General features: G+C 54.3%; 58 protein-coding genes (2 of these 58 running past the window's edge). 34 read left to right on the top strand and 24 right to left on the bottom strand.

Features of this window, described 5'->3' with window-relative positions:
- From NQT62_RS09860 to NQT62_RS09825, 8 genes are all read left to right on the top strand, one after another.
- Positions 1-2,245 carry the 3' portion of a hypothetical protein gene (locus NQT62_RS09860; protein WP_256764534.1) on the top strand. It extends 389 nt beyond the left edge of the window, so the window shows 2,245 of its 2,634 coding nt (coding positions 390-2,634); its start codon lies off the left edge, out of view; the stop codon is at positions 2,243-2,245.
- Entirely contained in the window at positions 2,242-2,736 is a 495-nt protein-coding gene (locus tag NQT62_RS09855) for a hypothetical protein (protein WP_256764533.1), read from the top strand. The genes NQT62_RS09860 and NQT62_RS09855 overlap by 4 nt, the downstream gene beginning before the upstream one ends.
- Before the next feature lie 78 nt (positions 2,737-2,814).
- Complete coding sequence (locus NQT62_RS09850; RefSeq protein ID WP_256764532.1) at positions 2,815-4,368, top strand: type I restriction-modification system subunit M; 1,554 nt, start codon at positions 2,815-2,817, stop codon at positions 4,366-4,368.
- Positions 4,365-5,618, top strand: a complete 1,254-nt coding sequence (locus tag NQT62_RS09845) for a restriction endonuclease subunit S (RefSeq protein ID WP_256764531.1) — start codon at positions 4,365-4,367, stop codon at positions 5,616-5,618. Before NQT62_RS09850 ends, NQT62_RS09845 begins: the two co-directional genes overlap by 4 nt.
- Positions 5,615-6,031 (top strand): hypothetical protein, encoded by a 417-nt coding sequence (locus tag NQT62_RS09840; protein ID WP_256764530.1) that lies wholly within the window; start codon positions 5,615-5,617, stop codon positions 6,029-6,031. Before NQT62_RS09845 ends, NQT62_RS09840 begins: the two co-directional genes overlap by 4 nt.
- A gap of 242 nt (positions 6,032-6,273) precedes the next feature.
- Positions 6,274-9,279, top strand: coding sequence for a type I restriction endonuclease subunit R (locus tag NQT62_RS09835; RefSeq protein ID WP_256764529.1), 3,006 nt, complete (start codon positions 6,274-6,276; stop codon positions 9,277-9,279).
- Positions 9,280-9,617: 338 nt separating this feature from the next.
- On the top strand, positions 9,618-14,048 hold the full coding sequence (locus NQT62_RS09830; RefSeq protein WP_256764528.1) for an H-NS histone family protein: 4,431 nt from the start codon (positions 9,618-9,620) through the stop codon (positions 14,046-14,048).
- A gap of 63 nt (positions 14,049-14,111) precedes the next feature.
- Complete coding sequence (locus NQT62_RS09825) at positions 14,112-14,336, top strand: hypothetical protein (RefSeq protein ID WP_256764527.1); 225 nt, start codon at positions 14,112-14,114, stop codon at positions 14,334-14,336.
- A 58-nt stretch (positions 14,337-14,394) separates the two neighbouring features.
- Here the strand turns inward: NQT62_RS09825 and NQT62_RS15530 are convergent, their stop codons facing one another.
- Positions 14,395-14,568: an antitoxin Xre/MbcA/ParS toxin-binding domain-containing protein gene (locus NQT62_RS15530; RefSeq protein ID WP_370569162.1), complete on the bottom strand. Its 174-nt coding sequence runs from the start codon at positions 14,566-14,568 to the stop codon at positions 14,395-14,397.
- Positions 14,569-14,666: 98 nt separating this feature from the next.
- Between NQT62_RS15530 and NQT62_RS09820 the strand changes: the two genes are divergently transcribed.
- From NQT62_RS09820 to NQT62_RS09790, 7 genes are all read left to right on the top strand, one after another.
- Positions 14,667-14,915: a hypothetical protein gene (locus tag NQT62_RS09820; protein WP_099167931.1), complete on the top strand. Its 249-nt coding sequence runs from the start codon at positions 14,667-14,669 to the stop codon at positions 14,913-14,915.
- Positions 14,916-14,958: 43 nt separating this feature from the next.
- Positions 14,959-15,579, top strand: coding sequence for a LysE family translocator (locus NQT62_RS09815; RefSeq protein WP_014819627.1), 621 nt, complete (start codon positions 14,959-14,961; stop codon positions 15,577-15,579).
- Positions 15,580-15,629: 50 nt separating this feature from the next.
- Positions 15,630-16,919, top strand: a complete 1,290-nt coding sequence (locus NQT62_RS09810) for an ISL3-like element ISPst9 family transposase (protein ID WP_033939138.1) — start codon at positions 15,630-15,632, stop codon at positions 16,917-16,919.
- A gap of 69 nt (positions 16,920-16,988) precedes the next feature.
- Positions 16,989-17,693, top strand: a complete 705-nt coding sequence (locus NQT62_RS09805; protein ID WP_017516417.1) for an SDR family NAD(P)-dependent oxidoreductase — start codon at positions 16,989-16,991, stop codon at positions 17,691-17,693.
- Between the two features lie 10 nt (positions 17,694-17,703).
- Entirely contained in the window at positions 17,704-18,384 is a 681-nt protein-coding gene (locus NQT62_RS09800) for a cupin domain-containing protein (protein ID WP_081596628.1), read from the top strand.
- 85 nt (positions 18,385-18,469) lie between these two features.
- On the top strand, positions 18,470-18,865 hold the full coding sequence (locus NQT62_RS09795; RefSeq protein ID WP_017516415.1) for an MAPEG family protein: 396 nt from the start codon (positions 18,470-18,472) through the stop codon (positions 18,863-18,865).
- Between the two features lie 138 nt (positions 18,866-19,003).
- Positions 19,004-19,954 (top strand): LysR family transcriptional regulator, encoded by a 951-nt coding sequence (locus NQT62_RS09790; protein ID WP_161795745.1) that lies wholly within the window; start codon positions 19,004-19,006, stop codon positions 19,952-19,954.
- Here the strand turns inward: NQT62_RS09790 and NQT62_RS09785 are convergent.
- The 8 genes from NQT62_RS09785 to NQT62_RS09750 are packed head-to-tail and all read right to left on the bottom strand — an operon-like array spanning position 19,908 to position 26,334.
- Entirely contained in the window at positions 19,908-20,153 is a 246-nt protein-coding gene (locus NQT62_RS09785) for a DUF2274 domain-containing protein (RefSeq protein ID WP_017516414.1), read from the bottom strand. The two genes, NQT62_RS09790 and NQT62_RS09785, sit on opposite strands and share 47 nt — an antisense overlap.
- Positions 20,150-21,373 (bottom strand): TraB/TrbI/VirB10 family type IV secretion system protein, encoded by a 1,224-nt coding sequence (locus NQT62_RS09780; RefSeq protein WP_017516413.1) that lies wholly within the window; start codon positions 21,371-21,373, stop codon positions 20,150-20,152. Before NQT62_RS09780 ends, NQT62_RS09785 begins: the two co-directional genes overlap by 4 nt.
- Positions 21,374-21,376: 3 nt before the next feature.
- Entirely contained in the window at positions 21,377-22,435 is a 1,059-nt protein-coding gene (trbG, locus tag NQT62_RS09775) for a P-type conjugative transfer protein TrbG (RefSeq protein WP_017516412.1), read from the bottom strand.
- The gene (gene trbF / locus NQT62_RS09770) at positions 22,432-23,118 is read right to left on the bottom strand and encodes a conjugal transfer protein TrbF (RefSeq protein ID WP_025829577.1); all 687 of its coding nucleotides are present in this window, start codon (positions 23,116-23,118) and stop codon (positions 22,432-22,434) included. The genes trbG and trbF overlap by 4 nt, the downstream gene beginning before the upstream one ends.
- Positions 23,115-24,404, bottom strand: a complete 1,290-nt coding sequence (trbL, locus tag NQT62_RS09765) for a P-type conjugative transfer protein TrbL (RefSeq protein WP_099170562.1) — start codon at positions 24,402-24,404, stop codon at positions 23,115-23,117. Before trbL ends, trbF begins: the two co-directional genes overlap by 4 nt.
- A gap of 3 nt (positions 24,405-24,407) precedes the next feature.
- Positions 24,408-24,683 (bottom strand): putative entry exclusion protein TrbK-alt, encoded by a 276-nt coding sequence (trbK-alt, locus tag NQT62_RS09760; RefSeq protein ID WP_025825443.1) that lies wholly within the window; start codon positions 24,681-24,683, stop codon positions 24,408-24,410.
- 6 nt (positions 24,684-24,689) lie between these two features.
- Complete coding sequence (gene trbJ / locus NQT62_RS09755; protein ID WP_099170561.1) at positions 24,690-25,469, bottom strand: P-type conjugative transfer protein TrbJ; 780 nt, start codon at positions 25,467-25,469, stop codon at positions 24,690-24,692.
- Entirely contained in the window at positions 25,447-26,334 is an 888-nt protein-coding gene (locus NQT62_RS09750) for a TraG/VirB4 family ATPase (RefSeq protein ID WP_208630478.1), read from the bottom strand. The genes trbJ and NQT62_RS09750 overlap by 23 nt, the downstream gene beginning before the upstream one ends.
- Before the next feature lie 185 nt (positions 26,335-26,519).
- Here NQT62_RS09750 and NQT62_RS09745 point away from each other — a divergent pair, with 185 nt between their 5' ends.
- The 3 genes from NQT62_RS09745 to NQT62_RS09735 are packed head-to-tail and all read left to right on the top strand — an operon-like array spanning position 26,520 to position 28,772.
- Positions 26,520-26,768: a hypothetical protein gene (locus NQT62_RS09745; protein ID WP_099167931.1), complete on the top strand. Its 249-nt coding sequence runs from the start codon at positions 26,520-26,522 to the stop codon at positions 26,766-26,768.
- A 43-nt stretch (positions 26,769-26,811) separates the two neighbouring features.
- Positions 26,812-27,432 (top strand): LysE family translocator, encoded by a 621-nt coding sequence (locus tag NQT62_RS09740; RefSeq protein WP_014819627.1) that lies wholly within the window; start codon positions 26,812-26,814, stop codon positions 27,430-27,432.
- Between the two features lie 50 nt (positions 27,433-27,482).
- Complete coding sequence (locus NQT62_RS09735) at positions 27,483-28,772, top strand: ISL3-like element ISPst9 family transposase (protein ID WP_033939138.1); 1,290 nt, start codon at positions 27,483-27,485, stop codon at positions 28,770-28,772.
- Between the two features lie 413 nt (positions 28,773-29,185).
- Here NQT62_RS09735 and NQT62_RS09730 read toward each other — a convergent pair whose 3' ends face one another.
- Positions 29,186-29,626 (bottom strand): hypothetical protein, encoded by a 441-nt coding sequence (locus NQT62_RS09730; RefSeq protein ID WP_256764526.1) that lies wholly within the window; start codon positions 29,624-29,626, stop codon positions 29,186-29,188.
- On the opposite strand from NQT62_RS09730, the gene NQT62_RS09725 reads away from it, so the two are divergent.
- Complete coding sequence (locus NQT62_RS09725; RefSeq protein WP_256764525.1) at positions 29,621-29,896, top strand: helix-turn-helix domain-containing protein; 276 nt, start codon at positions 29,621-29,623, stop codon at positions 29,894-29,896. The two genes, NQT62_RS09730 and NQT62_RS09725, sit on opposite strands and share 6 nt — an antisense overlap.
- Before the next feature lie 328 nt (positions 29,897-30,224).
- Here NQT62_RS09725 and NQT62_RS09720 read toward each other — a convergent pair whose 3' ends face one another.
- Positions 30,225-30,875, bottom strand: a complete 651-nt coding sequence (locus tag NQT62_RS09720; protein WP_256764524.1) for a sterol desaturase family protein — start codon at positions 30,873-30,875, stop codon at positions 30,225-30,227.
- A 54-nt stretch (positions 30,876-30,929) separates the two neighbouring features.
- The gene (locus NQT62_RS09715) at positions 30,930-32,474 is read right to left on the bottom strand and encodes a phosphoglucose isomerase-related protein (RefSeq protein ID WP_256764523.1); all 1,545 of its coding nucleotides are present in this window, start codon (positions 32,472-32,474) and stop codon (positions 30,930-30,932) included.
- A 239-nt stretch (positions 32,475-32,713) separates the two neighbouring features.
- On the opposite strand from NQT62_RS09715, the gene NQT62_RS09710 reads away from it, so the two are divergent.
- The 3 genes from NQT62_RS09710 (at position 32,714) to NQT62_RS09700 (ending at position 34,510) form a co-directional block, all read left to right on the top strand.
- Complete coding sequence (locus tag NQT62_RS09710) at positions 32,714-32,944, top strand: hypothetical protein (RefSeq protein WP_256764522.1); 231 nt, start codon at positions 32,714-32,716, stop codon at positions 32,942-32,944.
- A 9-nt stretch (positions 32,945-32,953) separates the two neighbouring features.
- Positions 32,954-33,988: a hypothetical protein gene (locus NQT62_RS09705; protein WP_256764521.1), complete on the top strand. Its 1,035-nt coding sequence runs from the start codon at positions 32,954-32,956 to the stop codon at positions 33,986-33,988.
- A gap of 144 nt (positions 33,989-34,132) precedes the next feature.
- Positions 34,133-34,510 carry a DUF4878 domain-containing protein gene (locus NQT62_RS09700; RefSeq protein ID WP_256764520.1) on the top strand — a complete coding sequence of 126 codons (378 nt, stop codon included), beginning with the start codon at positions 34,133-34,135 and terminating at the stop codon, positions 34,508-34,510.
- Positions 34,511-34,569: 59 nt separating this feature from the next.
- Here NQT62_RS09700 and NQT62_RS09695 read toward each other — a convergent pair whose 3' ends face one another.
- From NQT62_RS09695 to NQT62_RS09685, 3 genes are all read right to left on the bottom strand, one after another.
- Entirely contained in the window at positions 34,570-35,556 is a 987-nt protein-coding gene (locus NQT62_RS09695; protein WP_256764519.1) for a catalase family peroxidase, read from the bottom strand.
- A 169-nt stretch (positions 35,557-35,725) separates the two neighbouring features.
- Positions 35,726-36,076: a hypothetical protein gene (locus NQT62_RS09690; protein ID WP_256764518.1), complete on the bottom strand. Its 351-nt coding sequence runs from the start codon at positions 36,074-36,076 to the stop codon at positions 35,726-35,728.
- Positions 36,077-36,151: 75 nt separating this feature from the next.
- Positions 36,152-37,366 (bottom strand): iron-containing alcohol dehydrogenase, encoded by a 1,215-nt coding sequence (locus NQT62_RS09685; RefSeq protein ID WP_256764517.1) that lies wholly within the window; start codon positions 37,364-37,366, stop codon positions 36,152-36,154.
- Positions 37,367-37,678: 312 nt separating this feature from the next.
- Between NQT62_RS09685 and NQT62_RS09680 the strand changes: the two genes are divergently transcribed.
- The 9 genes from NQT62_RS09680 (at position 37,679) to NQT62_RS09640 (ending at position 46,344) form a co-directional block, all read left to right on the top strand.
- Positions 37,679-38,788: an alpha/beta fold hydrolase gene (locus NQT62_RS09680; protein WP_256764516.1), complete on the top strand. Its 1,110-nt coding sequence runs from the start codon at positions 37,679-37,681 to the stop codon at positions 38,786-38,788.
- A gap of 19 nt (positions 38,789-38,807) precedes the next feature.
- Positions 38,808-39,482, top strand: a complete 675-nt coding sequence (locus NQT62_RS09675; RefSeq protein WP_256764515.1) for a hypothetical protein — start codon at positions 38,808-38,810, stop codon at positions 39,480-39,482.
- A gap of 64 nt (positions 39,483-39,546) precedes the next feature.
- On the top strand, positions 39,547-39,984 hold the full coding sequence (locus NQT62_RS09670; protein WP_256764514.1) for a MarR family winged helix-turn-helix transcriptional regulator: 438 nt from the start codon (positions 39,547-39,549) through the stop codon (positions 39,982-39,984).
- 117 nt (positions 39,985-40,101) lie between these two features.
- The gene (locus NQT62_RS09665) at positions 40,102-40,524 is read left to right on the top strand and encodes an organic hydroperoxide resistance protein (RefSeq protein WP_256764513.1); all 423 of its coding nucleotides are present in this window, start codon (positions 40,102-40,104) and stop codon (positions 40,522-40,524) included.
- 70 nt (positions 40,525-40,594) lie between these two features.
- Positions 40,595-40,972: a YqaA family protein gene (locus tag NQT62_RS09660; RefSeq protein WP_256764879.1), complete on the top strand. Its 378-nt coding sequence runs from the start codon at positions 40,595-40,597 to the stop codon at positions 40,970-40,972.
- Positions 40,973-41,015: 43 nt separating this feature from the next.
- Positions 41,016-41,816: a molybdate ABC transporter substrate-binding protein gene (gene modA / locus NQT62_RS09655; protein ID WP_256764512.1), complete on the top strand. Its 801-nt coding sequence runs from the start codon at positions 41,016-41,018 to the stop codon at positions 41,814-41,816.
- A 4-nt stretch (positions 41,817-41,820) separates the two neighbouring features.
- A complete protein-coding gene (modB, locus tag NQT62_RS09650) occupies positions 41,821-42,486 on the top strand; it encodes a molybdate ABC transporter permease subunit (RefSeq protein WP_256764511.1) in 666 nt (221 codons plus the stop codon).
- Positions 42,483-43,661: an ABC transporter ATP-binding protein gene (locus tag NQT62_RS09645; RefSeq protein WP_256764509.1), complete on the top strand. Its 1,179-nt coding sequence runs from the start codon at positions 42,483-42,485 to the stop codon at positions 43,659-43,661. Before modB ends, NQT62_RS09645 begins: the two co-directional genes overlap by 4 nt.
- A gap of 82 nt (positions 43,662-43,743) precedes the next feature.
- Positions 43,744-46,344, top strand: a complete 2,601-nt coding sequence (locus tag NQT62_RS09640) for a DUF6351 family protein (RefSeq protein WP_256764508.1) — start codon at positions 43,744-43,746, stop codon at positions 46,342-46,344.
- A gap of 16 nt (positions 46,345-46,360) precedes the next feature.
- Here the strand turns inward: NQT62_RS09640 and NQT62_RS09635 are convergent, their stop codons facing one another.
- The 3 genes from NQT62_RS09635 to NQT62_RS09625 are packed head-to-tail and all read right to left on the bottom strand — an operon-like array spanning position 46,361 to position 48,224.
- Positions 46,361-46,762 (bottom strand): ExbD/TolR family protein, encoded by a 402-nt coding sequence (locus NQT62_RS09635; protein WP_256764507.1) that lies wholly within the window; start codon positions 46,760-46,762, stop codon positions 46,361-46,363.
- Positions 46,763-46,781: 19 nt separating this feature from the next.
- Positions 46,782-47,504 carry a MotA/TolQ/ExbB proton channel family protein gene (locus NQT62_RS09630; protein WP_256764506.1) on the bottom strand — a complete coding sequence of 241 codons (723 nt, stop codon included), beginning with the start codon at positions 47,502-47,504 and terminating at the stop codon, positions 46,782-46,784.
- Between the two features lie 21 nt (positions 47,505-47,525).
- Positions 47,526-48,224: an energy transducer TonB gene (locus NQT62_RS09625; protein WP_256764505.1), complete on the bottom strand. Its 699-nt coding sequence runs from the start codon at positions 48,222-48,224 to the stop codon at positions 47,526-47,528.
- Positions 48,225-48,433: 209 nt separating this feature from the next.
- On the opposite strand from NQT62_RS09625, the gene bfr reads away from it, so the two are divergent.
- Both bfr and NQT62_RS09615 read left to right on the top strand, forming a co-directional pair.
- Positions 48,434-48,913, top strand: coding sequence for a bacterioferritin (gene bfr / locus NQT62_RS09620; RefSeq protein WP_256764878.1), 480 nt, complete (start codon positions 48,434-48,436; stop codon positions 48,911-48,913).
- Positions 48,914-49,005: 92 nt separating this feature from the next.
- Positions 49,006-49,212: a (2Fe-2S)-binding protein gene (locus NQT62_RS09615; RefSeq protein ID WP_256764504.1), complete on the top strand. Its 207-nt coding sequence runs from the start codon at positions 49,006-49,008 to the stop codon at positions 49,210-49,212.
- Here the strand turns inward: NQT62_RS09615 and NQT62_RS09610 are convergent.
- The gene (locus NQT62_RS09610; RefSeq protein WP_256764503.1) at positions 49,187-51,094 is read right to left on the bottom strand and encodes a cytochrome c; all 1,908 of its coding nucleotides are present in this window, start codon (positions 51,092-51,094) and stop codon (positions 49,187-49,189) included. The genes NQT62_RS09615 and NQT62_RS09610 overlap by 26 nt on opposite strands.
- Positions 51,095-51,245: 151 nt before the next feature.
- Between NQT62_RS09610 and NQT62_RS09605 the strand changes: the two genes are divergently transcribed.
- Positions 51,246-52,436, top strand: a complete 1,191-nt coding sequence (locus tag NQT62_RS09605; protein ID WP_256764502.1) for a carbohydrate porin — start codon at positions 51,246-51,248, stop codon at positions 52,434-52,436.
- Positions 52,437-52,450: 14 nt separating this feature from the next.
- Here the strand turns inward: NQT62_RS09605 and NQT62_RS09600 are convergent, their stop codons facing one another.
- The 5 genes in view from NQT62_RS09600 to NQT62_RS09580 are tightly spaced (at most 10 nt apart) and all read right to left on the bottom strand, a layout consistent with a single transcriptional unit that may run on beyond the window.
- Positions 52,451-52,918 (bottom strand): DUF4405 domain-containing protein, encoded by a 468-nt coding sequence (locus NQT62_RS09600; RefSeq protein WP_256764501.1) that lies wholly within the window; start codon positions 52,916-52,918, stop codon positions 52,451-52,453.
- Entirely contained in the window at positions 52,915-53,787 is an 873-nt protein-coding gene (locus tag NQT62_RS09595; RefSeq protein ID WP_256764500.1) for an FAD:protein FMN transferase, read from the bottom strand. The genes NQT62_RS09600 and NQT62_RS09595 overlap by 4 nt, the downstream gene beginning before the upstream one ends.
- The gene (locus NQT62_RS09590) at positions 53,784-54,317 is read right to left on the bottom strand and encodes an FMN-binding protein (protein WP_256764499.1); all 534 of its coding nucleotides are present in this window, start codon (positions 54,315-54,317) and stop codon (positions 53,784-53,786) included. The genes NQT62_RS09595 and NQT62_RS09590 overlap by 4 nt, the downstream gene beginning before the upstream one ends.
- Before the next feature lie 10 nt (positions 54,318-54,327).
- Positions 54,328-55,620, bottom strand: coding sequence for a DNA recombination RmuC family protein (locus NQT62_RS09585; protein ID WP_256764498.1), 1,293 nt, complete (start codon positions 55,618-55,620; stop codon positions 54,328-54,330).
- A protein-coding gene (locus NQT62_RS09580) for a cytochrome-c peroxidase (protein WP_256764497.1) crosses the window boundary here: on the bottom strand, positions 55,617-56,280 show its 3' portion. It continues 593 nt past the right edge of the window; only the last 664 of its 1,257 coding nucleotides appear in the window; its start codon lies off the right edge, out of view — the gene reads right to left on this strand; the stop codon is at positions 55,617-55,619. The genes NQT62_RS09585 and NQT62_RS09580 overlap by 4 nt, the downstream gene beginning before the upstream one ends.

Here is a 56,280-nt window from a genome sequence, read left to right as displayed (position 1 = left end):
GGCCTCGACTCTAGAGTCACTAGCCAACCTTTTCTGCGAAAAAGGGATAATTGATTTTTCGTGGCATAGGGACAAAGAGAGATTCAACCATCTTTATAGAAAAGGGGATAAGACAAAAAATCTAGATAATTGGTATATCAACAATGGTGGCTACACCAACGTCGATCATCGGGTAGCTGCCTTTACAGATATCTTACGTCTCGCCTTTACGCCTGACGAAGATAAGACTGATTTAGAAAAGAAATACTTCGGACCAAGACAGGAGCAAGGAACACTATTTTATGTACTTAAGTTGTGCGCACCTGCAAGAATCAATGAAGTTCTTTCGATGACGATTAATGACATTGTTACCTTGAACACTTATCAAGAATTTCCCCTCAATTATCGCAGTTATTTTTCCGATGCTAATGATGAGAACCACGATGAAGAGGTCAACCATGGCACCCTTAATGTACACCGCGCGCACCAAAGGTTGTTTGATCGTCATACCGTGTTATTACAAAAAGGATCAAAGGGCGCAAAGTATAGTGCTAAGCCAGTTCTACAGCACATGAATAATTTATGCGGACAGACCATGAACCGGCTCCGCGAGTTAGGAACTCGTTCACGCATGCTGGCGCGTTACTATGAAGACAACCCTGATGAGTTGTACTATCCACCAGGCTTTGAGTACCTTAAAGACAAGTCAGAGTGGACTCTAAATGAGATACACAGAATCACTCACTTTTGCGAACCTTTTCCTGACCCAGATGACCGCGCTGGACGTAAGGCAGCTCGAAATAGCGTCAGATACGTATTCGTGGAATATTTTGTCGATAAGTCCAAAAAAAGCGGCGTAAGCGAACGGTTCTTGTTGCACGAACTCAAAACTGGACTTGTTACTGAACCACTAAATCCATCGCACCGACGGAATACAAAAGTTGAAGCATATGACGCCGAGGGTATAAAAAAAATACTACTAAAAAGAATACGGGCATCTGAAGCAACTGCCAGAAGAATAACGACAACCACTCGTTATTACGGCAAATTATCAGAAATGCTTTGTCTTTCGGACTATGAGCGTCAAGCCCCCTTTTTGATCGGAGCGATCGATTCAGATAAGTTGCAGATGCAGTTTGCAAAATCAAACGGGAAAAAAGGACGACGAAAAAAAAATCTCTTCGATCACTTAGGGATTAGGATGATCCAGTTTGATGAAGATGTCCCAGCGTGGATTGACTCACATGACTTTCGGCGGTTTCTAACCGACAACGCACTAGAGTGCAAAAATGCCGTAGAAGGAATGCGGAAGTTGTCTGACGTTCTGATCAATAGTTGGGCCAACAGAAAAGATATCGGGCAGCTATCAAGTTATAGAAGACCCTTTTCAGAAACCACCACACGCTCTAATTCTCTTCACCCTTCAAAATTTGAAATGCGTCTACTTGAAGATCTTGGCGGTTGCAGTGAGATGATCAAAGATTTCGACGCCTCAGTACGAAAAAGGGCAACCGATCGTGGGCTGACGACATTTACATACAGTACTAGCCATGGCTCAGACGTGACTATTGCTTTATCAGATTCCTTAGATAGAGCTCATGCAGGGATCGACTCCTTAGGAAAAGTCAGAACTATGATCCCATTAAGGCATGGTTCTTGTTTACACGACCACGTATTGCATCCTTGTCAGCATATCGTCACACATTGTTTCGGATGTAATCAGCGTATTTATACCAAAGGAGATGAACATCGATACGCCCAAGTGAAAAAGATTTACGAGAGCGGATTCGAATTCCTTTATCGCCAGATGGAGCACTATATTGATGCGATTGAGACTGGAAAGATGAGCGAGGATGATGCTAAGAATCTCTTCCCTTTGCTTGTAAATAGAGACCTAGACCCCGCTGAAATGACCAATGAGTTGATTGAGCTTTTTGAGCTTCAATATGAACGACTGAAAGAATGGCCCGTCATTTTTCAAACTGTCGAAGAGGCTTTCGTCTCGAAGAGAAACATAGAGTTTGAATGTGATGATCGCTACAAGAAAGGTGACTCTATGCGTTACCTTGGCGACAATAAAGCAAAGATACGCTCAAAGCTTATTAATGACATCGACGGAATTGAAGAAAAGATTGAGCATCTCAATACAGAAAATAGAAAGCGATACAAAGAACAAGTTTCCTTTGTGGACCAATCACTCGCAATAGAAGAAACCAAAGGCTTATTGAATCGCCCGTATCTAGGACCAGATGAAGGTGCCGCATGACAATTAAGAACGCTGGTGGTCGTCCAGCAAAATTCAACCGAGTAGACATCGCGAAAATTAAAGCTTTAATCAGTGGGATGTCAAGAAAAGGAGAAAAAATAACTTGGGACTACATTTGTGAGAATGTAAATCGCGAGGTGTGCCCGAATGCACCAACTACCAAAAAAACGCTTCGAAGCGTTGCAGAGATCAAGCTCGCTTATGACAAAGCCAAGACAAATGCTAGGGGTAATACATTACATCTAAAAACATATGTTAAGTACAGCAAGGAAAGGCTACTTGAAGTTATAAGTAAGCTTGAGGCCAATCTTCAAGAGACTCGCGATGAATTGGTTCGAGAAAAAGAAAGAAAAATTATTGAATTTGAGGCTTTCCTCTCGAGACCTCAAAATGCCAGATTTCTCAAAGGTCCCCGAGGCCCCAAGTTTTTTGAAGATTTGAAACGTAACATTCATGATGGTTCGGACCCCGATCCTGAGATCTTAGTTTAGTCGCGCAACGCGCCGTACGTGATAAAACTGTTGATACGCCCTATTTAAATAAACTACAAGACACGGAAATCAAATTAAATGTCTGAAGAACAAAAACGCCGCCTCCAAACCCAACTGTGGTCGATCTGTAATTATCTGCGCGGCAAGATGAGTGGTGATGAGTTCAGGGATTACATCCTGGGCTTCATCTTCTTTAAGTTCCTGTCTGAGCGCCTCTACGCGATTGCACAAAACGCACTGGAAGCCGATGGCATTCAATATGAGGATTTGGACGAAACCAACCCAGACCACAAAGAAATCATCGAAGCTGTTCGCCAGGAGGCGGTTGATGCACTTGGCTACCACCTGAATCCCAGTCAGCTTTTTGACCAGATTGCCAAGAAGATAAAAGCAGACAAAGACGCTTTTGTGATTGGTGACATTCAGCAGTTGCTCTCCGACATTGAGAACAGCACCCGTGGTGAAGAGTCTGAGGATGAATTCATCCACCTGTTCGAAGACATGGATTTGAACAGCTCAAAGCTGGGGAAAACCCCAGATCAGCGCAACGAGGTGGTCAAAGGGATCATCAAGCAACTGGACGAGATCGATTTCCAGATCAATCAAATTGAAGCCGATGTATTGGGAGATTCCTACGAATACCTGATTTCCAATTTTGCATCAGATGCGGGAAAAAAAGCTGGTGAGTTCTACACCCCTCAAAAGGTATCTGAAATATTGGCCAGAGTGGTGAGTCTCGGTAAGACTGAACTGAAGTCAGTCTACGACCCCACCTGCGGCTCCGGCTCCTTGCTGTTGCGTGTGGCCAAGCATGTGAAGAAGGTCGGTCGGTTTTACGGTCAGGAATTCAACCGCACAACCTACAACCTCGCACGGATGAACATGATCCTGCACGGTGTTCACTACAAACACTTTGACATCAAGCAGGACGACACGCTTGAGCGACCCCAGCACCCAGATCTAAAAGCCGAGGCGATTGTGGCCAATCCCCCGTTCTCATTGAACTGGGATGCCAATGACTTGAAGTTGTCGGATGATCGCTTTTCGCCCTACGGCAAGCTTGCTCCCAAGACCAAGGCCGACTTGGCCTTTATTCAGCACATGCTGCATCACCTAGACGACAAGGGCGTAGCCGCAGTAGTTGTGCCCCATGGCGTTTTGTTCCGTGGATCGAGTGAAGGTCACATTCGTGAGCATATCATTCGGGAAATGAATGCACTGGATGCGGTGATCGGCCTGCCAGCCAACCTGTTCTTCGGCACGGGTATCCCAGCGGCTATTCTTGTGTTCAAGAAATGTCGAGAGGATTCAGAGAACATTCTCTTCATCGATGCAAGCCGTGATTTTGAGCCAGGCAAAAATCAGAACAACCTGCGTAATCAGGATGTAGACAAGATCATCGACACCTTGGCCAGCCGTCAAGCGATCGAGAAATACAGCTACCTGGCACCTCTGTCAGAGATTGCAGAGAACGAATACAACCTGAACATCCCCCGCTACGTGGACACCTTCGAGGAAGAGGAAGAAATCGACCTTGTGGCTGTGAATGCTGAGCGGGTTGAGATAGAAAAAGAGATCGCTGAGCTGAATGCCAAGATGCAGGGATACTTGAAAGAGTTGGGGTTGTCATGACTGTTCAAATTCATTATCAAGCTCCATTGGGCTGGGAGCTAAAAAGCATCGCTAGTTTTGTAGAGAACTATAAAGGAGGGGCATCTCTCACTCCTGATGATTTTCGTGAGTCAGGCTTTCCAGTGATACCTAAAAAGGGAGTTCAGGAGGGTGGCTGGTTAGTTATAGATGAGCCCACTTATTGCTCAGAATCTTTTGCTGAATCGAATGCGCAGAGCAAGGTGGACTCTAATCATGTGGTGGTTACTTTAAGAGATTTAGTGCCTTCAGGGCCTTCAATTGGTCTCGCCGTACGAATACAGCAAGGCTTGGAATTTATCCTATCGCAAGGCACTTATGGTTTGGAAATCAATGAATTCATGAATCCTGATTATTTTTGTGCTCTCTCCAATTCTCAGCCATACCGCAAGGCAATGCGGAGAATTATGGTCGGTAGCACTCAGGTGCATATTCGAACGGGTGAATTTTTAGATCAAAAATTTGCTTGCCCTTCGATGGCGGAACAAAACAAGATCGCAGAAATCCTCTCGGCCTGGGACAAGTCCATCGAGGCTACTGAGCGACTTTTAGAGAACAGCAAGAAGCGTAAGAAGGCGCTGATGCAGCAGTTGTTGACTGGGAAGAAGAGATTGCCGGGGTTCAAACAACCGTGGTCTACCACTAAGCTTTCAACGCTTTGCGAAATTAGGCGTGGAGCTTCTCCACGACCAATATCTGATCCATCGTACTTTTCTGATTCAGGAAGGGGATGGGTGAGAATTTCTGATGTCACCTCTGATGAAACACCCTTCTTTAGAAAAACCAGCCAGTACCTGTCTCCGCTTGGGGAGAGCAAAAGCGTTAAAGTAAACGACGGTGACTTAATAATGTCAATTTGTGCAACTATCGGAGTCCCGAAATTCGTGAAAATCCCAGCATGTATCCATGATGGGTTCGTGGTTTTCAGGAACCCATCTGATTCACTTTCTCTGAATCTTCTGTATTACGTTATCCAATTTATTACTGACAAGCTTGATGGCGAAGGGCAGCCTGGGACACAGAGGAATCTCAACACCTCAATTGTCGGGGAAATTCAGTTTCCAAAAATTACAACTGAAGAGCAGGAGATGATTGCTGAAATCTTTAAGCTCGCAGACTCATCAATAGGGGCGATTAACGAAAGATTGAAGTCGCTCCGAAAAGAAAAGGATGCCCTAATGCAGCAGCTACTAACGGGCAAGAAAAGAGTTTTTACTTCGGAAGCTATATGAAAAAATTAAAGGCAGAGGAGGCGATTCTTGAATTTCATTTCAGGCAGAACGAAAAACAGGGTCTAACTCCAAATACTGGGCGCATAGACTTAGATGAAAAGACGCTTTCTGCTTTCAATTTGGAAATGAATTTAAAGCTTTCAATCGATGAATTTAATGCAGCGGGCTCGGTTTGCATTGCTAATCAGTGGCTAAAACATACTGTTCTTGGGGGTGGCTCAGGCCGTTACATTAGACTGTGCCTAACCACCCAAGGGGTTGGAGTGGTTAGATCCAACAGGGCGAGTCTAGAGCAAGAGGCAAGCCGAGGCTGGCTTGAAAGATCATTGCTCTTTTTTAATAAATATCAAGGGGCCACAGCTATTTTTGCTGCGGTTTTGGGGTTGATTGGTCTAGCGGTTTTTGGAGGTTGAGATTGGATAACAAGGAGTTTTCGATCGCTTTAAAATGCTTATTTTGCTTGCAACCACTTCCAAAAAATTCGTGCGATTTACAAAGCCCAGAAGATGAACTCATTAAATGTGCAAATTGTGGTGAGTCGTCATTGAAAAGTTCAGTTATTGAAGTAGCCAAAGAAGAGGGTAAGGATCAGGCCCTAGCGTATGCAAAAACAGAGCTAAATAAATCACTAAAAAAACTATTCAAGTAGACCATCATGGCAACCCAAAGCGAAATCGAAATGGAAAAGGCCCTGGTGGCCCAGTTGGAAACCCTGGGCTACGAGCCTTTGGATATTCGCAATGAGCGTGACCTGGTTGCTAACCTGAAACTCCAACTTGAAAAGCACAACAAGTCAGAGCTGGCCAAGGCGGGTGCAACTGGCCTGACGGATGATGAGTTCAATCAGGTAATGAACAAGCTTAACCGAGGCGATATTTTTGACCGGTCTAAGCAAGTTAGAAAGCGTTTGGATGTTGAGCGGTCTGATGGCTCGGTTATCTACCTAGAGCTTTTCGATACCCGCAACTGGTGCCAGAATATCTTCCAAGTTTGCCGACAAATCACGAACAAATCAGCTGACAATCACAGCCGGTACGACGTTACCTTGCTGATAAACGGCTTTCCCATGGTTCAGATTGAGCTTAAGGCCCGTGGCAGTGAAATCCGTGCCGCGTTTGACCAAATTGTTCGCTACCGCAAAAAATCTTACAGCTCAAACTCCGGCATTTTCGATTACATCCAGATGTTCATCATCAGCAATGGTGTGGACACCCGCTACTTTGCCAACAACAAGGATTTGTCCTACCAGTTCACCTTTGAGTGGTCGGACATCGAGAACAACCGGATCAACCGGCTGTCCCAGTTCACTGAAGTCTTCATGGAGAAGTGCCACCTCTCCAAGATGATTGCCAGGTACATCGTGCAGCACGAAACCAACCGTGCCTTGATGATGCTTAGGCCTTATCAGTACTACGCTGTCGAGAAGATCCTTGAAAGAGTGAAGCTGGGTCGCGGAGATGGATACATCTGGCACACCACAGGTTCGGGCAAAACGCTGACCTCCTTTAAGTCCAGCCAATTGCTCTCCAACGACCCAAACGTGGACAAGGTGATGTTCGTGGTGGACAGGCGGGATCTGGACTACCAAACCGCCCTGGAATTCAATGCCTTCAGCGCCGACAGCGTGGATACCACTGAGAACACGGAAAAGCTGGTCAAACAGCTGACCGATCCCAATTGCCGGTTGATCGTTACCACCATCCAAAAGCTCAACGCTGCGATCAGCAAGAAGCAATTTCAGGAAAAGTGCGAGACAGTCAAAGACAATAAGTTCGTCTTCATCTTTGATGAGTGTCATCGTAGCCAGTTTGGTGAAACCCACCAGCGCATTTGTGATTTCTTCCCAAATCGGCAAATGTTTGGTTTCACGGGTACACCGATTTTCGATGCAAACGTGGCCAACACCAAGTACGGCAAACGCACGACTGAACACCTTTTTGGTCAGGCGCTTCACAAGTATGTGATCACAGATGCTATTCGGGATCGAAACGTGCTGCGCTTCTCGGTGGAATACCGGGACATGGTGAATGTGGTGATCACTGAGACCACGATTGCAGCAGATGGCACCAAGACCTCCACTCAACTTGATCCTGAAGCGGCCAACAGCAAAGCTGTATTGGAGTCCACAGCCCGAATTGAAAAGGTGGTGGACGACATCATCGAAATACATGGAGCCAAGACTCATGGCCGGGAGTACAACGCTATGTTCTGCGTGGCAAGTGTCGATGTGCTGCAGACCTACTACCAGATCTTTTCAAGCAAGAAGACTTCTGGTGCCCATGACCTGAAAATCGCCACCATTTTCAGCTGCGCCCCGGGCGAGGCTGATGAGTTCTCGGGTGTTTCTGACCAGGACCTGCCAGACATGAGCAAGAACGTGGACCAAAGTCGCCTGCAGTTTCTTGAAGGGTGCATTGCTGACTATAACGCCATGTATGGCACGTCCTATGTGGCCAATGACAACAAGTCCTTCTACGACTACTACAAGGATTTGTCCAAGCGTGTGAAACGAAAGGAAGTGGACATTCTGTTGGTGGTTAACATGTTCCTTACCGGCTTTGATGCGCCACGCTTGAACACCCTTTACGCGGACAAGAATCTGAAACACCACGGGCTGATTCAGGCCTATTCACGCACCAATCGAGTTTTTGATGCAAAGAAATCCCACGGCAACGTGGTTAGCTACCGCAACCTGAAAGACGCAACCGATGAGGCGCTGGCAATCTTCGCCAACAAGAATGCCAAGTCCAGCGTGGACGAGGTGATTGGTACAGTCATCATGCAGCCGTATGAAGACCTGATTGAAGTGTTCAGGGTGGAGGTTGAAAAGCTCAAAGCGATCGCCCCGGACGTGGAGGCCGTCGATAAGCTCATCAAGGAGGAAGATCAGCTCGATTTCATTGTGAAATTCCGCGATGTGCTGCGACTGCAGAACACCCTTAAAACCTTCTCCCAATTTGATGGTGATTTGGACAAGGGGGGGCTGGGCATTGATGAGCAGGGCCTGCTGGATTACCAGAGTAAATACCTCGACTTGCGTGAGGACATTGAGGCTGCTGAACGGGAGCGACGCAGGGCAAAATCAGTTGAAGATGGTACTCGCGATGCCGAGCCAGAACCACCAAGCCCAATTCAACAGGTTCTTTTTGGTATTGACTTTCAGATCGAGCTAATCAAGCGAGACGAGATCACGGTGTCGTACATCTTGGGTCTCATCGAGAAATTGAAGGACCAATCCAACGAGAAGAAATTTGCAGCTGGCCGAGACATGATTCTCGATGTGTTGCAGTCCAATCCAGACTTGAGAAGCAAGCGAGAGCTCTTTGAAACCTTCATCGACGAGGAGCTCGACAAGCTCAAGCTTGATGAAAATCAGCACGATGAAGGTATCGTGATCACGAAATTCAACGAGTTTGTAGACCAGGAAAAGCGTAAGGCCCTGGAGGCGATTTGTACTGAGTTTTCTGCAAATTGCGTGAGGCTCAAAGAGCTCTATCAGGACTTTGTGTACCGAGGTACCCTGCCCGATCGCAATACATTGATCAACCTTTTGTCCGTGAAGCCAAAGATCACCAAACGAGCAGAGGTAGGAGACGCAATGAGGGATCGGTTTGTTGCCTTGGCGGATAAGTTTGAAGATGCAGAAATCGAAAGAGATTGAATCAACAATTTATTATTCAGACCGTTACCCTGAAAGCCCGACTCAGGCGCTAGGGTCCAGTTAATGGCCTTGAGGCCATAATGCATTTTCAGGCGATCCATCCAGATCCTAAGGTTTGGCCTAAACTGCTAAAAATGTAGTTGACGGTTCGGTATATTCTGATGGATCCGCCTTGGGGTATTTGAGAAAAGCTAGATACAAGGAATATCCAAAGACAAACTTCTTGAAACACAGGCATTACTGGACTTGGCTTCACACTTAAAGCTAACAAATTTGGGATCTACGTTCAAATAAAAGAATTAATCAACTAGAAATATTGTGAGTGGGGCAGTGTGCTGATGTCTGGATATCTTGATTTAGAACGATGCTTCGGGCAATTGACCGAATATTCAGTCGATAAACTAATAGCTACGGATGTGATTTCTCGTAAACGTATCAGCTGGGAACAACTCCTGGAAGAGCGTTTTTCACTTATCACTGCCCGAGCCAACTTTGGGAAAACTCAGGAATTGCGGGCCAGTACGCGGCGCCTTCAAAAAAATGGTCGCCATGCAGTTTTTACCAGTCTCCATAGGCTTTTAGCTGAGTCTGACTTTGAAGTTGCACTAGAACCGAGTGACGCAACTGCTTACAGAGCATGGAAATCTGATCTAGAAGCCCCGCTCTTTCTCTTTGTAGATTCTATAGATGAGGCTGTGTTGGGTCGAGAGTCAGGTTTGCAGTCTGCTCTCAGGAGGGTGACTCAAGCCATGGGGGATAGATTAAATCAGGTTAGTTGGGTTTTAACTTCGCGTCCAGCAACACTAACGCCCGCGGTGCTCGATGTGATTCAAGCAGAGCTGGATACTAATTTATATTTGGGCGAAGCTGAAGAATCAGTGGCTGAGGATTCGTTGGAAGATATGCCAGCTGGCGACGATGGTTTCTCAGATCTTTCTAGCCTTGATCCGGTCACGACTATCAAAACCAAGCTGGTTTCAAAGGCACAGTTAAAGTTATATAGACTTCTTCCTTTATCGACGAAAGCGGCTAAGTTCTACCTTGAGAGTCGCCACTCAATTGCCGATGGGAAGGCTCTACTTGATGCAGCTTGGCGTTTTGGATTGGGTGACCTTACGGAGGGTCCAGGAAGTCTCGATATACTTGCGTACGTTGATCCAGTGACTAACCCTCCAGTCGATTTAACCTCTATCTTTGAAACCATGATCGCGGGGGTTCAAGCTCAACAGCGCACAGATCATCGTGAAAAGATTGTCGGGCTGTCTTGTACTAGAAGCTTGAACGATGCTTTAGAGAAGCTCGCTGGAGCATCAGCAATATGTCAGTTGCCAAATTTGGAGTTGTCGACTGATGCCCTGAAATTACAAGAGGGAGTGCTTTCGACTCGACCACTAATTGGTGGTTTGTTGTCGGAAAGTGAACTTCAATATTTACTTGGTTCTAGGTTATTCATCGATTCTGGTTACCACCAAGTAAAGATTTATCCTGAGCAGTTGTTACCTTATCTCGCCGCTAAGCGTCTTTCGGCGCGAGTTAACTCACCCGAAGATGCTCGACGACTCGTTGCTGAGTTGTCTTGGAAATCGGTAACTGGTGAGTGCGGAGTTCGTAGTGCCTATCTTGCTGTTGCTGGTTGGCTTGCAACGTTTAACGTTCACTGTAGGGCCGAGCTACTAGACATTGATCCCCAAGCAGTTGCGTTTTTCGGAGACTTGAGAAACTCACAATTCCCAGTGGCAGATGCTTGTTTGGCGATTAAGCTTACTATTGAGCGACTAGAGAAGCTCGGCGATTCGCTTGGACGGAATCATTACAATTTAACTGCAGAAAACTATTGGCAGGCCGGAAAACCTGGGGTCGAAGAAACCCTTGAGAATGCTTACGATCGTCTTGACGCGCACTCATACAAGGCGCGCTCTGCCTTACTTGACATTGCCACCTATTCGCGGATAGACGTATTCCGTGATCGGATTCTCTTTGCGTATGGCAACGACTATGCTCAGCTTCTGAACAGTCCATCTGATCTTGTGTACATCTTGTCTCTTAATCGGGAAGACGACTTTCAGGGGCTAGCTGAGGCAGCAAAATTAACTCCGAAAATTGAACAAAGAGCATTTGGACTTGTGCTCGTCGGCTTGGCCTGGAAGAAATTTGATGCAGAGACTATCTCCGATCTAGCAAGCAGGCAATATGAGCATCAAGGTGGCGGGTTTAATTTAAGTTGGGACTTAACGCATTCGATTGCGGAATCTGCAAGTGCTGAACAGCTGTTCGCGTTAACCGAAAAATTGTTATCTCGGATGGTGACGTACTATGGAGCAAAATGCCACGCTGAAAATTATAGAAACGACGACTACGCGGATGTTGTTCGAGACCTCATAGCACTGGTCATTAAGAACGAAGAGCTGTCGTTAGAACGCGCCACTCAGTTATGTATGAAGTATTTTGAAGCTAACGCTCGACTTTACCTTGGAAGTATTGACCATACCGAGCTAGGTAGGGCTTTAAAGTCTTCTGATGCTGTTCGTCAGAATTTATTTCGAGCAGTTATCAGAAAAAGTGATCGGACACCCGACGGTATATGGAGTGAGTTATGTTCACATCGGCTTCAATCATTTTTATCAGAAGGTGATGCTGAGGCGGTCTCTGAGGCCGGGTTTAGTGAGCTAATGACGGTACTTAGAAATAATGTGGCTACGCGTAAACCATCCTCACAACCTGCGAAAAAAAACAATAGCAGATTAAAATTGGATGAGTCCTCCAAGATTGCTTTGCAAAAAGAAATAGAGAGCATAAGTACAGGCACGAACACAGGTGCTCTTATTTGGATCGCTCGATGGCTGTCGCAGACCAGCCAATTATCACATTACAGTGATTTTGATTTCTCTGCTTTTGAAGAACTAGCAGGACAAGAGTTAGGAAAGGCCGCTGACCAGGGATTACGCTCTATTTGGCGCGATCGTCCTCCGCAATACAAAGAGTCTGAGCCAAATTCAATTTATCTCATTACTATCGCAGGCCTTCAAGGTCTTCATTTGGACTTAGGCAATGGTGATAGTCTCCCTAAGCTCTCGGACTCAGAGGTGAAACAAGCTCTGAATTATGGTCATTTTGAGCTAAATGGTTATCCAAAATGGTTCTGGCCGCTTGTATTATCCTATCCGTCGATAGCAATTGCGGAATTTCAATCTTGCCTAGCTAAGTTTGGTTCGGGTGGTAAATCGGCGGAAATCGTGGAGAAATTAATTCGCCATATTGCTGAATGCCCTCCCGTTGTTCTACTCGGCCTACATGACTCACTGTGGACAATAGCCAGGGATTCGAGCGCAGTTAGCTCACATACCCTTGAAAATATTCTAAGTGCCATCTTTAGTAATGAGGAGATTAGAGGAAGCCTAGATCAGACGGCACTTGAATCGGTGGCGGCAGCGCGCATAGTCGAGGCTTTTCAAGTTCAAGGTAGTTCTGCGTGTGATAGCGAAGACGATGCGTCTGCGGTGCTGAAACCGACCGAGGCCGATATTGGGCGTTTAAGGTCAAACGCAGTAATATGGGGGCAATTTTGGCTACTCAATTACCCCTCCACATTTAGACGAGATTTCGAAAACTGGCGTGTGAGTCATAAAGATAGCGCGGACAAATTCATGTTTGAAATTGCTGCGCACATTGGCCAAGATCGACTAAGTCGATTAAACACAATAAAGCATCAAGGAAATCGTGGTTTGGAGCTTCTTTCGTCACTCTACGAATGGGTGGTGGAGGTAGTTCAAGAGTCTGATGACATCATTCATGACGATGGGCTCGTGTACCAGTTCGAACCACGTGACAATGCTCAGCGTCTCAGAGATGCTTTACTGCCAGCGATTTCGAATCTTAAATCTCAAGCAGCGTATGACGCTCTCGATGGGCTACGGGTCAAAGCTTCTGGAACGCGCGCGAGATATATCCGTCATTTGCAATTTCAAATGCGAGAGGAAGAAGCCCACATTGCACCACTTAAGCAACGACACTACGAAAAATTCGAGCGAGATTTTGCCCCGCCTGTTTCAGGCTATACACAATTTGCCCAGACAATTCGCAACGATTTGGGTACTGTTAAACGGAATATTGAGTGCGGTGAATTCAGTCTTCGGCGGTTCTTCAGCAAAGTAATGTTTAACCATATTAAGACTGACACTGAAGGGTTAGCACTTGAGGAGGATTTTCAAGCTTTGCTCGGTAGTGAGTTAAATCACGCCAGCGGCGGACGATATGCTGTTACTTTGGAGTCCATTCTGCCAGAGTCAACCCGTAGAGATGTGTTGTGTCAACTTGGTGACCTTCGGGCTACGATTGAACTGAAAATGTCGGAGCATTGGACAGTTCCTAATTATCTAGAAGCTTTGGAAGCTCAGTTAAAGGGGCAATATATGAAAGCCCCCAACTCAAAGATTGGTTTCTTTGTAATTGTTCTTCAACGGGCCAACCGTACTTGGAATTACCCCGAAGGAGAGACACTGGATTTCGATGGATTGTTAAAGCTTCTTGAAGCGAAGGCTTCGGAATTTCGGGCTGAAGATAGTTCACTATTTCTGCAGGTCGTGGGTATAAACGCAGTACCTCCTTCCGATTTTCGTGATGCTAAGCAAGCAAAAAAAAGTACAATCGCGACTGCTCAAAAATACGGGGACGGACAGGGTAAATATTGGTCAGGTAAAGGTCGTCGACCGCAATGGTTGAAGGATGCGCTTGCTTCAGGAAAGGTACTGTCTGATTATGAATTAAAGTGACAGCTGAACCTATGAGTAGATGCCTCAAGAATTGTCGTAGTTGATTACACCTCGGTGAAAATTATGAATAAGACCGATATTGACATCGTTGCTTTGGCGAAATCACATCAGAACAAAGATGCTTTTGATCAAGCCTCGGCACAAATAAAAGAAAATACCAACGGATCAGTTTATGAGTCCGTAAAAAACCAACCTAGTTTGTTGAGGCGAATTTCACCAGATGGCACCGTCACAACAGGGACTTTCGAAAGCGGTGTTTTTAAAGAGATGAAAGGTAACCAAGACTAGATCTGGAATATGTACTGGTTATTCGCGTTAGTCAGTGTGCCGACAACACATGTCGCATTTAGGGGTGGAAGTCAAACACGTAGCGAAGTTTGGTCAACAAATCCTCTACCATTTCGAACCCGTCCTCGGTTTCGATCATTTGAAGCGCATTTTTTCCTTCAAATATTTCATGGGTATGCGGATTTAATGGTTGATATGTGAAGTAGAAAGCGGAAGGGAAAACTAAATCCACAACGGACTAAATGGTTGATAGCTAACCGTGCCGGTCTTTCCAGATCCCCTTCCCTATAGCCATATGTAGGGAACACTTGAAAACTAGGCATATCTGTCTTGACAATAGCCCCGGTACAAGAAGCGGGTGTCGTTGTGCTCAGCCAGCCTTTCTTCGCCAAAAGCAATATTGCCACGAAGAGTGGTAGCCTACGGGCTCAGTACCTCCCCAGTTGGGTCATCGCCCGGCTAGAAGGTATTGAGGCGGCTCGGGGTGCATTGCACCATGTCGCGCCGGTCGGCAAGATGGAAGACTACATTGAGCGGATGTTGCGTAATGTCACGCCCTACTTGAACGAGGTGCACTGACCATGCATATCCAACCTACTCCCTTGAGGTCACAACAAAGCTAATGATCGATCTACTTGTTTTCCTCCCGGCATGTTTCGCACTGAACCTGGCGTTCGGCCCCAATAACCTCGTTGCGATGACACACGGTGCGCAAAAGGGCGTAGGGTTTTCCTTTATGGCAAGCACAGCACGGCTTGCCGTCTTCGTGCCCATGATTGCTGCTAGCGCGCTTGGTTTAGGGATGCTTTTGTCTGCTTCGGCGTTGGTCTTCAACGTGATCAAGATCGTTGGTGCCGCCTATCTGGTCTGGATGGGCATCAAGCTCCTCAGAACAACATCTGGCTCGACTAACCTAAACGCAGATGCAATGAAACCTTCGCTTCGTAAGGCATTCCGTAGTGAGGCGCTGATCGCCATCAGTAACCCCAAAGCAATCCTCATTTTCGCGGCATTCTTCCCGCAATTCGTGGATATAACGAATTACTGGCTGAGCTATGCAACTCTTGGGACGGTTTTTATCGCGCTAGAGGCCGTTGCAATAGCGATATATGCGTCAGCAGGGCGTTTTGCAGCAGCTTTCGCAGCAAACAAGCTGCACTGGTTTCAACGCGCCTCAGGTGGAGGAATGATTGCTTTCGGCATCCTGCTTCTTCTTAGTCGCCAACCTTCGCGTGTTGCCTAGGTTCTTAAGAACGCTTTAGCCAGTTGCTAGTCGTCTTAAGAGAATAACGTATGACCGAAATGCCCGACAACATCCTGCACCTGCCCTCATACCAGGTGCTGGGCTGCAAAGCCACCGACGATGAAATGCACTTCCAGGTAGACGCGCCCGATCCCATTGCTTGCGAGGAATGCGGGGTGCAGGGTGAGTTCGTGCGTTTCGGCAAGCGTGATGTTCCCTATCATGATCTGCCCATCCACGGCAAGCGGGTCACCCTCTGGGTGCTCCGCCGCCGGTACATCTGTCGGGCCTGCGAGGCTACCTTCAGGCCCCAGCTACCGGAGGTGGTGGACGGCTTCCGCATGACACTGCGGCTACATGAATACGTAGAGAAGGAGTCCTTTAACCACCCCTACACTTTCGTGGCGCAGCAAACCGGATTGGACGAGAAGACGGTACGGGACATCTTCAACGCCCGCGCCGCGTTCTTAGGCCGCTGGCACCGCTTCGAAACGCCTCGCATTCTGGGCATCGACGAGCTGTACCTGAACAAGCGCTACCGCTGCATCCTGACCAACATTGAGGAGAAGACCCTGCTCGATCTGCTGGCCACTCGCCGTCAGGACGTCGTGACTAACTACCTGATGAAGCTGAAAGACCGGCAGAAGATCGATATCGTCAGCATGGACATGTGGAATCCATATCGAACGGCGGTCAGGGCGGTGCTGCCACAGGCCCGCATCGTGGTCGATAAATTCCATGTGGTGCGCATGGCCAACGATGCTCTGGAGAAGGTGCGCAAGGGGCTCCGGAAAGAGCTGAAACCAGCCCAGATCCGAACCCTCAAGGGAGACCGGAAAATCCTGCTGAAGCGCGCTCACGAAGTCTCAGACCGGGAGCGGCTGATCATGGAAACCTGGACAGGCGCATTCCCGCAACTGCTGGCTGCCTACGAGCACAAGGAGCGCTTCTACAGCATCTGGGACGCCACCACACGACCCCAGGCAGAAGCCGCCCTGGACGAGTGGATATCCACCATCCCGAAGGGCCAGAAAGAAGTCTGGAGCGATCTGTTTAGGGCGGTGGGCAACTGGCGCGAAGAGATCATGACCTACTTCGAGACGGACATACCTGTCACCAACGCTTTCACGGAGTCCATCAACCGACTGGCCAAGGACAAGAACCGTGAAGGACGAGGTTATTCCTTTGAGGTGATGCGGGCGCGAATGCTCTACACCACGAAGCACAAGAAGAAGGCCCCGACTGCGAAGGTCTCTCCGTTCTACAAGAAAACCATCGGTTACGGACTGCCAGACCTCGCAGAGGAGCTCAACTACGGGGTTGATCTATCAACCATCTGAGGGTAGCATCAGGTTGGTGAGGGGAAGGTGCCCCATCAACCATTAAATCCGCATACCCGGAGAAATAACATGAACGATTCACAACAAAAGAAATCTGCGATCATTGCCGGTATGGCGCCGGGCTTTGGAGCAGCGATTGCAAAGACGCTGATCGCGGATGGCTACAACGTGTACGGCCTATCCCGGAAAAGCAGCCTTGAGGGAGAAGACCTCGGCGCGTCTTACACCCACCTGCCTTACGACTTGAGCGATCAGGCGCGTGTCGAAAAGGCGATTGAGCTGATTGACGGGCAGGATGGCCCTGCAACGGTGCTGATCTACAACGCGATGCAGCTCATCCCGAAACCCTTTCTGGAACTGACACCAGAGGAGTTCCAGGCGTCTTGGGTGTCGACCTGCTTCGGTGCAATGATCACGGCGCGGGCCGTGCTGCCCGGCATGGTTTCTGCAGGTAGCGGCACAGTGATCTTCACCGGCGCAACAGCGGCTCTCAAAGGCAATCCGCGCTTTGCAGCCTTCGCATCAGCGAAGTTCGCGCTGCGTGGCCTGGCACAGTCCCTTGCCCGCGAATTTGGCCCGCAAGGGATCCACGTCGTGCATTCCGTGCTCGATGGCATCATCTGGGGACCCCAAGCCCAGGAACGCTTCAACATCAAGGAAGAAGATTGTCTCGACGCTGACGCGATCGCGACGGCCTATCTGCAGCTGATCAATCAATCCCCCAAAGCCTGGACACATGAATTCGACATGCGCCCTGCGACTGAGAAATTCTGAGGACTTCATCATGACGTACAGTGTACCAGAGAGTGTAAACACTGATCTTTCTCAACCGGCCATCGTTCATTCTGCTGAACAAGAGTGGTCGCCTTCTCCGACAGCCGGGGTTGACCGCCGCTTTCTGGAACGCGACGGGGCCGAAGTTGCCCGGGCAAGCTCGGTGGTCCGCTATGCGCCGGGAAGTGCGTTTCCGGAACACACCCATGACATGGGCGAAGAATATCTGGTGCTTGAAGGAGTGTTTTCTGATGGTGACGGGGATTTCCGCACCGGGTGTTACGTGCGCAACCCTCCGGGCAGCAAGCACGCGCCCTTCACGAAGGATGGATGCACGATTTTTGTGAAGCTGCGCCAGTTCCAAGAAGATGATCGCCAGACCGTCCACAAGCATATTGACGACCTCGCATATGAGCCAACCGGAACGGACGGTCTGACCCGCGCGCAGCTCCATCAGGATGTGTCCGAGACGGTCGTTTCAGAGAGGCTTGCGCCAGGAACCAATTGGGCTGACCGCGGCGATTTTTCCGGCGAAGAGATTTTCGTCATCGAAGGGGAGCTGCTTTACGGCGACACCCTATGCGGCGCGGGCACATGGCTGCGGTTCCCGGCTGGGGCAGAATTGCCCATCCAATCCCCGTCAGGCTGTCGCATCTGGGCCAAACGGGGCCACTTGGGGCATCTCACCTGATCGGCCGGAAAACGCGCCGCCCTGAAATCGGGTTGCTAGAGCGACCCGCATTTCAGGCTGATCTCGTCATCGAAAGGAAACAATAATGACTGAAATCCACTGGATGGCTGCAACTGGCCTCATGACTGCCCTGTTTTGGATGGTCTATGTCTTGAACCGCTTTGCCGTAATCGGGATACCAGCATCGCTGGGAAATCCGAACCCTGAGCATAAGCCCTTGTCGGACTGGGCGCAGCGCGCGACGGCGGCCCATCAAAACGCGATGGAAAACTTTCCGATCTTCGCGGCTCTGGTGTTGGGAGTCGTCGCCCTGAATTTGTCCTCTAGCCTCACGATCACACTCAGCATGCTCTACTTCTTCGCCCGTCTGGCGCACTTTGTCGTCTACACGCTGGGTATTCCGGTCGCTCGGACATTGACCTTCGTCCTTGGGTGGATAGTCCAAGTGGTTCTGGCCATGGTCATCCTCGGGGTCGTTTGATCGTGGCAGCGAAACTCAGAGCGCGCGCCACTCGCTCCGGTGACGTGGCGCATCTCCTAGCTAGAGTCGTCGCGTCCTGTCGCCCTCCCCAGTCGTGCAGCAACGGGGTGGAGTTAGTATTTGTTGCGGGATTGCATCGTGTCTCGACGCCTTAAATTAGGTGCAGGGGAACCGAGTTCTGGCATACCTCTTTGTATATCTGACTTGCAGTGTTTTCTGTCTGTCTGCGAGGCAGGTAGCATTCGTAAAGCGGCAGAGGCTATTGGCGTTGGCCAACCGTCTTTGAGCAGACGCATTCAGAAATTGGAGGAAATGCTTGGGTTGTCGCTCTTTGAAAGGCGTACGACAGGAGTGCGCCTGACGCCTTTTGGATGGCGTTTTATGTCACAATCCCGGATGCTTGTTGCCGGGGTTCAGGACGCTCTAGAATCCGCCTCTATGGCTGGGACTGCTATGACTGGAAAACTGGACGTTGGCATTACAGCCTGCCTTTCCGGCGGACCCGTGCGAAACCTGTTTTCGGCTTTTATCGAAGCCCATTGCGATGTCGCCATTCAGGTGATTGGAGCGTCCAGCAACGAACTCTCCACTCTATTGAACCAACGCCTCGTGGACGCAATCATCACTTCACGTGCGCCAAAGCCAAGTGTCGAAGACAGTGTTTTACTTTCGCGCGAGCGGATGCTTCTTGCGGTCTCGACGGACCACGAATGGTCTGAACGTCATCAAATACTCTGGGAAGAGTTGAATGAGGCTTCTGATGTTCTTTGGGTGACGGAGCCATTTACGGCTTTCGATACACACAGGCTAGGGCACGTTGCGGCTTTCGCAAAATCAGAACTCGTTCACCGAAATCGGCTGAGTCGCGAAGAGATCATGGGTTTGGTCGGTCTGGGGTTGGGCATCACATTTGTCTACGAGCACTGTAGAGGGATTACCTACCCTAATGTCACCTATGTTCCCATTGGGGGTGATGGTGAGCCAACTCCTTTTTCTCTGACATGGCTTCCAGAAAACGATAACCCGGCACTTCGACGATTCATCAGTCTGGCGAAGATCGAAGCAAAGACGAACGGTTCTCTTTCTTGAGCTTAGCGAACCCGCGATCGGTCTTCATGAAACGCTCCAGCATGGGCGCGATGAGCTTGGCCGGTTCGAGTTTGCGCCCGTTCTCAGCCGCAAGAATCTCCGCATAAGCTGTCAGATCCCGATGCACCTGCGCTGGTAGCTCGATCGTCAGCTTGACGGGCTTGTCGTCGCGAATGTCGCCTAGCTTCAACTTGCTCATCGGGCATCTCCTTGCGGTTCGAGGATTAGATCGCGCGTCACCATCACGCGTACCGGAAATCCTGGCCGGATCGTAAGTGTCGGCGGAATCTGAAGCTGGCGCTGGACGATGGCCTCGCCGGCGCGTCCGATCGTGTCCTGCGTGCCGTCTCTGATTGCCTTGGCGATCTCGTCGCCGCCATCTTCGCCGGTCTCAAGCCCAATATTGAGGATGGTCGCCAGACCCGCCGCGCGGAATAGTTGGCCCCAGTGATTGTCGACACCGTCTTCGAGCCCGGCGTATCCGGCCTGATCCGTGCCGGGCTGGCGTTCGAGGACGATGGAGCGACCGTCGGGTAGGATCAATCGGGTCCAGGCGAGCAGCAGACGACGCTGACCGGTTTCCACGCGGCTGTCATATTCGCCCAGCAGGCGCGCGCCTTGTGGGATCAGCAGGAATTGCCCGGTGGGACTGTCATAGACGTTCGCTGTGACCTGCGCGGTGATCTGCCCCGGAAGGTCGGAGCGCAGGCCTGTCAGCAGCGCTGCCTCGATGACCGATCCCGCTTGCAGGACGTAGGGGCTCGGCGGGGATTGTAGCCGATTTGCGGCGGTGGTTCGTCTATCGACCTCACGATCTAGGAAGGCTTCCTGTCGCTCCGTCGTGTCCGGCCTCCGTGCCTGATCGGCAGAAGCCGGGAAGAGACCTTGTAGCCCGGTGGCCGCGGCCGCAACGGGGGCTGCCTGTGGCCTTTCAGCCCCGGTGCCGCTCGATCTCGCGTCGGCAAAGAGCGTCGCGAGCCGCGCGGCTTCGGCCTCTTGCAAGCGCAGTTGTTCTTCCGGATCGACGGCAGGACCGGTCGCAGGAACGACGGGCACGGGCTCACCGCGCCGCTGCGCAGACAGAACCGGACGCCCGAGCTCACCCGGTAGCGGTGGGCCAAGCCGTGGGATCGACGCGTAGTCGCGCGGCAGCCCCAAAAGGCCCTCGGCCTCCTGGACTCGTTCGGTCGAGAACAGTTCGGAAGGTCCATCGCCTGGATCGGAGCCTTGCAAGGCTCCGATCAGGATCGCGCCGATGCCGAGCCCACCGGCGACGACCAGAACCGTGATCGCCTTGCGCGAGAGCCGCATGACACGCGGCGGATCGGGCCGTAGGCGGAGTTCCTTCGCGATGTCCTGTTCGGTGCGTGGCGGCTCTTCGGCGCGGTCGTCTTGTTGCTGATCTTCAGTTCCGGTCATGGGTCAGCGGTCCTCATCGGGACGCCAGGCGGACACCACGCGCTCTTCGCGTTGGGTGCTTCGCTGGACCCCGTCCGTCCGCACGATCCGCACCACCCGCTGGCGATCCCCAAGCCGCAGTTCGGCGGCGGCGAAGAGCCGATCGACGATCATGTAGTTGCGCCGGATACGGTAATTGACGAGCTGACCGTCCCCTTCAGGTCCGATCACGAAGAGCGGCGGCATCTCGCCCTGGCCAATCCCGCGCGGGAACTCGATGAAGACCTGCCGCCCGTCATCGAAGGCGCGGCGCGGCCGCCAGGGCGCGCGGTCGCCGGTGATCCGGTAGCGGAAGTTGAGATCGTCGAGATCGACATTGCGCCCGATGGGAAGGCTCGCCTCTGCACGATCGTTCTGGCGCCGAAGCGCGATCAGGTCGTCTTCGGGGTATTGCCAGGATACGGAGGCCATATAGGCCTGCGGCGTCGCGCGCAGTTCGAGGTGATAGGTGCGCCGGTCGGTGTTGATGACGAGATTGGTCACGAGATCGGGCCGGGTCGGTTTCACGAGCACATGGATGCGGCGGCTGTCGCCGGAGCCACTTTCGGTATCGCCGATGATCCAGCGTGCTGTGTCGCCCACGGCGATCGGGCCGGCGCCGACGAGACTCTCACCCGTCTGTAGCGCGATGTCCGTGACCTGGCCGGGTGAGGTGTAGACCTGATAGAGCGCCCCGGAGCTGTAGGGATAGAGCTGGACGGCGTTGATGAAGCCGTCGCGCACCGGTTCGATCCGGGCGGCGGCATTGGCGTTGGTCACGCGCTCGGTCGGTTCCGCAGCTTCTGCCGGACGGTCGTCGGCATCGACCCGCATGAGCTGGCCGGGCAGCGGTAAAGGCTCGGGTGTCTCGACGATCCGGACTGGGCGCGCCGGTTCAGCAACCAGCGTTGCGGCGACCGGATCATCGTAGCTGATCTCAGGCGGTTTGAAGGTGGCGCACCCGGCCAGCATCGAACCGGCGAGAAGTGTAGTGATGGAAAGTCTGGCGGGCATGCAGGTTTTGCGTATGATGCAATCATTCATTGGGCGTTCTCCCTTGACCAGTTGATGGCGTGGACGAAGACGCCGAGAGGGTTTTTGCGGAGGCGGTCGGCGTCGCGGGGTGGTTGGACGACGACGCTGAGTATGCCGGTCCAGCGTTCGGTGACGGCGAGCTGCCCGTTCACGTAGCGGCGTTCGGTCCAGGCCACGCGGAAGCTGTTGTCAGAAGCCCGGATGACACTGGAGATTTCGGCGGTGACTTGGACCTCGCCGACGCGGGCGAAGGGATCGTTTTCCCGGGCGAAGTCGTTGAGCGCGACGGACCCGCGATCGGTGGTGAAATCGTAAGCGCGGAGCCAGTTCTCGCGGAGCACGATCGGATCGGCGGGAACCTCGCGGACGTTCTCAATGAAGCGTGCGAGGTGGAAAGCGATCTGCGGATCGGTTGGGCGGTAGTTGGCGGTTGCCGGTACCACGGCTTGGGCTGCCCCAAGTCTATCGACCTCGACCACATAAGGGACGATTGTGCCTTGGGTGGATTGCCAAACCAGCGCGAGGCCAAAGGTCGCTGTCGTGGCGAGACACCCGATGGCCATGAGCCGCCAATTGCGGGCTTGGACGCGGGCCGAACCCATCCGCTCGTCCCAGACCTGGGCGGCCTTCCGGTAAGGGGTCACGGGTTCGGGGGTCTTGGCGTATCGCACGCTGGTTCTCTTGAATTTCATGATCTCTCCGAAAGGCTGATGGCAGTGCCCGCGCCGCCGCCATCGCCGGAGCGGATGGCGTGGGCGGCAACGGCGGTGCCGTGTTGCAGGCTCTGCTGACGTTTCATGCGGCGCGCCCAGGCGGGCGGACCGTCATTGGCGGGGGTCGGCATGGATGACGGGGAATTGCTGAACTTGCCGCCGGTGGCTTCGAAGGCAGCGCGTGAGCCGGAGCGGTAGCTGTCGCCGACAGCGCGCTTGAGCGGGCTGACAGCTGTGTTGACTCCGGCCTGGCCGACTGCGGCCATGGCGCTCGCGGCTTTCCCGGCCGTGGACGTGCCCGAGGCTGCGCCGATCCCGAAGGCAGTCGAAGCACCGCCTGCAACGGCAGATCCACCGCGCAGGGCGGCTCCACCGGCGGCCCCGGCCATCTTCGCGCCCGCGAGACCACCTGCGACCACGCCGCCTGCTGCGAGGCCGGCACCGACCGCCGCGCCGGCACCGAGCTGCGGTCCGCCAGAAACGATGCCGTTGGCGATGCCGGGGCCGAAGATGCCGAGCGCGAGCAGCGAGAGCGCCGCGAGCACGACGGCCATCGCATCCTCGATGGTCGGTTCGCCGGTGAAACCGGCAGTGAACTCGCCGAAGATGGTCGAGCCGATGCCGACGATGACGGCAAGCACGAGCACCTTGACACCGGACGATATGACGAGCCCTAGCACGCGTTCGGCCATGAAGGCGGTCTTGTTGAAGAGGCCGAAGGGCACGAGGATGAAGCCCGCGAGCGTCGCCAGCTTGAACTCGATCAGCGTCACGAAGAGCTGGATCGCGAGGATGAAAAAGGAGAGCAGGACCACGATCCAGGCGAAGAGCAGGATCGAGATCTGGATAAAGTTCTCGAAGAAGGAGACGAAGCCCATCAGGTCAGCGATGGACTCCAAGATTGGTTGCCCTGCTTCAAGCCCGACAGCGGCGATCCGGCCCGGCTGCAGGAGCTCGCCCGCACCGATCGCGCCGCCGGTGGCGATGAGGCCGAGACCTGCGAAGCTCTCGAAGACGATGCGCGCGAGCGCATTCCAGTTGCCGATGATATAGGCGAAGACGCCGACGAAGAGCGTCTTCTTGACGAGGCGACCGATGATGTCGTCATCCGCCCCCCAGGCCCAGAAGAGCGCGGCGAGCGTGACGTCGATAACGATGAGTGTGGTCGCGAGGAAGGCGACATCGCCGCCGAGCAGGCCGAACCCGCTGTCGATATAGGTCGTAAAGACCTCCAGGAACCGATCGATGACGCCGACTCCGTCCATGACCTACTCCGGGTCCGAATTGTCGGTGGACGTGCCGAAGAAGCGGCGGCGGTTCTCCTCCCAGGCGGCCTGGCACTCTGTGTCGGCTTCAAGGGCTTCCGGGGTCAGCGAGCGGCAGTGTTGCAAGGTCTCACGCAACGGATCGTCCGAGACCACGGCGGGGCGCTCCATCCGTTCCACTTCCAACGCGCGCTGAAGTTCCATCGCCGCCATGAGCGCGGCAATGGCGCCCAAGGCGATGGCGATGGCTTTCAGCGTGGTCTCAGCGGTCAGCTTCATCGCGGCTTACCGGAACATCCGCACGGTGGTCGGCTCGTAGCCGGAGCCGTAATCGAGGAAGCGCGTGAGGTTCTCGCGGGCCTGCGCTTCGGCAGTTGCGACACGCGCGGCTTCGAGCGATTGCGCCCGGTTCTGCGCGGCGATGGCCGCCGTCAAGTCAGAAATCTGCTGGCTTTGCAATGCGAGGAGTTGATTACCGGCTTGGGTCGCCTGCAAGGCACCGGTCGCGGCCTGGCTGCGGCCGACGAGCGCCTGCATTTCGGTGCGGGCGGTTTCGATGTTGCCCACGACGCCTGCCTGCACCTTGAGGGCGTCTTCGAAACCGGCGACCGAAGTGCGCCAGCGATCCTGTGCGCCCGCGATCATGTCGTCGAAATCGCCGCGCGCGGCTGCCGCGCCGTAATCCTGGGTGAAGGCTTCGTCGATCGTCGCCACATCATGGGCGATGCGCTGTGCTTCGTCCAAGAGCTGCTGGGTTTGCTGCACCGAAGACTGCAGTCGCGACAGCGACGAATATGGCAGGCTCGCGAGATTGCGCGCCTGGTTGACCAGCATCTGCGCTTCGTTCTGGAGCTGGGCGATCTGGTTGTTGATCTGCTCCAGCGTCCGGGCGGCGGTCAGCAGGTTCTCGGCATGGTTGGTCGGATCGTAGACGATCCCGCCGAACCCGCCGCCGAAGAATGCGTGGGCGGGCGGCGCGGTCGCCGGGGTCATTGCGATCGCGCTCGACAGCAACAGGGCTGCGGCGGCGCGCCCTGCCAGTTTACGTGTCTTGGTCGTGAACATCAGTCTTCTCCTTGTCGTCGTTGGCTTCTGGGGTTGCGGATGGGGTGGCTTCGATCACGGCGTCGGAAGGACCGAGCAGTTCGGTCGCCCATCCGAGATCGCACCGGGCGAGCCAGGCGGCGGCAAAACCGTCACGCCCGTGTTTGTCGAGGATCGCGTCGATCGCGGCGTGGTCGGCTTTGGAAGAGGCCGCGGTAAAGGCGAGCGCGACTTCGCCGAGGCCGAGAGCGAAGAGCCGGTTGCCGCGGCGCGACTGGCAGTAATAGTCGCGTTTGGGCGTCGCGCGGGCGACGATCTCGATCTGTCGGTCGTTGAGCCCGAAATTGCGATAGGTCGCGGCGATCTGCGGCTCGAAGGCGCGCTCGTTCGGCAGGAAGATGCGTGTCGGGCAGCTTTCGACGATGGCGGGCGCGATGTCCGAGCCGTCGATGTCGGCGAGCGATTGGGTGGCGAAGACGACGGAGGCGTTCTTCTTGCGCAGCGTCTTCAACCATTCGCGCAGTTGCGATCCGAAGGTCGCGTCGTCCAAGGCAAGCCAGCCTTCATCGACGATAATGAGGCTCGGGCGTCCGTCGAGCCGCGCTTCGATGCGGTGAAAGAGATAGGCGAGGACGGCAGGCGCAGCGGCGGAGCCGATCAGCCCCTCGGTCTCGAAGGCCTGGAAATCGGCACTGCCGAGTGCTTCGTCTTCCGCATCAAGCAGACGGCCAAACGGTCCGCCGAGGCAGAAAGGGGTCAGTGCGCGCTTGAGATCGTTCGATTGCAGGAGGACCGACAGACCTGTCAGCGTGCGTTCTTCGATCGGGGCCGAGGCAAGCGAGGTGAGCGCTGACCAGAGATGATCGCGCGCCACCGGGTCGATCATCACCTCTTCGCGGGCCAATAATCCGGGGGTATGCGGATTTAATGGTTGATATGTGAAGTAGAAAGCGGAAGGGAAAACTAAATCCACAACGGACTAAATGGTTGATAGCTAACCGTGCCGGTCTTTCCAGATCCCCTTCCCTATAGCCATATGTAGGGAACACTTGAAAACTAGGCATATCTGTCTTGACAATAGCCCCGGTACAAGAAGCGGGTGTCGTTGTGCTCAGCCAGCCTTTCTTCGCCAAAAGCAATATTGCCACGAAGAGTGGTAGCCTACGGGCTCAGTACCTCCCCAGTTGGGTCATCGCCCGGCTAGAAGGTATTGAGGCGGCTCGGGGTGCATTGCACCATGTCGCGCCGGTCGGCAAGATGGAAGACTACATTGAGCGGATGTTGCGTAATGTCACGCCCTACTTGAACGAGGTGCACTGACCATGCATATCCAACCTACTCCCTTGAGGTCACAACAAAGCTAATGATCGATCTACTTGTTTTCCTCCCGGCATGTTTCGCACTGAACCTGGCGTTCGGCCCCAATAACCTCGTTGCGATGACACACGGTGCGCAAAAGGGCGTAGGGTTTTCCTTTATGGCAAGCACAGCACGGCTTGCCGTCTTCGTGCCCATGATTGCTGCTAGCGCGCTTGGTTTAGGGATGCTTTTGTCTGCTTCGGCGTTGGTCTTCAACGTGATCAAGATCGTTGGTGCCGCCTATCTGGTCTGGATGGGCATCAAGCTCCTCAGAACAACATCTGGCTCGACTAACCTAAACGCAGATGCAATGAAACCTTCGCTTCGTAAGGCATTCCGTAGTGAGGCGCTGATCGCCATCAGTAACCCCAAAGCAATCCTCATTTTCGCGGCATTCTTCCCGCAATTCGTGGATATAACGAATTACTGGCTGAGCTATGCAACTCTTGGGACGGTTTTTATCGCGCTAGAGGCCGTTGCAATAGCGATATATGCGTCAGCAGGGCGTTTTGCAGCAGCTTTCGCAGCAAACAAGCTGCACTGGTTTCAACGCGCCTCAGGTGGAGGAATGATTGCTTTCGGCATCCTGCTTCTTCTTAGTCGCCAACCTTCGCGTGTTGCCTAGGTTCTTAAGAACGCTTTAGCCAGTTGCTAGTCGTCTTAAGAGAATAACGTATGACCGAAATGCCCGACAACATCCTGCACCTGCCCTCATACCAGGTGCTGGGCTGCAAAGCCACCGACGATGAAATGCACTTCCAGGTAGACGCGCCCGATCCCATTGCTTGCGAGGAATGCGGGGTGCAGGGTGAGTTCGTGCGTTTCGGCAAGCGTGATGTTCCCTATCATGATCTGCCCATCCACGGCAAGCGGGTCACCCTCTGGGTGCTCCGCCGCCGGTACATCTGTCGGGCCTGCGAGGCTACCTTCAGGCCCCAGCTACCGGAGGTGGTGGACGGCTTCCGCATGACACTGCGGCTACATGAATACGTAGAGAAGGAGTCCTTTAACCACCCCTACACTTTCGTGGCGCAGCAAACCGGATTGGACGAGAAGACGGTACGGGACATCTTCAACGCCCGCGCCGCGTTCTTAGGCCGCTGGCACCGCTTCGAAACGCCTCGCATTCTGGGCATCGACGAGCTGTACCTGAACAAGCGCTACCGCTGCATCCTGACCAACATTGAGGAGAAGACCCTGCTCGATCTGCTGGCCACTCGCCGTCAGGACGTCGTGACTAACTACCTGATGAAGCTGAAAGACCGGCAGAAGATCGATATCGTCAGCATGGACATGTGGAATCCATATCGAACGGCGGTCAGGGCGGTGCTGCCACAGGCCCGCATCGTGGTCGATAAATTCCATGTGGTGCGCATGGCCAACGATGCTCTGGAGAAGGTGCGCAAGGGGCTCCGGAAAGAGCTGAAACCAGCCCAGATCCGAACCCTCAAGGGAGACCGGAAAATCCTGCTGAAGCGCGCTCACGAAGTCTCAGACCGGGAGCGGCTGATCATGGAAACCTGGACAGGCGCATTCCCGCAACTGCTGGCTGCCTACGAGCACAAGGAGCGCTTCTACAGCATCTGGGACGCCACCACACGACCCCAGGCAGAAGCCGCCCTGGACGAGTGGATATCCACCATCCCGAAGGGCCAGAAAGAAGTCTGGAGCGATCTGTTTAGGGCGGTGGGCAACTGGCGCGAAGAGATCATGACCTACTTCGAGACGGACATACCTGTCACCAACGCTTTCACGGAGTCCATCAACCGACTGGCCAAGGACAAGAACCGTGAAGGACGAGGTTATTCCTTTGAGGTGATGCGGGCGCGAATGCTCTACACCACGAAGCACAAGAAGAAGGCCCCGACTGCGAAGGTCTCTCCGTTCTACAAGAAAACCATCGGTTACGGACTGCCAGACCTCGCAGAGGAGCTCAACTACGGGGTCGATCTATCAACCATCTGAGGGTAGCATCAGGTTGGTGAGGGGAAGGTGCCCCATCAACCATTAAATCCGCATACCCTATTTCATAAGGCCGCCTTAGCCAGACTTCAGCCCTGCGCCTAGAGCCGAATATTTTAAGTGCGTTACGCAGGATGCCAAACTGGCGCGAATTCATTGGTGGAAAACTCCTGAATTAAGTTCAGCTTCTCGTGGTAAGTGATAGGTTTAAATTTGCTAGAGACAAATTGACTTGACACTAATCTGACAACCTCTTCTTATGCACAATTTTCTGGATGACCAATTTTCAGTTATAAGCCCGCCGTGCGACAAAACCAGCATCTTTACATCTTCGCTTGTTACAAGTCCACTCCGAACTGGTTTGTCTATCCCTATTTCGACATCCTCCCTCGATCGACCAATTCCGGATAGATTTTTCATTTCTTCCTTGTCCTGAAATCTTCAAAACCCATCCAGGCTCGACCATTTTCAATTTCTACCGAGTATGTCGTAAGCATTTCTTCCGTGATTTTGGGTTGCTCTTCGAAGGCGCCACCGGTCATTTTCAGCAATTTACGAGCCTTCTCTAGCGTAGTCTCAGCGAAGACGGCAAAAGTTGAATTGCCTGAAAGTACGATCTGATCATCGTTGTGATCAAACAGAATACCTTGATCTTTCATATCTACAGAGAACATTATGGTGAGTCCTTTCGAAGGAACTTCGAGCCACCAAACTTCGTCGTCATCGACTGAAAAATTAATGTGTTTATTTATTGCAAGTGTTTTTCGCATTATTAGATCGAGGAAGTTGAATCCCCAATATTCTGACTTAAAAGCGGCTGACTTAAAAGAGCGAAACAGAAAAGATGTGGGATGCATAAAATTCCACAACAAAATCTGTCATCCAATGTATGTGCACGCGAAAGACTCGCATTGAATTTAAAAAAATGGAGAGCATTCCACGGTTTGAGCCAACATGCTTTGGCGATTGAGGCTGACCTGCACCACACATTCGTTGCACATCTAGAAAGAGGAGCCCGCAATCCCTCACTGGACAACATCGAAAAACTCGCAGTTGCTCTCAAAATAGATATCGTGGAATTACTGTGTGACCCAAGATCTAGAACACATCCTGAAGGCGCTGCTTAATTTTAATTGTCGGCACATTTAGAAAATAGCCTGATTGTCATGGACTAGCCACTCGACCAAAACAAGCAAAGATGTTGCAAACCGGAATTGCCCTCGCTGTGTCAACTACATCGTTCCAATAAACAGAAGAACAGAAATCTGCTACAGATCTAGCACAGACCACAAACATGAGTAGGGCAGCTCTCTAAACCTCTTTAAAGTCATCACGCATTTGGGGTAAAAACCGTACCCAATTTCAATCGGATTGAGCGCTTTTTACCCTAAGTCCCAAGAAAGAAGTAAAAACATAGAATCTTCAATGGGACTCGAGCGTTACCCAGCAACGATTTTATTCAAAAAGCATCCAATTTAACTTCAATTTTTCTTGTATAAAATGGAACACCTTTTCAAACCAGCCATGCACCTCAAACACTTCGCTGTGAATCCAGTACTGGTACAGCAGGTTGACGGTGTGGGCAAAGGCGAGCGTCACCGGGTCGAAGCCCAACCAAGCCAGGGGCAACCAGAATACAAAACTGTAAAACGGGCCCAGAACAGACTGCCGCAGCGCGGTGCTGAGGTTGTAATGCTCGCTGGTGTGGTGGTTGGAATGCTCTGCCCAAAAAAGGGCGCAGCGGTGGGCCACGCGGTGGTACCAGTAGTAGCAGAAGTCATCGCCCACAATCAGCAGCGGAATGAACCACCAACTGGAGATGCCCAGCTCGAACACCTTGTGCTGGTACAGCCACGCCATGAGTGGCAGGCTCCAGATGAGCGCAATCGCTGTTGTCATGAGCTTTAGAGCGCCCATGGCAATCGAGCACAGTGAGTCTTTGAGTTCATAACCCTGTACGCGGTCAATCGGGCCCTGTATGTCGGGTTTCCGACCCTGCAGGCTTTTGATCAGCCGGAATTCCAGCCACATGGCCACAAAGAAGTAGGGGATGGCCACGGCATACAGCAGTTGTGTGGCCAGTTGAAATTGACTGAGTTGGTTCAAGCTGCGGTCTCCCGATTTGTGTGTACTGCCCGGAAGCCCGCATTCAGCCTTGGTTTACCGACCCCGGTTGATGAAGTGGTCGATGAGGTGTGCGGTGATCGGGTTCTCGGCCCGATTTTCCCCCGGTGGCAAATTCGGTTCAATTTGCTCGGCAATTACTTTACCCAATTCCACACCCCATTGGTCAAATGGGTTGATGTTTTGCATGGCGCCCAAGGCGCAAGTGCGGTGCTCCCACAAACTGAGCAGCGCGCCCAGGCTGTACGGGGTCAGTTCATCCAGAAACACCATTTGAACGGGCCGCTGACCTGGGCAGCTTTTGTAATTCACCGTGGGGTCGGCCATTTCCTGTGGGCTGTTTAAACGGCCGACCGAAAACGCTTCTGCCTGCGCCAGGGCATGGGACAACAGAATGCGGTGCGATGCTGCTTCACTGTGATTGGGTTTCAACACGGCCACCAATTCCACGGTGCTGGCATTGCGGCCCTGGTGCATCAGTTGAAAAAATGCATGTTGGCCGTTGGTGCCCACATCACCCCAGAGGATGGGGCAAGTGGAGCGCGGAATGGGCACACCATCAATGCCAACCCCTTTGCCCAGGGATTCCATCCACAATTGTTGCAGGTATGGAATCAGCATGCCCAAACGGGAATCGTAGGGGCTGAGCAGCAACGAATCAATTCCCACTTTCAGATTGTAGAAGTCTGACAGGGCCAGCAAGATGGGCACACAATCGGTGGATCGGGTGCTCAAGACGTGGTTGTCGATGCAGGCAGCGCCAGCGAGCAATTCGTCGAAGACGGCGTTGCCGTGTACCAGTCGGATGCTGATGGACACTGGCCCCCACAGCGAATAGCGGCCGCCCACGGTCTCGCTGAATTCAAAAATCCGCGCCGGCGGTATGCCAAACTCAGCAGCTTTTCCAGGCTTGCAAGTGGCCGCCAGCAGGGCTTTCTCGCGGTAGGCAGGGCCAGCCGTGTCCAGCCAATTGAAAATATGCTGGGCGTTGTGCAGGGTTTCCTTGGTGGAAAACGATTTGCTGGCGATCAGCACCAGCGTGCGCTTGGGGTTGAGCGACGCCAGTGCAGCTTTCATTTCATGAAAGTCGACATTGGCGACAAAACGAATATTCAGTTGCCCATGAACGCCCGGCAGTTCCAGTCTGGAAAACACATCGTGCAGCAAGCGCGGTCCCAAGTCGGATCCGCCGATACCCAGGTGTAGCACGCTGTTGTATGTCTCGCCGTCCGGGTTGGTGTAAACGCCGGATTGCACCTGTTCCACAAAGGCGTTCATCTGTGCTTGCACCGTTCTGGCCAGTTCCAGCTCATCGCGGCCGTCCACGGTCAATTCGACAAAATCGGGATATTCGCTGCGACGAAAAGCAGCACGCAGACTCCAGTGGCCTGCTGCCCGTTGTTCAGTGGGGTTCACCACCGCACCGCGAAACAACCCGTCGATGAAATCCCTCAAGCGCAGGTTCTCTTGGCTGGATTCAAAATCATTCAGCATTTGCAAGCTGTAGGACTGGCGGTCCAAGTTGATGTGAAGCGGTCCAATGCTTCGTGACAACTGGCCAGGCGACATCGTGATCGGCATGGGTTGCGGTCGTGAAATGGTTGGGTCAACGGGAAATACCTTCGGAACCTCGAATATGGCGACCGGTCCCGCACAGAAAGTCTAACCCGTGCGCTGGTTCGGCCGCACGCATTTAGACGGTTTTGTCGAGCTTTCAGGGGCCGCCTGTGTCTATACTGCACTTGGCGCCGCATTGGCAGCGCTGGTATTCGTTGATGTCGCGCTGTATCCAATAATAAATTTCAATTTGGAGACCCCCCATGAGCAATCTTTGGCAAACCATCAATCGCACGCCCGGCGTGCTGACGATCAAAATCCTGACCATTGGTTTTCTGGTGGCAGGCCTGGTGACTTACATCAACGGTGAGGAGTCTGCTGGCCCATATTTGCTGGCGGCAGCGGCTTTGGTGGTTACCGAGGTGTTGCTGATCATCATTCAGTTGTTGCGAAAGTCCTCGGACTCGTCCACTGACCAACTACCCCCCAAGTAAATATTGACCATGGCGACTTCGAAAAAAGACCCCACTGCAGTGGCCGATGCCTTGTTGGAGGCCCAAGTGGCTTTCTGGATGCAACAGCTCAAAGGCAAGAAGTTTGTAAGCTTGGTGGAGGATGAGGTGGGTCGCCTCTACGACCACCTCGAACACATTGCTTTGAATTCAGCGGCGGACCGTGAAAAGGTGAAGGCCACTGCGCGTCGCTACGCGGTGGACATGGAAATTGGTGGCGCCATTCCCGAGTTGTTTGGTGAAATTGCCCGCCTGATTTTTGACTTTCCCGCCAGCCGCAGCACGCGGGTTGGCGAGGTGGTGTCCGATGCCGTGGCCACCGAGTTCATCGAAAAAATATTCGAACAGGGTGGGGTGCTGGATCACACGGTGACCAACATTCGCAACAGCGCCGCGTTTAAGCATTTCCTTGCCGATGTGGTGTTTACGGTGCTCAAGGGTTATTTGCTCGAGCAAAACAATCTCATGAAGTTTGGTTCTGTTGCAGCGGGCACACGCAAAGTGCGCGAGTGGTTGAGCAGCAAGGCCCCGGAATTGTCCGATTCGCTGGAGGACCGCGTTCGACAGTTGATGGATTCGGGCGTGTCGGGTTCTTTGGAAATGGTCAATGAGGCCTTGGACAATGAGCAATACCGGGAAACTGCCCTGCACAGTGCCCTGAATTTTTGGGATGTGATTCGCGATTGGCCGCTGGCGTCCTACAAGGACTACATCACTGAACAAGATTTGCAGGAATTCATGGTGCTGGGCTATGAATTCTGGCTGAATTTCCGCGACACCGATTACCTGAAGCGTTGCATCGACACCGGTGTGGATTTCTTTTTCGACAAGTATGGCGAACAAAGCCTGCAAGCCTTGCTCGATGACATTGGTGTGAGCCGTGACATGGTGGTGGAAGAAATCGCCAATTACGCGCCCGACCTGGCCGGCCTTTTGGTGTCGGAGGGGTTGGCCGAGGATTTTATTCGGCGCCATCTGAAGCGGTTTTTCCACAGCAAAAAGACCCTGGCGTTGCTCAGTGCTTGAAACCCGGGCGGCTTGTCTTGTATTTGCGCTGGCTTTTGATACATTGTGAGCATCGATGGCTTGCATGGCATGCCGATGCAGCCCGGTAACGGTACTGAATCCTCCAACCCGATCGAGCAACGACAACAACATTCAGGACGAGACATGAAAACTCATTACATGGCGGTGGTGCTGGCTTTGGGCCTTTTTGGCTGCTCTGGCGCGCCCGGTGATTCCGATGTACAAACAGCCCTCCAGACCACCTTGCGCACTCAAGTTCAAGAGCAGATGAATGTGATGAGCGCCTTGGGCGGGAAAAGCGCCTCCGAAGCTGCACAGGCCATGTTGGGCATGCCCAAGCCTGAGGACATTCACATTGAAGACATGGATGTCAGCGACGCACAGAAGCAGGAAAATGGGGATTATGTTGTGAAAGCCAATTTCACCACCAAGGTGGGCGAAAAGAAGGAAAAATCCTCTGCCAAATTGACCCTGTCCAAGGTCAACGGTCAGTGGAAAATTTCGGGCATGGAAAAACTCTAAACGCCGCAATGTTCACAAAAAACCCCGGTGATAAACCGGGGTTTTTTAATGCCTGCGTTTTATTTGCTCAAGCGTCGACCCTGTGACACCGCATAGGCACCAGGCCGAGCCAACAGAATCGGGTCATCCGATGCCTCAACGCCCTTGGGAAGAACCAATGGGTTGAAGTTGATGCTGTCACACACGGCTTTGTCCTCGACCGAGGTCACCGCCAGGTTGCCCGCCACCACTGTTTTTCGGTCGGCAGGCCACTGCACGGTGGGGTTGTTGGTGGGGTCGCCGGCAGCGGCCAACTGAAGCACAAAGCTGAAGTTGACCGGAATCTGTCCAACCCGGCCTTTCAGTTCATCGACCAGGAAGTTCGGTGGTGTGCTGGCCACGTTCTCTTCCTTCAGGAATTCTTCGCCACCCACGGGTTCAAAGACCCAGCGCACCATCTGGCTTTTTCCTTTCTTGTTGGTCATCTTGAACGCATTCACGCCCCAATAGTTAACAGCGCCATAACTGGCCGGTACACCACGGGTTTTCAAGAAATCGGGTTGAATCTTGTGATCGGGGTTGGCGGCTGTGGCCGCCGCAATTTTTGCAGGGTCTGGCTTTCCGGTGGCAGGGTCGGGGCGTCGTGCATCCAGGAAGGCCTGAAAACTCTCTGGCGTTGCTGCGCCAAAAACTGGGGTGGAGATGTTCGCCATCAGCCATTGCTCGTTGTTGGGCAGCTCCATCTGAACCGCCATACCACGAACGGATTTGGCATTCTCAGGTGCCCTTGGATTGCCGCCCCCCACCGAGAAGCGCAATGTAACCGGCACTGGCTTGCCGCTGAATGCGGAGGCAGATGACAATGCGGCGCCTGCTGGCGTTCCTGTAAATACGCCTTTGGCACACACGCCTTTGGCACCAGACCGGCGGAAGCCGTCCTGTTTTCCGAAAACGCCCTCCAGCCCGTCAACCAGCGTGACGGCATTGGTTTCCTGCGCATGCAAGGCAGGGGCCACCGCAGCCACCATCAGGCTGCCCAGTGCGCAATTCAAGATTGTTTTTTTCATGTTTTCTGCATCCTTGTCGGAAATGGGTGTTGCACGTGCGCGTGCACGCTGAACGGAGCCTCCCGCTCAACGCTCACCTTAAATCGGTTTGGAGGACAGAATGGTTACCGCAATCATGAAATTTTTCTATCTAGACCGATAGGAAAAGACGATGGGCCGTTGTTGTGCACTAGATGTGCAGATTTCTGGCCTTCAGGCCCTGAACTGCTTGCTTCACGCGCTCCAGGCTTTGCCGGTTTTCATCCAGCACATGTTGAATGTCGTCGCGAAGGTGATGGAGGTCCAGCCGCTGGGCCAGGTGATCGGTGTCGGGGTTTTGGTTGTGTGCCAGCAATTCTGCTCGATAGGCATCGATCAGGGTAAACAGATCGTCGATGTAAAAACCAAGGTGGCCGATATTGGCCATGACAAACGACACTGGATTGCTGATTTCATGCGCCACTCGAACGTTCAGGTCGTCCTGGGCTGTCAGGGTTTGGTGATTGGGCTCGCCCAGGTGGGCTGCCGAGGGGGTGCTCATCACAGGCGCCTCGCAAAACGGTTCATCTGCTTTAACGGCAGATCTGGCCGTTTCTTGAGGCGCTGTTCGCAGGTTTTATGCCGAGGGCAGCATTTGACGGATCACGCCCTTGGCCACATCCATGGTCATGTAGCGTGGCACTGCATAGGTGAAGCGGGCTTCACCCAGCGCCGACTTGGCGATTTCCGGAATGTCTTCCGATTTCAGGGCGGCAAGGGTGGTTGGAATGCCAAACTTGGCATTCATGTCTCGAATGCGCTGGATAAAGGCCTGGGCCACGTGCAGGTCGTCGCCCTTGGCGGGGCCGATGTTGCAATGGCGGGCCAGTTCGGCCAGTCGGCCAGCGCAGTTGGGCAGGGAATAATCCAGCACATGCGGCATGACGATGGCGTTGGCCAGGCCGTGTGGCGTGTGGTACATGGCGCCAAACTTGTGGGCGATGGCGTGCACATAACCCACCCCGGCCTGTGTAAAGGCAATCCCAGCCAAGTGGGAAGCCCGGGCCATTTTCTGGCGGGCCACCACATCGCTGCCGTTGGTCACGGCCGTGTCCAGGTATTTCATGATCAGTTGTGTGGCTTCAATGGCCTTCACATCGGTTTTGCGCATGGCGTTGTTGGACACAAAGGCTTCCACGGCATGGGTCAGCGCGTCCATGCCGGTGGCTGCCGTAATGTGGGGTGGCAGGCCCGTCATCAGCGCACCGTCCAGCGCACAGGCGGTGGGCATCAGCTTGAGGTCCATGGCGGGCAGCTTGCGCTTGTTTTCAGTGTCGGTTACCACGGCAGCAATGGTGCACTCGGAACCTGTGCCGGCAGTGGTGGGCACCGCATACAAGGGCAGCATGCCGCGCCAGATGCGGAACAGCCCGGTCATTTTGACGATGGGTTTTTGGTTTTTGGCGCGCGCACCGATCATTTTGGCAGCGTCGATGGGTGAACCGCCACCCACGGCCAGAATGGCTTCGCAGTTGTTTTGCTTCAAGATGCCGTAGCCCGCCTCAATTTGCTGCACAGTGGGGTTGGGCTCGACGCCATCGTACACCGCAAATTGAACATTCAAGCGTTGCAGTTCGGCTTGCATCTTGTTCAGGATGCCCAGTTTGACCAGCACCGCATCGGAAACAATCAACACCCGCTTGTGGCCTTGTGACGCAATAAAGCGAACCAGCTCCAGAGAAGAGTCGGCACCTTCGAACACTTTGGGCCACTTGAATGGCAGGATGGCGGTCACGGCTTTGAATATCAGCATGTAAAGGCGAAGGAATATCACCTCGAGTGCGTGCAACATGGTTCTGTCTCCCGGTTTTGTGATGGGCTGTTGTTTGGGCCCTTGTGTCTTGATTGTACAAAGGCCGGGCGCATCATGGTTTCAATTTCGCCGGGGGCTTGCTGCTTTTTTGCCGGACAGGGCACCCTGGCTGCTGCCCGTGATTGTGCACGGGTTTGCCGCGATTTAAGTAACCTTGGGGTAACTTTAGAGTTGAGCCACCAAATTGCCTGGCTGAAATCTGCAACAATCCCGCAAGTTTTAACCCGAGGCTGGCCCCCCACAAGACCAGTCCGCCGTTACCCAGAGACATCACTCAAAGACATCATCGCCATGGCCAATTCCCTCAGTCTTCGTCGCATCAGTTCCATGTCCAACAATGGCTGGGACCGCCTGTTCAAAGCCAAAACCATGGTGCGCGCTGGTTTGCAGCCTTTTGAGGTGGTGCACGAGCGAGGCATTCACCAAGTGCGGCATTACCTGCCACTGACCGAGGATGAGATTGTGGTGGGCGAATCGGTGGTGCCGGTCAGCAAAACCCGCAACCCGATCCCGTTGGTGCTGGTTGCACCATTGGCCGTCAACATGTACGTCTACGACCTGTTGCCCGAGCGCAGCCTGGTTCGTTACCTCATGGCGCAGGGTTTCGATGTGTACCTGGTCGATTGGGGTTGCCCAACCCGCAAACAGGCGGGGCTGACCTTGAATGATTACATCGCCGATTTTTTGCCCGATTGCCTGAAAGCCGTCCGCGAACACTCGGGCTCCCGGAAACTGAACCTGCAGGGTTGGAGCATGGGCGGTGGCATGGTGCTGGCGTACACGGCTCTGTTCAAGGATACCGACATCCACAGCATTGTGACCTACGGCACGCCGATTGATGGCCATGCGAATGGCGCCATTGGCAAGCAGTATCAAAAACTGGCCCATGTGCTGAAAACAGCCCGGTTGAATTTCCGCAAAGTGCCAGCCAAGCTGCTGTACACACCGGGCTGGGCCAACGTGATCGGTTTCAAATTGCTGGACCCGGTGGGTAGCCTGAAAGGCTATTGGAGCCTGTTTACCCAGTTGGACAACCGCGACTATGTGGCCCAGCATGCCAACCAGGCGGCCTTTATCGACAGCCTGGAAGCCTACCCGGGTGGTGCGCTGCGCGACTGGTTTTGCAGCATTTGGCTGGAAAACGAAACGGCCCGCGGACAGTTCAAGGTGGGCAAACAGGTGGCTTATTTTGCGGACATTCAATGCCCAGTGCTGGGTGTGGCCGGTAAATCCGACAACCTGGCCAATGTCAGTTGCTGCAAGGCCATCGTGAATGTGGTGGGTTCGGACGCCAAAGAGTTTTTCATCGGCCCAGGTGGCCACATTGCCATCATGAGCGGCAAAGATGCACCCCACACCATTTGGGCCAAAACCGTGAGCTGGATCAACGCCCAGTCCTGAAGCCGGTACACTCAAACCCATGCGACACACGTCATGGGCAGTGTTGAACACCGTGGTTTGCGCAGCAGGGGTGGCCAGCGTGCTCTGCCTGCTGCCCCTGGGCGCGCAAGCCAACGGCTTTCAGAATTTTGACGATGCCGCACTCATCGACCAAGTGGCGGGAGCGGTGGCCCGTGGTTACGGCAACATGCACGGCTACCGTGTGCAGTTCAAAATGCTCCATGAATCCACGCCCTATGAATCGGCGTTGATGACGCAGTACACACCGGCCAACCGGACCTGCACCTTTTTCATTAATCCCAAAGACACCTCGTGGCACAGCTTTGAGCATTACCTGCAGTTTTTTGAAGGCTTGCCCAAGAAAGTGGTGTATGAGGCGTTTTTTGCGCACGAGTCAGGCCACTGCGTGCAGTTCAAAGAACAGATTGATTTCGGCCCGGTAGAACGTGCCCAGCGGCAAGAGTTGTATGCCGATGTGTTTGCGTTGTCGCATGTGGAGCGCTACTACCCCAAGTATCGCCCCGCTTTCCAGATCGGCCTCATGAAAATGCGATCGGTGGAGAAGGGCACCCCTTACGATTTCTCGCGCCTGCTACACAAACTGTTGGGTCAACCGGACTTGTTGACTGCCCTGAAAGTGACCGGGCCGCAAGAACGAGCCTTTGCAATTGCGCGTGCAGTGGACCGCTTGTAAATCCATGCGGACTGGATTGTGTTACCGTTGGGCCATCTAAAAATGAAAACATCTTCCCACTGTCATGGCTGATCACGATCCCCTGTCGCTGGACAACCAACTCTGTTTTTCCGTGTATTCCACATCGTTGGCCATCACGCAGTTTTACAAGCCTTTGCTGGAACCGATTGGGCTGACTTATCCCCAGTACCTGGTCATGCTCATTCTGTGGAAAGAAGACGGCTTGAGTTTGATCAATATTGCCCGCCACTTGGGCCAGCAACCTGGGGCTTTAACACCGGTGCTCAAGCGCATGGCCGATCAGGGTTTGCTCACCCGGGAACGCAGCAGTCAAGATGAACGTCAACTCAAAATCCATTTGACCGACATGGGCCGTGCCCTGCGTGAACAGGCCTTGATGGTTAACCGGTGTCTGTTTGAAAAGTGCGGCATCAGCACTGAACATTTGTTGCGGCTGAAGGCTGAACTGGACGAACTGCGCGCCAAGATCCAATCAACCTGATTGAACCGTTTGGGACACACCGTCCTTGCAACCATATCGTTATCGCGATAACATTTGCAACCTGAGTGGCAGTTCCACTCCCCAACAACCCTGATTCATTCATCCACAGGAGCCACCATGCAAGTTGTTTACTCCACACAAGCCACATCCACCGGCGGCCGCGAAGGCAAGTCAGCCACGAATGACGGGCGTTTGTCGGTTGCCCTGAGCACACCCAAGGAATTGGGTGGCAACGGCGGCCCGGGCACCAACCCCGAGCAACTGTTTGCAGCCGGTTACTCGGCCTGTTTCATTGGTGCCATCAAGTTTGTGGCCGGCCAGGACAAAATCAGCCTACCCGTCGAGCCCGAAATCACCGCGGTGGTCGGCATTGGCGGTAACCCCAAAGGCGTGGGCTTTGCCATTGATGTGGAATTGAAGATCAAGCTGGAAGGGCTGGATGCTAACGCAGCGCATGCGCTGGTCGAGAAAGCGCACCAGGTGTGCCCATACTCCAACGCCACTCGCAACAATGTGGATGTAAAGCTCACGCTGGTTTAAGCGGGCTCGGCATTAGTTGGCTTACCTCGCGCTGTTTTTTTCGGCCCTGGTGGCGGCAACCTTGCTGCCCATGGGGTCTGAAGCGGTGCTGTTTGCCCTCGTTCGCGAGGGCAAACCCGTGTGGGCCCTGCTGTTGGTTGCAACGGCCGGCAATACCCTGGGTTCTGTCATCAACTATGCGCTGGGGCGTTGGCTCCTGCATTTCCAGGATCGCCGTTGGTTTGTGTTCAAGGCGGACCAATTGGACCGCGTGACCCAGACATTCAATCGGTACGGGCGCTGGAGCCTGCTCTTTGCGTGGTTGCCGGTGGTGGGCGACCCGCTGACCTTCGTTGCCGGCGTGTTGCGCGTGCCTTTCTGGCCGTTTCTTGCCTTGGTGGCTGTCGGCAAGGCTGCACGTTACGGTCTTGTCATTTGTGCATCAAATTACAGTGTGAACTGGTTTTAGGCAGCCCGCATCGGCACAATGTGCAAGTGCCATCACCCTGTGAATGAACATGCCCCTGATTGCCCAAGCCGTTCGCTGGGTTAGAGCCCTGCTGTTGATTGGATTGCCGCTGGCCCCACTGCATGCCCTGGCCGATACGGTCACGGTGGCGACAGCAGCCACCCTGCGATACGCCATGGACGAGCTCTCCGCGCGCTTTGAAAAAGCAACGGGCCACACCGTGCGCGCGGTGTACGGTGCCAGTGGCCAGTTTTACAGCCAGATACGCCAGGGAGCACCGTTCGATGTGTTCATGGCGGCTGACTTGGAGTTTCCCCAAAAGCTGGTGGACGATCGCGTGGTGCCTGGCCCTGTCATTCAGTATGCTGAAGGGCGCTTGGTGTTACTCCTGCCCAAAGGGCGTTCCGGTGCCGACGCATCCACTTTGCTGAAGGCCGATTCGACCCTGGGTGATTTAAAAGCCGCCATGGCAGACGGTCGCCTTTCTCGCTTTGCCATTGCCAACCCGCAGTTGGCACCGTATGGTCTGCGTGCGCAGGAAACGCTTGAAAAAGCTGGGCTTTGGCAAGTCATTCAACCCAAGCTGGTGTTGGGTGAAAACATTTCCCAGGCTGCGCAGTTTGTGTCCACTGGGGCCGCGCAGGGTGGTTTGGTGGCCTTGTCGCTGGCCTTGGCCCCGCAATTGGCGCAGGCTACCCACTATGTATTGATTGACCGCAACCAACACCGGCCCCTGCAGCAGGGCATGGTGCTGGTTCGCTCCACCGAGGCCAGTCGAGCGTTTGTGGCCTTTGTACAAACTGCGCAGGGCAAGGCGGTGTTGCGCCAGTTCGGTTACGAGTAAATCCATGGACTGGTCCGCTTTCCGAGTCTCGATTCAACTGGCGCTGGGCACCTTGGCGGTGTTGCTGCCTTTGGGGCTGTTGCTGGGGCGTTGGTTGTCTAAAACACCATGGCGTGGCCGGGTGTGGGTGGAGGCGGCCGTGCTATTGCCTTTGGTATTGCCACCCACGGTCATGGGTTATTACCTGTTGGTCGCTGTTGGGGGCAACAGCGTTGTGGGTTCGTGGCTTCAGTCCTTGGGTGTATCCCTCACCTTCACTTTCTCTGGTTTGTTGCTGGCTTCTGTGTTGTTCAACATTCCTTTCATGGTGCAGCCCATTCAACGGGCTTTTGAATCCATTCCCCACAGTCTGAATGAGGCGGCCCAGGTCAGCGGTCTCTCGCAGTGGGAAATTTTTTTGCGGATTGAATTGCCTTTGGCGTGGCCCGGCATTCTGTCTGCATTGGTGCTCACCTTCGTACACACCTTGGGAGAATTTGGTGTGGTGTTGATGATTGGGGGCAACATTCCCGGCGAAACACGAACGCTGGCCATTGCCATTTATGACCAAGTCCAAGCCTTTGATCTGGCTGCCGCCAACCGCATGTCGCTGGTGTTGTTGCTGTTTTCGATGGTTGCGGTGGTCATGTCACTGGCGCTGTCGGGTCGCAGGAAAAGGCGTTTAGCATGAGCAATGCACCGCAAGGCCTTGTCCTGAACGTCAACCAGGCTCATCCCATGCGCCTGAAGGGCGCTTTCAGTTGTCGGCCAGGTGAACTCCTCGTGTTGGTGGGTCCATCGGGTGCGGGCAAGTCCTCCATGCTGCGTGTGATGGCGGGTTTGATGCGCCCGGATTCCGGTTTGATGCAGGTGCAGGGTGAGGTCTGGATGGACCTGCAGTCTGGCGTTTTCAAGACACCCCAGGAACGACGCGTGGGTTTGGTGTTTCAAGACTATGCGCTGATGCCACACCTCACCGCCATTGACAATGTGGCGCTGGCGTTGATGCACCTGCGCCCGGCACAGCGCCGTCATGCCGCCATTGAATGGCTGGGCAGAGTCAAGCTGACGGGGGATGAAATTCACCGCAAGCCAGCGGCACTGTCTGGTGGGCAGCAGCAGCGAGTGGCCATGGCCCGTGCGCTGGCCCGTCGTCCACAATTGCTGTTGCTGGATGAGCCATTTTCAGCGGTGGACTCCATGAACCGACAGGCGCTGTACGGGCTGCTGGCTGATCTTCGCCAAGCTTTGAATATTCCGATGGTGTTGGTGACCCATGACCTGCAGGAGGCCCGTCACCTGGGCGACAAGCTGGTGGTGCTGGATGGCGGTGAAGTGTTGCAGGAAGGCGCACCAGCCGAAGTTCATCAACGCCCCCGAAATTCCCGCGTGGCAGACCTGGTGGGTATTCAAAACCGATTTCATGGTGTGTGGCTGGGGCCAGGGCCAGCGGATGGCCGTGGGCAACTTCGATGGTTGAGCAAGCCCGACGACGGCTTGGATGCGGCAGGTCCAGTTTTGCAGGTTTTGGACAAAGGGAAAATTCCCGCCAATTTTCCGGTGAGCTGGGTGGTTCATCCCGATGCGCTGGAACTGCACCACACCCTGCCGGTTCATCGCCTGGGCGATGCATCAGTCGAGGTGTTTCCCGTCGAGGTGTTGCAGTTGCGGGACTTGGGTGAACTCAGTTTGGTCGAGTTGGGGTTGTCCGAGCATGTCGGCTTGCGTTTTCGTTTGGTGGTGTCCGGGCCCCAGCGGCCTGGCCTTCACCGGGGGCAGTCCCTGTGGGTCAGCATGAATTTGCAGTCCGTCCACATCATGCCCAAGAAAGCAGACCAAAACCTGGTCGATGTGTCAAAGAATTGACGTTTGCAAACTGTTGATGTGAATCGGGTTTTGGGTATGTTCAGTACCACGTCATGGAGACAACCCACACACACACAACAATATGAAAAACCACATCACACGCGCCTGGGCTCTGGGCAGCCTGATCCTGCTGTCAGCCTGCATGGGCGACGGCTCATCTGTCGCCAATTTGTCTGGCAACGGAACACCCACCACCCCCACTGAAAATGGTGGCGGAGGTGGCCCCACCACACCCCAGGAAGAGCAGTTTTTTCCCGGCATACTGGTGTTGTCGAATCGGTCTGACCTGATCAGCGGGGGCGATGCCTTGCTGGAAATCAAAGCCGATGATCCAGCCGACCTTCAGGGCGTCAAGGTGATGGCTGGCACGGTGGATGTGAGTGACCGTTTTGCCTTGCGCAGCAATGGCCGTTACATGGGCCGTGTGGACAATCTTCCGCTGGGCGAAACCCGGATTGTGGCCAAACTCAAGGGCGGTAAAAACCTGTTGACCACCGTGGTGAACCACCCCAACGGTGGCCCGGTATTTTCTGGCCCTCAGGTTCAACCGTGGACCTGCACCAATGAGAAGGCCATGAATGCTCAGTGCGATCAGCCGGCCGAATACAGTTTCAAGTATCTGCCAGCCAACCAGTTGCAGCATGTGTTGACCAAGTCTGACCCTGCCAAACAAGAGTTTGCGCCCACCTTCTTGCCTTACGATCCGCAAAACCCGCCGGCTGACTCCGAGATTGCAACCACCACCACCGAAACGGGTGTGACCTTACCGTTTATTGTGCGGGTGGAGCGTGGATTTCAAAACCGCGACCGATACCAGATCATGTCGCTGTACAACCCCAAGGATGGCTGGGAGCCCTGGAAACCCCAGCCGCAGTGGAACCGCAAACTGTTGATTCACCATGGTGGCAACGTGGGCGTGACCTATGGGCCCGGCAATCCGCCCAATGGAGATATTTCGGGCACTGCGCCCGATGGTCTGGAGTTCGTGCTGGGTGACAGCATCACGGTTGCCCTGGGGAGAGGCTTTGTGACCTTGTCCACCGCACTGGCCAACCTGGGTCACAACGTGAACCTGGTGACCGCTGCCGAATCGCTGATGATGGCCAAGGAGCGCATTGTCGAGCAGTACGGCGAGTTGCGTTATACCATCGGCACCGGGTGCTCGGGCGGTGCCATTGCCCAGCAGCACATTGCCAATGCTTACCCAGGTATTTACCAGGGCATCATCGTGCAGTGCTCATACCCGGATGTGTGGACCACGGCCACCCAGTTTGCGGAATACAACCTGCTGAACACCTACTTTGGTCACCGCTACCCGGGTGCCAATCCGCAGGAAGACTCTGCACAGTTTCCCAGCTACAACCGGAACTTCATTCCGATTGTTCAATATCCGGCTGTGTATGGGCATTTGCCTGTGAACCCGGTGGTGTCTGACTTGGCGTTTTTCCCCAGCGCGTACCCCACACAAGCCGATTGCCCTGGCCTGCGCGGCGCAGCCACGCAATATGACCCGGTCAACAACCCTGGTGGTTTGCGCTGCGGTTTGATTGACTACATGAACACCCAGTTTGGCTCCCGTCCACCGGAACGATGGTCTGCCAATGAGAAAAAAATTGGACGGGGCTTCACCGGCCTTCCGCTGGACAATATTGGTGTTCAGTATGGTTTGGGTGCCTTGAAACAGGGCTTGATTACCCCTGACCAGTTCCTGGATTTGAACAAGAATATCGGTGGTTTCAGCGTGGATGTGAAACGTCAGCCCGAGCGTACCTTGGGCGATGTGTTCGCGATTTCGAATGCCTACAAAACCGGCGCCATCAATACCGCGGAAAACCTGAGCACCATCCCCATCATCGACCTGCGGGGACCTGACCCGGGTATTGCTCATGATGCTTACCACAGCTGGCAAATGCGCGCCCGGCTGAAAGCGAAGCAAGGCCACTTCAACAACCAGGTGATCTGGTTCGGCCAAATTGTGTTGGCGGGCGACAGCACCTACAGCACCGAAGCATTGTTGGTGATGGACCGTTGGCTGAGCGCCATTGAAGCCGACACCAGCAACAAGCCCCTGGCTGAGAAAGTGGTGGCCGACAAGCCGGCGGCTGCACGGGACAAGTGCTTGTCAGCCCAAAGCCTGTATGCCCAGGATGGTCCGTTCGTGCCGCTCAGCGGAAACCTGTTTTACCCACGTCCGTTGATACCCGGAACAGCCTCGAACCAGGTTCCAGCGCCACCGCCGGAGGCCGGTCAAATCTTTGATGCGGTCGCCAACCAGGTGTGTGGCGTTGATTTTTCAGCGTATGACCCGACTGGGCAGTCGGGCCAGCTGACTGGCCCGTTGAGCAATCTGCAGCAACTGATTCTTCAAACCCGGTTTGGAACGCCACGCACGGTGGCGGGCGATAACATCCAGACACTGACCAACAAGTGTCAACTGAAACCAGTGGATGCAAAGGATTACACCGGTGTGCCCGCCATTACCGATGCAGCCGCTTTTGCAGCCAAGGTGAAAGCCATTTTCCCGCAAGGTGTGTGTGACTTCACGAAAGAGCCGGTGGGTGTTCGCCGCACGGAAACCTGGCTGAAGTACGGCACCGCCACTGAAAAGGTGGTGGCGGGTACGCCCCTGCCAATGCGTCCAGCCCTGTCGCAGCAGGGCTGGTATTCAGCGGCATTCCGCTGATTGGAGCACGCTATACTTAGTGGGGTTGCGTGATGAACCCCAGTTTCTGAAGGCCGGCGCGTTGTGCGGCGGCCATCACCTGCACCACCTTTTCGTACTCCACATGGCGATCGCCTTGAATGCGCAACTCCGGTTGCGTGGTTTGGGCGGCTGCTGCCTTCAGTCGACCTTCCAGCGCTGGTAAGTCCAGCGCATCGTCATTCCACAGCAGTGCACCGTCCTTTTTCACGGTTAGGGTTACCACCTCGGGTTTGATGTCTGTGGGTTGCTGGCTGGCCTGCGGCAGATCCACCTTCACGGAGTGAGTAATCACCGGCACGGTAATCATGAAAATAATCAGCAGCACCAACATGACATCGACCAAAGGGGTCATGTTGATTTCACTGATTTCATCGTCATCGTAGGCATTCATGGCCATGGCTGTGTTTCCCTTTCCCTTAGTTGCCTTGCCGCTGCAGGGGAACCGTGCGCACGGCTGAATCTTTTTTCAGCGGCGAGCCGGTGAGGAAGTAGGCATGCAACTGGCGAGAAAACCGGTTCAGACGACCCACCACCCCCTTGTTCCCTCGGGTCAGGGCGTTGTACCCCAGCACGGCAGGGATGGCGACTGCCAAACCAAAGGCGGTCATGATCAGTGCTTCGCCCACCGGGCCTGCAACCTTGTCAATGCTGGCCTGGCCAGACACTCCAATGCCCACCAAGGCGTGATAAATGCCCCAAACCGTGCCAAACAATCCAACAAACGGTGCAGTAGAACCCACCGATGCCAAAATCGACAGACCGGCTTGCAAACGTTCCACCGCGTCGTCCATGGCGCCTCGCAGGGCTTCGCTCAGCCAGTCGGCTAGGTTCATCTGGCCATGCAGGTCATCCTGGTTGGTGGTGTGGTGGTTGACCGCAGCCTGTGCCTCCATGGCGAGGTTGAGAAAGGGGTTTCCGCTGACTTTTCCCAACACCTGCAAACCTTCTGCAAAGCTGTGGGTGTGCCAAAACTGGTCCACTGCCGCAGCTGCTTTTTTGATGCTGATCAGTCGCAGGCTGCGGGCCACGATGACGGTCCATGAGGCAATCGACATGACCAACAGGACCAGAGCGACGGCCTTGATGACCCAATCGCCTTGTGCCCACATGGCTGCCAATCCGTAAGGGTTGCTATCCATACCACGGTTTCCTTCTTGAATTTAATGGCTGTTCAGTACAAATGACACCGGCTGCACATACCAGAATGCAATCGGTTGACCCCCGCGTTTGGCGGGGACGAATTTCCATTGCTTGACGGCCGTCATGGCTGCATCATCCAGACGGCCAAAGCCGCTGGACTTGTTCAGTTTCAGGTCGCCCACGCTGCCGTCGGGCAAAATATAAACATCCACCAGCACACGGCCCTGTTCACCCAAGCGACGCGACAAGGCGGGGTACGCTGGGGGGGGATTGTTCAGGTGCGCTGCATCGGTGCGCGGTGGGGTAATGGTTTGTGTGTCCTGTGGTGGCGCACTCGGGCTCACGGCTTGAGCCTGTGGTTGTGCAGGTGCAGTGGCTGCGGTCAACGGTGCCGGTTCTGGGGCAATCGCAGGCGCGATTGCGGGGGTACTTGGCTTTGGCTGTTCCTGCTTGACCGGTTTTGCAGCGGGTTTTGGTTTCACCACGTCCTTGGGTGGTGCAGGCTGAGGTGTTGCCGACGCTTTGGGCGCAGGTTCTATGGCAATCAGCACGCCTTCTACACTGGGCTGTGTGAGGGTGGGCTGCGCGATGTGCACCTGCCGCCCCACCCACAGCAATACCAACAGATGCACCAGCACCACACTGCCCAAAATCAGGGCTTGTGGCGGCTCTGCTTGATGTGCAGGTGGCATGGTTTTTTCAGGCAGTGCAAAACGCATACAGACTTCAATTCGGGGTTCAGCTCGGAATCGTGTGCGCGAGGCAACACGGCGTCAGTGTAACAATTTCAACGCGACAGGGCACATATCATATTGCAAATAATTCTCATTTGCAATAATTCGCCTGTACTCAACATCGTGTTTGTGTGCGGCGCATGCATGCCGGTACACTTCGTGTATTCGTGATTGTCCACATTCAAGGAATTGCCATGAAAGGGTCTGCCAAAGTCATTGCCGCGCTCAATGCACAACTGAAAAACGAATTGACCGCCATTAATCAGTATTTTCTTCATTCCCGGATTTTCGGAAATTGGGGGCTGGAGGTGCTGAAGAAAAAGGAATACGAGGAGTCCATCGGGGAAATGAAGCATGCCGACAAGTTAATCGAACGGGTGCTCATGCTGGATGGTCTGCCGAATTTGCAAGACCTCGGTAAATTGATGATTGGTGAAAACACCCGGGAAATTCTGGACAGTGACCTCAAAATGGAAACCGCTGCGCAGGCCACCATCAAGGACGGCATCATCACGGCCGAGGCTGAAAAAGATTTTGTGTCCCGCGATTTGCTCAAGGAAATTCTGGAAGACACTGAAGAGCACATCGATTGGCTGGAAACCCAGCTGGGCTTGATTGATCGGGTGGGGTTGCAGAATTTTGAACAGTCCATGATGGGTGTTCAGGGCAGTTAATCACGGGATTTGACAGAAAACTCTACTGGGGGTCTTGATTATAGTAATGCGAATCATTATTATTTAATCAAATTCCCCCAGTGGAGCCTACCGTGATTGTCTGTATTTGTGCCAACGTGAGTGACCGAGCGATTGCCCAAGCCGTGCGTGAAGGGTGCCAGTCGGTGGACGACATCACCATGAAAACAGGTGCTTGCTCTGGTTGCGGTCAATGCCGTGGGCATTGCCAGGCTGAACTCCAGGCCCATGCCGCGGTGGTTCAGGCCAAAGCCCTCACTGAACACTGCGCAGTCGGTTAACCTCACTGCCGGACACGGCTGAGGCAGAATTGCCCCAACTTTGCCGCACATAACTCACCACCGCAGCCACATCCGCATCACTGAGCTCGCCCCGGTAGGGGGGCATGCCATGGGGCACCGGGTTGTCACGCGTGCTGGGTGAAAACCCACCATTCAAGACCATTCGGATAGCATTGGCCGGGTTGGGCGCAATCACGCCACTGTTGCCTGCCAGCCGTGGGTACGCGCCGGTTTTTCCTTCTCCCTGCGAGCCATGGCAATCCACACAGTGTTGTTGGTAAACCGTTTCGCCTTTGCGCAGCAACGGTTCCAGGTTTTGGCGCGCCACAACGGTGTTGGATTTTTCATCGGGCGATTGCGCTGGCAATGATTTCAAATACACCGCCATGGCCTCCAGGTCAGTGCGATTCAGAAACTGCAGACTGTGGGCCACCACCTCGGACATGGGACCGGTCACAGCCCTGTCCCTGTTTTTTCCGCTCCCCAAATAGTCGACCAGATCACTGATGGACCACTGACCGAGACCATCTCTGGGGTGTGCATTCAGTGCCGGTGCAAACCAATTGAGAACTGGAATGGTGCCACCACCAAGATGTTGATCGGATTTCAAACCACCCAGCGAATTGCGGGGTGTATGGCAGGCCGCACAATGGCCAGGTCCGTTGACCAGATAAGCGCCGCGGTTCCATTGCGCGGTTTGTCGGGGGTCCGGGGTGTATTCTCCGCCCCGAAAATAGAGGGCTCGCCACACCGTCATCAACTGCCGCTGTTTGAATGGAAATGTCATCTGCGCTTTGGGTGTGGCTTGCTCCACAGGCTTGATGCGACGCAAGTACTGATAAAGGTCATGAACATCCTGTCGGGTCATGCGGGTGTAGCTGGTGAATGGAAATGCCGGGTACAAATAATGACCATTCTTCGAGATGCCCTCATGCATGGCCTTGTAAAAATCGTCGGCTGTCCACTTGCCCAAACCGGTATTGGCTGCTGGTGTCAAGTTGCTGGTATACACAATGCCAAAAGGGGTCTGAATGCCCTTGCCGCCGGCGTAGGGTTTTGAGCGCTCGCTGGTGTGGCAACCCATGCAATTGCCTGCACGGGCGAGGTAAGCGCCGCGCTTTTCCGATTCAGTCAACAGCGACAGCTCAACAGGCTCTGGCGACACGGTGTGCGTGGTGGGTTTGGCGGTTTGGGTGTGGGTGCCGCATTCCATCGGAAACGACACACTGCCAGCCGGCGCTGCTGTGGTGTCCTTGGGCACTGGCCGTGAAGCAAGGTAGGCTGTGGCTGCATTGATCTCTGGATTGCTCAGGGCCGTGATGATGGTACCCATGCAATCGGGCTCTGCCGCATGCCGCTGTCCATTCATCCATTTGCCGATTTGTGCGGTCAAATAGTCTCTGGGCAAGCCCAGCAGGCCCGGGGTGTAAGGTTCAACACCCATCAACCCTGCCGCGTGGCAATTGACGCAGGCGGGCACCTGTTTGCCGGGCAAGCCTTGGGTCACAATCTGTTTGCCCAGCTCCAGTTCGGCGGTGGATGCCTTGCTGGGTGCCGGGTTGGGGTAGGGTGGGTGCTGTGCCGAGAAGTAGCTGGCCATTTCCCACAACGCTGCGTTTGACAGTGGCTGCACGATGTTGTTCATGGCAGCGTGTACACGCCCACCGTCGCGAAAAGCAATCAACTGGTTGTACAGGTAACCGGCTGGTTTGCCAGCAATTCGCGGAAAATAGCCATCGGGTCCAGCGCGGCCCTGCTCGCCATGGCAAAGGATACAAGCCTGCACCCGGTCCTTCAGTTCCGCATCGGTCAACGTTCGAGGAGTGGCCTTGGCCGGGCCAACCGTGACAACGAGGAGTAAGGCAAGAGCGATGCTGCGCATGACGGCGATTCTGAATGAGACAGGGCCCCCATTGTATACGCTGACCCCCCTGTTCAAGTTTTTCATGACATCGACCGCCACACTGTGCCGCTGCCGGTGATTGTTCAATATCATCGGCAACATCTGTTCAAACCGATCTCCCTCAATCACCATGGTGCAACAACTTGGACACAGACGATGGGGCAGCTTCTTCTTGCTGCTGGGGTGTTGTTCGCTGGTTCATGCGCAGGTTGATGACGCATCGTCGCCGTTGCTGGTTCGTGGCGGGCTGACCGGTGTGGTTCAGCATGCGGTTGGGTCATCCAGTCCATCGGGCACCGACACCACGGTGCGGGGGGACGTGGACATTGAACAAACCCTGACGTCGCTCAACGCGGAATGGTTTAACCACATTCGGTTTGGCCGTGGTGCCAGCCTTTCCGCGCGCCTGCCCAATGCATTCACCAACGACGTCAATGCAGTGTCCTTTGGTTACTACAATGCGCCAGATCAATTTCAAGTGGTGTTGGCCCAGTCGTGGTTAAAATTCGATCGACCCATGTCCGGGCCAGGCATGGCCGGTAACCCTGGCACATTCTCCGTGGCGGTCGGGAAGATGGACCCCACTGTGTTTTTCGACACCAATCTGAAGTCGGACGACGAGAGTGAGCATTTTCTGAACAATGCCTTTGTGCACAACCCCCTGCTGGATGCGGGGGGTGATTTGGGTGCCGATGTGTATGGGTTTTCGCCAGGCCTTCGTCTGGCGTTCACGCCCAATCCATCGAGTGAACGTCGATCCACGGGGTCCATCGGATTTTTCGGTGGTGGCAATGGGCCGACATTCAATGGTTTGCGGCGCAGTCCATTTTCGATTGCACAGTGGCAATATGAAATCGGTGATTCTGCAGCGCCCCTGGCGCGCTATGAAGTGTATGCCTGGCAAAACCCGTGTGTGCCGAACGCGGTCACAGGCCAGCTTGAGCGGCACCGTGGCCTGGGCTTGTCATTTCACCATGCCCTGTCTGCCCACTGGACTGTGTTCGGCCGTGCAGGACAATTGCTGAAAGGCACCACCCGTTTTGATCAGATCCTCACCACCGGCGTTGAGTCGGCCGGGGCCATGTGGGGGCGGCCCGGCGATTACATCGGTTTTGCCCTGGGTGGGCTCAAAGCCAGTCGAGCAGAGGCACAGCAAGGTTTGGGGCAGGGTGCCGAGGTGAATATGGAGCTGTACTACGCATGGCGTGTTCTGGATTCTCTGTTGGTGTCTTCTCATGTCCAGTTCATTCGCAAGCCCGCTGCCCAAAGTGGTCAGCCGGATATCCTGGTGGCTGGCTTGCGAACCAAATGGTCGTTTTGATCCAAGAGCCTGGTTTAGTGCCGTGATTGTCGCCCAATCCACACATGGGTGAGTAGCAGGGCACACAGACCGGTGCCTGCAGCCCAGTGGATGAGTGAACCCATGGGCCGTGTTTCTTCCGAACTGAAGTAGTACAGCCAATAACCAGTGAGTGTGAGCAGGGTAAGCACAATCACCATGGCCCATCCACTTCCGCGGTTCCGACCAGAGCGAATGGCTCGCCGAATGTGGCTATGCAAAATACTGCCCGTGAAAAACAGGGCAAACATGGCGGCACCCCCATGCAGCTTCATGGACCATGGTTCAAGTGGATGCACCAGTTCGCCATACTCCCCGGGGGTTCGCAGCAGGTAATGGGCCAACAACCAGAGCCCACCGGTGACGACCAGCGCCAACAGGCTGGCGTAAACGGCTCGCCGGTTCCAGACAGGAATGCGCAGGCTGTTGGGTGGTGTGGAAGGCTGGTGTTGCATGGTTCTCATGATAAACCGCGCGCAATCATGTCCGCAGGTTCTGGTAGCAAGCATGCCTTGGCACCCAGCGTTTCCATCCAGGGGTGGTTGATATGACCGCTGGTGATGACCACTTTGGTCAGTGCATCGGCCAGCATGCAGGTGGGTGCACGCACGGATGCACTGCGTGCCGTGGTCACCGCTTCCAGGGTCCATGGGTTGACCAGTGCGCTGCGTGTTTGGCCTTCAGTCAGGCGCATGCTGTAGTAACAGGCTGAGGTTGCCAGGGCCTGGTCGCTTAAATAAAGGGTACCCAAGGCTTGGTTGGGTTGGGCTGGGTCGCGAATCAGCACTGGAAATTCAGGTAAACCGAAAACCGCCAAGTCACCGCCGGCGTTCACCACCGCACCATCCACCGGGTGTTCGGATGCGGTGTCCCGCAAGAATGCCAAGGCCTGGTCCACCGCATAGCCTTTTGCGATACCACCCAGGTCGACCCAGCCAGATGCTGTCTTGGTTAACACGCGGTCGTGAATCTGAAACAGTTGCTCCACGGCCCTGCACGCCGGCATACGGGGTTCGGGAGGGGGAGAATATCCCCAGGCAACCAATCGAGGTGCCACACCTGGGTTGAACAGGCCCCCCGACCACTGCGCAATTTGCAAGGCGCTGTTCAGCACCTGTGCGGTGTGTTCGGACAACATCATCGTTTGGCCCGGCGACAGTCGATTAATCTGGCTCAGTTCACTGTTTGGGTCGTGAAACGACATGCAGTGATGAATGTGGTCCACCCGGGCAAAGGCCTGGTTCACCAGGGCGTTGAACGCATCGTCCGGCAAATCGGACTTCACGCCGATTTCAACCAGCGTACCCAGCAGTGGGCGGGCGCGGCGCCTCATTTGCGCAGTACCACTTGGGCTGTCGCCGCGATGCGACGCACGCCATCCGTCACGTGTGTACATGACAGGGTTGCACCGCTGATGTTGGCAATGCCGTGCCCGATTTGCAAATCACTCAACACTGTTTTGCCGGCAAACTGTGCCCGCCAAGCGGCATTGCGGATTTCAAAGCCATGGCTTTCCCGATAGGTCAAAATCTCCAGCTGACGAACGGCACCATCGGCACCAATCGCCACTGCATAATCAATCAAGTCGAACTTTCCAATGACCGAATCCAGCACCACATAACCCAGTGGATGTTCACCTTGCCAGGCTTGAAAAACCCGCAGGTGCATGGCGCGTGGCATTTGCCCAGAGCGTTTCTGGACGTCCTGTGCCTGGCTGGGTGTGAGTAACCAGTCTTGTTGTGCAAAGTTGGTGGCCTCCGGGAACAAGGCCTTTTGGGCCTGTTCAACACTGAGGTATTGCACGGCGTGCACTTGCTCGTAGGCCAGCGCACTGCACAAAGCCAAGCCTGTTTTCAAGTTCACGGTGCAGTCCTCAGAATGAATAACCCACGCCCAAGTCAAACCGGTCGAGGTTCCTGTTTTGCGAAAAGCGTTGGTAGTCGGCCTTCAGCACCACGCCCTCGCCAATCCGGAAATTGGCACCCACGGTAGCGACCTTCTGTTCGGCGTCGGGCAGGTTGGCCAGGCCAGCAGGCATGGCTTCAAAGGTTCGGCCGGTGTTGAAGCGTTCGTAACGCACAAAGGGGCTCAGGCGATAATCGCCAGACTGCCAAACCTGATAAGCGGCCTGGGTGTACCAGCCTTGAAATGAAGATGGAACCGGTGTTGCGCTGCCGGCGTTGGCCAGGTTCAGGGCCGCCGTGTCGCTGATGGTGCCGCGTGCAAACAGCGCAGACAGGTCCAGTGCCCCCGGGTTGTAGCGGCCATGGGTTTCCCACAGGGTAACCCGTGCATTGCTGGCAGCAAAGCCCGGTTGTGCTTGCGCTGCGCCGCCCGTAAATACCGAGCCACCCAATTGCAAGCCGGGAACACCACGCCAGTTCACCGCACCGTACACAGCCAGGTCGCCAGCAGCGGCCAATTGGCCTTCCTGGTGGATGCTGCCCAGGGGTGAGGCTTTGCCTTCCGATGCACCGCTGAAATCCCACTTGTTCAAGTTGAAACCAGTGGTAATGCCCACCTCAGTGCTGATGCCATTGTCAAATGCATTGCTCAAGCCCACACCCACTTCACGCCAGGTACTGGGGATGATGGCAGTTTCCACAAAATTGCGTTCGACACCATAGTAGGCAGTGGGCTCATGGTTGGTGTTCAGCAGGCCCGATGGAATCAGAAACAGCCCCGCTTTGGCTTGCATGCCTGGTGTCAGCTCCCGTTCCACATACAGTTGCTCCACCGCTGTCTCGCCCTGGTCGCCACTGGACACCACCGCATGTTCCCATTCCAGCTCGGTCACCAGTTTCGTTTTTTCATCAAACCGGTGTTGGAACCCAATCACGGCGCGGGCCACATCGGCCTGGGTTTTGCTGCGGTCGTGGATGGGGCGGTTGAGGTTGATTTCGCCATAACCAGTGATCACCGTGTCAGACGGTTTGGCTTGCTGGGCCGTTGCCAGTACAGCCTGTGTTTCCACCTGGTTTTGGATGACCTGATTCTGGCTCTGCTCCAGCGCCACCGCTTTTTGACGGGTTTCGTTCAGTTCTGCGCGCAGGCTTTCCACCTGTGCTGCCAGCTTGTTGATTTTCTCCAGCAGCTCGGCTTCGGAAGCTTGTGCAACAGCCGGCAACAAGGCGGTCAGGGAAAGGGCAATCCAGGTTTTGTTCATGGCTGGTATCCGTCGGTGAGCGTGTTCAAGAATTGGATGAGGTCGTCGATTTCGGCTTCAGACAGCGCGGGCTGCTGGCCTTGGCCCCGGTTGTAAGGGGCTTCTGTGGTGTTCACATTCCCGCGATAGGCCATTGGCAAATCGTTGAATTTGTCGGGTACACCACCCACCAGCGGATAAAACTCTTCCGGGTTGGTGTCTCGCCGCACATAAAAGCGCAGCGCATCCCGCAGGGTTTTGAATTGCCCGTTGTGGAAAAACACCCGCCGTGTGGCCACATTGCGCAGCGTCGGCACCTTGAAGGCGCCGCACAAGTCAGTGCGGTTGCTGAGGTCATCCCGGCTGCACAGGCCCAAATCGAAGTAGGCGGGGTCGTTGTTGGCTGGAATGTCCGGGTTGCGGGGAACACCCAAATTGTCGTAAGTGAAATCGGTGAACAGGGGCGACGATCCGTCAGTGCCCTTGGCACTGGGATGACACGCCGCGCAGTTGCCTTTGTTGGGGTTGTTGAACAACGCCAAACCCCGCAATTCAGCCGGGCTCAGGTTCGCTCTCCCGGCCAGGAAAAAATCATACTTCGAATCGAAGGGTGCAAAGTCTGGGTCTTCAATTTCATAGCGCTGAATGGCGAGCAGTGCTCGTGCAAACGCATCGTCTGGG

Source organism: Limnobacter humi, from assembly GCF_024518835.1.
GTDB lineage: Bacteria > Pseudomonadota > Gammaproteobacteria > Burkholderiales > Burkholderiaceae_B > Limnobacter > Limnobacter humi.
This window is presented reverse-complemented; position numbering and strand designations above follow the sequence as displayed.

Coding starts and splice junctions, on each gene's coding strand:
- NQT62_RS09625 (WP_256764505.1), bottom strand. CDS start 48,224: ATGCGTTTTGCACTGCCTGAAAAAACCATGCCACCTGCACATCAAGCA.
- bfr (WP_256764878.1), top strand. CDS start 48,434: ATGAAAGGGTCTGCCAAAGTCATTGCCGCGCTCAATGCACAACTGAAA.
- NQT62_RS09845 (WP_256764531.1), top strand. CDS start 4,365: ATGACTGTTCAAATTCATTATCAAGCTCCATTGGGCTGGGAGCTAAAA.
- modB (WP_256764511.1), top strand. CDS start 41,821: ATGGACTGGTCCGCTTTCCGAGTCTCGATTCAACTGGCGCTGGGCACC.
- NQT62_RS09695 (WP_256764519.1), bottom strand. CDS start 35,556: ATGAAAAAAACAATCTTGAATTGCGCACTGGGCAGCCTGATGGTGGCT.
- NQT62_RS09810 (WP_033939138.1), top strand. CDS start 15,630: ATGACCGAAATGCCCGACAACATCCTGCACCTGCCCTCATACCAGGTG.
- modA (WP_256764512.1), top strand. CDS start 41,016: ATGAACATGCCCCTGATTGCCCAAGCCGTTCGCTGGGTTAGAGCCCTG.
- NQT62_RS09680 (WP_256764516.1), top strand. CDS start 37,679: ATGGCCAATTCCCTCAGTCTTCGTCGCATCAGTTCCATGTCCAACAAT.
- NQT62_RS09835 (WP_256764529.1), top strand. CDS start 6,274: ATGGCAACCCAAAGCGAAATCGAAATGGAAAAGGCCCTGGTGGCCCAG.
- NQT62_RS09840 (WP_256764530.1), top strand. CDS start 5,615: ATGAAAAAATTAAAGGCAGAGGAGGCGATTCTTGAATTTCATTTCAGG.
- NQT62_RS09670 (WP_256764514.1), top strand. CDS start 39,547: ATGGCTGATCACGATCCCCTGTCGCTGGACAACCAACTCTGTTTTTCC.
- NQT62_RS09855 (WP_256764533.1), top strand. CDS start 2,242: ATGACAATTAAGAACGCTGGTGGTCGTCCAGCAAAATTCAACCGAGTA.
- NQT62_RS09630 (WP_256764506.1), bottom strand. CDS start 47,504: ATGGATAGCAACCCTTACGGATTGGCAGCCATGTGGGCACAAGGCGAT.
- NQT62_RS09730 (WP_256764526.1), bottom strand. CDS start 29,626: ATGCATCCCACATCTTTTCTGTTTCGCTCTTTTAAGTCAGCCGCTTTT.
- NQT62_RS09795 (WP_017516415.1), top strand. CDS start 18,470: ATGACTGAAATCCACTGGATGGCTGCAACTGGCCTCATGACTGCCCTG.
- trbL (WP_099170562.1), bottom strand. CDS start 24,404: ATGGACGGAGTCGGCGTCATCGATCGGTTCCTGGAGGTCTTTACGACC.
- NQT62_RS09610 (WP_256764503.1), bottom strand. CDS start 51,094: ATGCGCAGCATCGCTCTTGCCTTACTCCTCGTTGTCACGGTTGGCCCG.
- NQT62_RS09805 (WP_017516417.1), top strand. CDS start 16,989: ATGAACGATTCACAACAAAAGAAATCTGCGATCATTGCCGGTATGGCG.
- NQT62_RS09785 (WP_017516414.1), bottom strand. CDS start 20,153: ATGAGCAAGTTGAAGCTAGGCGACATTCGCGACGACAAGCCCGTCAAG.
- NQT62_RS09710 (WP_256764522.1), top strand. CDS start 32,714: ATGAGCAATCTTTGGCAAACCATCAATCGCACGCCCGGCGTGCTGACG.
- NQT62_RS09595 (WP_256764500.1), bottom strand. CDS start 53,787: ATGAGGCGCCGCGCCCGCCCACTGCTGGGTACGCTGGTTGAAATCGGC.
- NQT62_RS09715 (WP_256764523.1), bottom strand. CDS start 32,474: ATGCCGATCACGATGTCGCCTGGCCAGTTGTCACGAAGCATTGGACCG.
- NQT62_RS09800 (WP_081596628.1), top strand. CDS start 17,704: ATGACGTACAGTGTACCAGAGAGTGTAAACACTGATCTTTCTCAACCG.
- trbK-alt (WP_025825443.1), bottom strand. CDS start 24,683: ATGAAGCTGACCGCTGAGACCACGCTGAAAGCCATCGCCATCGCCTTG.
- NQT62_RS09645 (WP_256764509.1), top strand. CDS start 42,483: ATGAGCAATGCACCGCAAGGCCTTGTCCTGAACGTCAACCAGGCTCAT.
- NQT62_RS09740 (WP_014819627.1), top strand. CDS start 26,812: ATGATCGATCTACTTGTTTTCCTCCCGGCATGTTTCGCACTGAACCTG.
- NQT62_RS09815 (WP_014819627.1), top strand. CDS start 14,959: ATGATCGATCTACTTGTTTTCCTCCCGGCATGTTTCGCACTGAACCTG.
- NQT62_RS09675 (WP_256764515.1), top strand. CDS start 38,808: ATGCGACACACGTCATGGGCAGTGTTGAACACCGTGGTTTGCGCAGCA.
- trbG (WP_017516412.1), bottom strand. CDS start 22,435: ATGAATGATTGCATCATACGCAAAACCTGCATGCCCGCCAGACTTTCC.
- NQT62_RS09660 (WP_256764879.1), top strand. CDS start 40,595: ATGGGGTCTGAAGCGGTGCTGTTTGCCCTCGTTCGCGAGGGCAAACCC.
- NQT62_RS09705 (WP_256764521.1), top strand. CDS start 32,954: ATGGCGACTTCGAAAAAAGACCCCACTGCAGTGGCCGATGCCTTGTTG.
- NQT62_RS09640 (WP_256764508.1), top strand. CDS start 43,744: ATGAAAAACCACATCACACGCGCCTGGGCTCTGGGCAGCCTGATCCTG.
- trbJ (WP_099170561.1), bottom strand. CDS start 25,469: ATGTTCACGACCAAGACACGTAAACTGGCAGGGCGCGCCGCCGCAGCC.
- NQT62_RS09750 (WP_208630478.1), bottom strand. CDS start 26,334: ATGATCGACCCGGTGGCGCGCGATCATCTCTGGTCAGCGCTCACCTCG.
- NQT62_RS09605 (WP_256764502.1), top strand. CDS start 51,246: ATGGTGCAACAACTTGGACACAGACGATGGGGCAGCTTCTTCTTGCTG.
- NQT62_RS09700 (WP_256764520.1), top strand. CDS start 34,133: ATGAAAACTCATTACATGGCGGTGGTGCTGGCTTTGGGCCTTTTTGGC.
- NQT62_RS09685 (WP_256764517.1), bottom strand. CDS start 37,366: ATGTTGCACGCACTCGAGGTGATATTCCTTCGCCTTTACATGCTGATA.
- NQT62_RS09665 (WP_256764513.1), top strand. CDS start 40,102: ATGCAAGTTGTTTACTCCACACAAGCCACATCCACCGGCGGCCGCGAA.
- NQT62_RS09635 (WP_256764507.1), bottom strand. CDS start 46,762: ATGGCCATGAATGCCTACGATGACGATGAAATCAGTGAAATCAACATG.
- NQT62_RS09585 (WP_256764498.1), bottom strand. CDS start 55,620: ATGAACAAAACCTGGATTGCCCTTTCCCTGACCGCCTTGTTGCCGGCT.
- NQT62_RS09690 (WP_256764518.1), bottom strand. CDS start 36,076: ATGAGCACCCCCTCGGCAGCCCACCTGGGCGAGCCCAATCACCAAACC.
- NQT62_RS09600 (WP_256764501.1), bottom strand. CDS start 52,918: ATGAGAACCATGCAACACCAGCCTTCCACACCACCCAACAGCCTGCGC.
- NQT62_RS09825 (WP_256764527.1), top strand. CDS start 14,112: ATGAATAAGACCGATATTGACATCGTTGCTTTGGCGAAATCACATCAG.
- NQT62_RS09780 (WP_017516413.1), bottom strand. CDS start 21,373: ATGACCGGAACTGAAGATCAGCAACAAGACGACCGCGCCGAAGAGCCG.
- NQT62_RS09735 (WP_033939138.1), top strand. CDS start 27,483: ATGACCGAAATGCCCGACAACATCCTGCACCTGCCCTCATACCAGGTG.
- trbF (WP_025829577.1), bottom strand. CDS start 23,118: ATGAAATTCAAGAGAACCAGCGTGCGATACGCCAAGACCCCCGAACCC.
- NQT62_RS09725 (WP_256764525.1), top strand. CDS start 29,621: ATGCATAAAATTCCACAACAAAATCTGTCATCCAATGTATGTGCACGC.
- NQT62_RS09830 (WP_256764528.1), top strand. CDS start 9,618: ATGTCTGGATATCTTGATTTAGAACGATGCTTCGGGCAATTGACCGAA.
- NQT62_RS09850 (WP_256764532.1), top strand. CDS start 2,815: ATGTCTGAAGAACAAAAACGCCGCCTCCAAACCCAACTGTGGTCGATC.